Source organism: Pullulanibacillus pueri, assembly GCF_014639255.1.
GTDB classification, from domain to species: Bacteria; Bacillota; Bacilli; order Bacillales; family Sporolactobacillaceae; genus Pullulanibacillus; species Pullulanibacillus pueri.
Genome location: NZ_BMFV01000027.1, coordinates 1 through 57,671, shown reverse-complemented (window position 1 = coordinate 57,671; position 57,671 = coordinate 1). Strand labels below are relative to the sequence as shown.

General features: G+C 41.8%; 54 protein-coding genes and 2 other annotated features. Of the genes, 8 read left to right on the top strand and 46 right to left on the bottom strand.

All coding sequences use genetic code 11. The annotated features are described in order from the left end of the window. Nucleotides 1–281: 281 nt before the first annotated feature. From IEV91_RS15560 to IEV91_RS15530, 7 genes are all read right to left on the bottom strand, one after another. Nucleotides 282–650, bottom strand: a complete 369-nt coding sequence (locus tag IEV91_RS15560; protein ID WP_188498348.1) for a DUF423 domain-containing protein — start codon at nt 648–650, stop codon at nt 282–284. A 243-nt stretch (nt 651–893) separates the two neighbouring features. Next, the gene (locus IEV91_RS15555) at nt 894–1,178 is read right to left on the bottom strand and encodes a hypothetical protein (RefSeq protein ID WP_188498347.1); all 285 of its coding nucleotides are present in this window, start codon (nt 1,176–1,178) and stop codon (nt 894–896) included. A 154-nt stretch (nt 1,179–1,332) separates the two neighbouring features. Further along, a complete protein-coding gene (locus IEV91_RS15550; protein WP_188498346.1) occupies nt 1,333–1,746 on the bottom strand; it encodes a DUF1499 domain-containing protein in 414 nt (137 codons plus the stop codon). 121 nt (nt 1,747–1,867) lie between these two features. Continuing rightward, nucleotides 1,868–2,557 carry a TerC family protein gene (locus IEV91_RS15545; protein WP_188498345.1) on the bottom strand — a complete coding sequence of 230 codons (690 nt, stop codon included), beginning with the start codon at nt 2,555–2,557 and terminating at the stop codon, nt 1,868–1,870. A 347-nt stretch (nt 2,558–2,904) separates the two neighbouring features. Then, complete coding sequence (locus tag IEV91_RS15540) at nt 2,905–3,777, bottom strand: NAD(P)-dependent oxidoreductase (RefSeq protein ID WP_188498344.1); 873 nt, start codon at nt 3,775–3,777, stop codon at nt 2,905–2,907. Between the two features lie 291 nt (nt 3,778–4,068). After that, the gene (locus IEV91_RS15535; protein WP_188498343.1) at nt 4,069–5,496 is read right to left on the bottom strand and encodes a DUF4179 domain-containing protein; all 1,428 of its coding nucleotides are present in this window, start codon (nt 5,494–5,496) and stop codon (nt 4,069–4,071) included. Beyond that, complete coding sequence (locus tag IEV91_RS15530; RefSeq protein WP_188498342.1) at nt 5,493–6,002, bottom strand: RNA polymerase sigma factor; 510 nt, start codon at nt 6,000–6,002, stop codon at nt 5,493–5,495. The genes IEV91_RS15535 and IEV91_RS15530 overlap by 4 nt, the downstream gene beginning before the upstream one ends. A 543-nt stretch (nt 6,003–6,545) precedes the next feature. Between IEV91_RS15530 and IEV91_RS15525 the strand changes: the two genes are divergently transcribed. Beyond that, nucleotides 6,546–6,695 (top strand): hypothetical protein, encoded by a 150-nt coding sequence (locus IEV91_RS15525; protein ID WP_188498341.1) that lies wholly within the window; start codon nt 6,546–6,548, stop codon nt 6,693–6,695. An 83-nt stretch (nt 6,696–6,778) separates the two neighbouring features. Here the strand turns inward: IEV91_RS15525 and IEV91_RS15520 are convergent, their stop codons facing one another. The 5 genes from IEV91_RS15520 to IEV91_RS15500 form a co-directional block, all read right to left on the bottom strand. Then, nucleotides 6,779–7,474: a TerC family protein gene (locus IEV91_RS15520; RefSeq protein WP_188498340.1), complete on the bottom strand. Its 696-nt coding sequence runs from the start codon at nt 7,472–7,474 to the stop codon at nt 6,779–6,781. A gap of 290 nt (nt 7,475–7,764) precedes the next feature. After that, nucleotides 7,765–8,181: an arsenate reductase (thioredoxin) gene (arsC, locus tag IEV91_RS15515; protein ID WP_188498339.1), complete on the bottom strand. Its 417-nt coding sequence runs from the start codon at nt 8,179–8,181 to the stop codon at nt 7,765–7,767. Nucleotides 8,182–8,200: 19 nt separating this feature from the next. Beyond that, on the bottom strand, nt 8,201–9,499 hold the full coding sequence (locus IEV91_RS15510) for an arsenic transporter (RefSeq protein WP_188498338.1): 1,299 nt from the start codon (nt 9,497–9,499) through the stop codon (nt 8,201–8,203). Nucleotides 9,500–9,515: 16 nt separating this feature from the next. Next, a complete protein-coding gene (locus IEV91_RS15505) occupies nt 9,516–9,860 on the bottom strand; it encodes an ArsR/SmtB family transcription factor (RefSeq protein ID WP_188498337.1) in 345 nt (114 codons plus the stop codon). Nucleotides 9,861–9,951: 91 nt separating this feature from the next. Then, nucleotides 9,952–10,317 carry a MerR family transcriptional regulator gene (locus IEV91_RS15500; protein ID WP_188498336.1) on the bottom strand — a complete coding sequence of 122 codons (366 nt, stop codon included), beginning with the start codon at nt 10,315–10,317 and terminating at the stop codon, nt 9,952–9,954. A gap of 74 nt (nt 10,318–10,391) precedes the next feature. Here IEV91_RS15500 and IEV91_RS15495 point away from each other — a divergent pair, with 74 nt between their 5' ends. Together IEV91_RS15495 and IEV91_RS15490 are read left to right on the top strand one after the other, a co-directional pair. Continuing rightward, entirely contained in the window at nt 10,392–10,712 is a 321-nt protein-coding gene (locus IEV91_RS15495) for a hypothetical protein (protein WP_188498335.1), read from the top strand. Between the two features lie 86 nt (nt 10,713–10,798). Next, entirely contained in the window at nt 10,799–11,284 is a 486-nt protein-coding gene (locus IEV91_RS15490) for an Hsp20/alpha crystallin family protein (RefSeq protein ID WP_229745614.1), read from the top strand. A gap of 146 nt (nt 11,285–11,430) precedes the next feature. Here the strand turns inward: IEV91_RS15490 and nikC are convergent, their stop codons facing one another. The 7 genes from nikC to IEV91_RS15455 all read right to left on the bottom strand — a co-directional run bounded on the left by nikC (nt 11,431) and on the right by IEV91_RS15455 (nt 18,550). Then, nucleotides 11,431–12,339 (bottom strand): nickel transporter permease, encoded by a 909-nt coding sequence (nikC, locus tag IEV91_RS15485; RefSeq protein WP_188498334.1) that lies wholly within the window; start codon nt 12,337–12,339, stop codon nt 11,431–11,433. Between the two features lie 18 nt (nt 12,340–12,357). Further along, entirely contained in the window at nt 12,358–13,362 is a 1,005-nt protein-coding gene (locus IEV91_RS15480; RefSeq protein WP_188498333.1) for an ABC transporter permease, read from the bottom strand. Nucleotides 13,363–13,478: 116 nt separating this feature from the next. Continuing rightward, nucleotides 13,479–15,125 (bottom strand): ABC transporter substrate-binding protein, encoded by a 1,647-nt coding sequence (locus tag IEV91_RS15475; protein ID WP_204871318.1) that lies wholly within the window; start codon nt 15,123–15,125, stop codon nt 13,479–13,481. 60 nt (nt 15,126–15,185) lie between these two features. Beyond that, nucleotides 15,186–16,190 carry an ABC transporter ATP-binding protein gene (locus IEV91_RS15470; protein WP_188498332.1) on the bottom strand — a complete coding sequence of 335 codons (1,005 nt, stop codon included), beginning with the start codon at nt 16,188–16,190 and terminating at the stop codon, nt 15,186–15,188. Beyond that, nucleotides 16,187–17,179 carry an ABC transporter ATP-binding protein gene (locus IEV91_RS15465; protein ID WP_188498331.1) on the bottom strand — a complete coding sequence of 331 codons (993 nt, stop codon included), beginning with the start codon at nt 17,177–17,179 and terminating at the stop codon, nt 16,187–16,189. Before IEV91_RS15465 ends, IEV91_RS15470 begins: the two co-directional genes overlap by 4 nt. A gap of 195 nt (nt 17,180–17,374) precedes the next feature. Then, nucleotides 17,375–17,539, bottom strand: coding sequence for a hypothetical protein (locus IEV91_RS15460; protein WP_188498330.1), 165 nt, complete (start codon nt 17,537–17,539; stop codon nt 17,375–17,377). 60 nt (nt 17,540–17,599) lie between these two features. Beyond that, on the bottom strand, nt 17,600–18,550 hold the full coding sequence (locus tag IEV91_RS15455; protein WP_188498329.1) for an NADP-dependent oxidoreductase: 951 nt from the start codon (nt 18,548–18,550) through the stop codon (nt 17,600–17,602). A gap of 252 nt (nt 18,551–18,802) precedes the next feature. Between IEV91_RS15455 and IEV91_RS15450 the strand changes: the two genes are divergently transcribed. Beyond that, nucleotides 18,803–19,228: a hypothetical protein gene (locus tag IEV91_RS15450; protein ID WP_188498328.1), complete on the top strand. Its 426-nt coding sequence runs from the start codon at nt 18,803–18,805 to the stop codon at nt 19,226–19,228. A gap of 236 nt (nt 19,229–19,464) precedes the next feature. On the opposite strand, the gene IEV91_RS15445 is transcribed toward IEV91_RS15450, so the two are convergent. From IEV91_RS15445 to IEV91_RS15410, 8 genes are all read right to left on the bottom strand, one after another. Next, the gene (locus IEV91_RS15445) at nt 19,465–20,289 is read right to left on the bottom strand and encodes an aldo/keto reductase (RefSeq protein ID WP_188498327.1); all 825 of its coding nucleotides are present in this window, start codon (nt 20,287–20,289) and stop codon (nt 19,465–19,467) included. Between the two features lie 88 nt (nt 20,290–20,377). After that, nucleotides 20,378–21,055, bottom strand: a complete 678-nt coding sequence (locus IEV91_RS15440) for a uracil-DNA glycosylase (protein ID WP_188498326.1) — start codon at nt 21,053–21,055, stop codon at nt 20,378–20,380. Between the two features lie 28 nt (nt 21,056–21,083). Next, nucleotides 21,084–22,661, bottom strand: coding sequence for a bifunctional metallophosphatase/5'-nucleotidase (locus IEV91_RS15435; RefSeq protein WP_188498325.1), 1,578 nt, complete (start codon nt 22,659–22,661; stop codon nt 21,084–21,086). A 180-nt stretch (nt 22,662–22,841) separates the two neighbouring features. Then, nucleotides 22,842–23,651 (bottom strand): phosphonate ABC transporter, permease protein PhnE, encoded by an 810-nt coding sequence (gene phnE, locus IEV91_RS15430; RefSeq protein WP_188498324.1) that lies wholly within the window; start codon nt 23,649–23,651, stop codon nt 22,842–22,844. Between the two features lie 12 nt (nt 23,652–23,663). After that, nucleotides 23,664–24,479 carry a phosphonate ABC transporter, permease protein PhnE gene (gene phnE, locus IEV91_RS15425; protein WP_188498323.1) on the bottom strand — a complete coding sequence of 272 codons (816 nt, stop codon included), beginning with the start codon at nt 24,477–24,479 and terminating at the stop codon, nt 23,664–23,666. Further along, on the bottom strand, nt 24,472–25,254 hold the full coding sequence (gene phnC / locus IEV91_RS15420) for a phosphonate ABC transporter ATP-binding protein (protein ID WP_188498322.1): 783 nt from the start codon (nt 25,252–25,254) through the stop codon (nt 24,472–24,474). Before phnC ends, phnE (IEV91_RS15425) begins: the two co-directional genes overlap by 8 nt. Nucleotides 25,255–25,467: 213 nt before the next feature. Beyond that, nucleotides 25,468–26,517 carry a PhnD/SsuA/transferrin family substrate-binding protein gene (locus IEV91_RS15415; protein ID WP_188498321.1) on the bottom strand — a complete coding sequence of 350 codons (1,050 nt, stop codon included), beginning with the start codon at nt 26,515–26,517 and terminating at the stop codon, nt 25,468–25,470. Between the two features lie 442 nt (nt 26,518–26,959). Continuing rightward, a complete protein-coding gene (locus IEV91_RS15410; RefSeq protein WP_188498320.1) occupies nt 26,960–27,682 on the bottom strand; it encodes a C39 family peptidase in 723 nt (240 codons plus the stop codon). A 341-nt stretch (nt 27,683–28,023) separates the two neighbouring features. On the opposite strand from IEV91_RS15410, the gene IEV91_RS15405 reads away from it, so the two are divergent. Beyond that, nucleotides 28,024–30,069, top strand: coding sequence for a penicillin-binding transpeptidase domain-containing protein (locus tag IEV91_RS15405; RefSeq protein ID WP_188498319.1), 2,046 nt, complete (start codon nt 28,024–28,026; stop codon nt 30,067–30,069). A 302-nt stretch (nt 30,070–30,371) separates the two neighbouring features. Here IEV91_RS15405 and ptsP read toward each other — a convergent pair whose 3' ends face one another. The 6 genes from ptsP to msrB all read right to left on the bottom strand — a co-directional run bounded on the left by ptsP (nt 30,372) and on the right by msrB (nt 37,734). Next, nucleotides 30,372–32,090 carry a phosphoenolpyruvate--protein phosphotransferase gene (ptsP, locus tag IEV91_RS15400; RefSeq protein ID WP_188498318.1) on the bottom strand — a complete coding sequence of 573 codons (1,719 nt, stop codon included), beginning with the start codon at nt 32,088–32,090 and terminating at the stop codon, nt 30,372–30,374. 412 nt (nt 32,091–32,502) lie between these two features. Further along, nucleotides 32,503–32,817 (bottom strand): cytochrome aa3 quinol oxidase subunit IV, encoded by a 315-nt coding sequence (gene qoxD / locus IEV91_RS15395; RefSeq protein ID WP_188498317.1) that lies wholly within the window; start codon nt 32,815–32,817, stop codon nt 32,503–32,505. Beyond that, the gene (qoxC, locus tag IEV91_RS15390) at nt 32,818–33,429 is read right to left on the bottom strand and encodes a cytochrome aa3 quinol oxidase subunit III (protein WP_188498316.1); all 612 of its coding nucleotides are present in this window, start codon (nt 33,427–33,429) and stop codon (nt 32,818–32,820) included. Further along, nucleotides 33,429–35,393 (bottom strand): cytochrome aa3 quinol oxidase subunit I, encoded by a 1,965-nt coding sequence (gene qoxB / locus IEV91_RS15385; protein ID WP_188498315.1) that lies wholly within the window; start codon nt 35,391–35,393, stop codon nt 33,429–33,431. The genes qoxC and qoxB overlap by 1 nt, the downstream gene beginning before the upstream one ends. Beyond that, nucleotides 35,386–36,333 (bottom strand): cytochrome aa3 quinol oxidase subunit II, encoded by a 948-nt coding sequence (gene qoxA, locus IEV91_RS15380; protein ID WP_188498314.1) that lies wholly within the window; start codon nt 36,331–36,333, stop codon nt 35,386–35,388. Before qoxA ends, qoxB begins: the two co-directional genes overlap by 8 nt. 450 nt (nt 36,334–36,783) lie before the next feature. Continuing rightward, entirely contained in the window at nt 36,784–37,734 is a 951-nt protein-coding gene (gene msrB / locus IEV91_RS15375; protein ID WP_188498313.1) for a peptide-methionine (R)-S-oxide reductase MsrB, read from the bottom strand. Between the two features lie 184 nt (nt 37,735–37,918). Here msrB and pdxK point away from each other — a divergent pair, with 184 nt between their 5' ends. Further along, entirely contained in the window at nt 37,919–38,728 is an 810-nt protein-coding gene (gene pdxK / locus IEV91_RS15370) for a pyridoxine/pyridoxal/pyridoxamine kinase (protein WP_188498312.1), read from the top strand. Nucleotides 38,729–39,029: 301 nt separating this feature from the next. Here pdxK and IEV91_RS15365 read toward each other — a convergent pair whose 3' ends face one another. Next, entirely contained in the window at nt 39,030–40,289 is a 1,260-nt protein-coding gene (locus tag IEV91_RS15365) for a BaiN/RdsA family NAD(P)/FAD-dependent oxidoreductase (protein ID WP_188498311.1), read from the bottom strand. Nucleotides 40,290–40,482: 193 nt separating this feature from the next. Here IEV91_RS15365 and IEV91_RS15360 point away from each other — a divergent pair, with 193 nt between their 5' ends. After that, complete coding sequence (locus tag IEV91_RS15360) at nt 40,483–41,241, top strand: PIG-L deacetylase family protein (protein WP_188498310.1); 759 nt, start codon at nt 40,483–40,485, stop codon at nt 41,239–41,241. 61 nt (nt 41,242–41,302) lie between these two features. Here the strand turns inward: IEV91_RS15360 and IEV91_RS15355 are convergent, their stop codons facing one another. From IEV91_RS15355 to IEV91_RS15300, 12 genes are all read right to left on the bottom strand, one after another. Continuing rightward, nucleotides 41,303–41,920, bottom strand: coding sequence for an RsiV family protein (locus IEV91_RS15355; protein WP_188498309.1), 618 nt, complete (start codon nt 41,918–41,920; stop codon nt 41,303–41,305). A 367-nt stretch (nt 41,921–42,287) separates the two neighbouring features. Next, nucleotides 42,288–42,839 carry a YdhK family protein gene (locus IEV91_RS15350; RefSeq protein ID WP_188498308.1) on the bottom strand — a complete coding sequence of 184 codons (552 nt, stop codon included), beginning with the start codon at nt 42,837–42,839 and terminating at the stop codon, nt 42,288–42,290. A gap of 462 nt (nt 42,840–43,301) precedes the next feature. After that, nucleotides 43,302–44,678 (bottom strand): argininosuccinate lyase, encoded by a 1,377-nt coding sequence (gene argH, locus IEV91_RS15345; RefSeq protein ID WP_188498307.1) that lies wholly within the window; start codon nt 44,676–44,678, stop codon nt 43,302–43,304. Next, a complete protein-coding gene (locus IEV91_RS15340) occupies nt 44,635–45,891 on the bottom strand; it encodes an argininosuccinate synthase (RefSeq protein ID WP_188498306.1) in 1,257 nt (418 codons plus the stop codon). The genes argH and IEV91_RS15340 overlap by 44 nt, the downstream gene beginning before the upstream one ends. Before the next feature lie 82 nt (nt 45,892–45,973). After that, nucleotides 45,974–46,936: an ornithine carbamoyltransferase gene (argF, locus tag IEV91_RS15335; RefSeq protein ID WP_188498305.1), complete on the bottom strand. Its 963-nt coding sequence runs from the start codon at nt 46,934–46,936 to the stop codon at nt 45,974–45,976. Between the two features lie 5 nt (nt 46,937–46,941). Continuing rightward, nucleotides 46,942–50,181, bottom strand: a complete 3,240-nt coding sequence (gene carB / locus IEV91_RS15330) for a carbamoyl-phosphate synthase (glutamine-hydrolyzing) large subunit (protein WP_188498304.1) — start codon at nt 50,179–50,181, stop codon at nt 46,942–46,944. Further along, nucleotides 50,165–51,253 carry a carbamoyl phosphate synthase small subunit gene (locus IEV91_RS15325; RefSeq protein WP_188498303.1) on the bottom strand — a complete coding sequence of 363 codons (1,089 nt, stop codon included), beginning with the start codon at nt 51,251–51,253 and terminating at the stop codon, nt 50,165–50,167. Before IEV91_RS15325 ends, carB begins: the two co-directional genes overlap by 17 nt. 19 nt (nt 51,254–51,272) lie before the next feature. Next, the gene (gene argD / locus IEV91_RS15320) at nt 51,273–52,460 is read right to left on the bottom strand and encodes an acetylornithine transaminase (protein ID WP_188498302.1); all 1,188 of its coding nucleotides are present in this window, start codon (nt 52,458–52,460) and stop codon (nt 51,273–51,275) included. Beyond that, on the bottom strand, nt 52,453–53,256 hold the full coding sequence (gene argB, locus IEV91_RS15315) for an acetylglutamate kinase (RefSeq protein WP_188498301.1): 804 nt from the start codon (nt 53,254–53,256) through the stop codon (nt 52,453–52,455). The genes argD and argB overlap by 8 nt, the downstream gene beginning before the upstream one ends. A 15-nt stretch (nt 53,257–53,271) precedes the next feature. Continuing rightward, nucleotides 53,272–54,507, bottom strand: coding sequence for a bifunctional ornithine acetyltransferase/N-acetylglutamate synthase (gene argJ / locus IEV91_RS15310; RefSeq protein ID WP_188498300.1), 1,236 nt, complete (start codon nt 54,505–54,507; stop codon nt 53,272–53,274). 28 nt (nt 54,508–54,535) lie between these two features. Beyond that, on the bottom strand, nt 54,536–55,576 hold the full coding sequence (argC, locus tag IEV91_RS15305; RefSeq protein ID WP_188498299.1) for an N-acetyl-gamma-glutamyl-phosphate reductase: 1,041 nt from the start codon (nt 55,574–55,576) through the stop codon (nt 54,536–54,538). A 152-nt stretch (nt 55,577–55,728) separates the two neighbouring features. Then, nucleotides 55,729–55,968, bottom strand: a binding site (T-box leader). Between the two features lie 155 nt (nt 55,969–56,123). Beyond that, nucleotides 56,124–56,359: a binding site (T-box leader), on the bottom strand. Between the two features lie 61 nt (nt 56,360–56,420). Next, a complete protein-coding gene (locus IEV91_RS15300) occupies nt 56,421–56,636 on the bottom strand; it encodes a gamma-type small acid-soluble spore protein (RefSeq protein WP_188498298.1) in 216 nt (71 codons plus the stop codon). 193 nt (nt 56,637–56,829) lie between these two features. Here IEV91_RS15300 and IEV91_RS15295 point away from each other — a divergent pair, with 193 nt between their 5' ends. After that, nucleotides 56,830–57,513, top strand: coding sequence for a Na-translocating system protein MpsC family protein (locus IEV91_RS15295; protein WP_188498297.1), 684 nt, complete (start codon nt 56,830–56,832; stop codon nt 57,511–57,513). The last annotated feature ends 158 nt before the right edge of the window (nt 57,514–57,671 follow it).

Below are 57,671 nucleotides of genomic sequence, written 5' to 3'. Positions count from 1 at the left end.
GGGGGCTCGGTTGTCCTTTTGTTAGTGCTGAGCTCTTTTCGTGCGGCATCCCCGTCCTTTAGTGCGCTTTTTGATAGTTTGAGCTTCTTTTCGGGCGGCTCGGCCTCTCTTTTGTTAGTGGCGAGACCCATTCGAGTAGAGCAGCTACTCTTTTATTATTCACGAGCCTGGGCATGAGGAAAGCGAGCGTTCTGGAGCGGCAATCCACACCGTGCTGATAACCAGAATTTCATATATTCTTATACCTTTTAAAAAAACACGCCCTAAGGCGTGCTTTTTTACTAAGATTTTGCAATAGCAATAATTACGAGAACCCAGCTAACAAGAAAGGCTACACCACCAAGAGGTGTGATGGCTCCTAACTTTCCAATGCCTGAAATACTCAAGATATAGAGGCTTCCTGAGAAGAGAATGATGCCAATAAACATGATCCAGCCGGCCCAGCCGACTAATTGGGAAGAAAATTTATCGGCAAGAAAACCGACAAGAATGAGGCCTAAGGCATGCATCATGTGGTATTGGACACCGGTATTATAAATGTCCAAGTAATGCTGGGTGAGCTTGTTCTTTAGACCATGAGCGCCAAAGGCTCCCAGTGCAATAGCCAAAAATGCATTGGCACTTCCTAAAATCGTGAACAATTTAAACATCGTATCGTCACCTTCTCAAAACAGTTTCTATGGTCATCTTACCATAGAAGCTGCGAAGACCCTACTTCCTAAGTCGATCAGCCATGATATTGTAATATTTTTATTAGAAAACTTGTCCTATAACCAAGCCTAAGTTGCACTTATAAGGTCTTCCTCTAAGTTATAAATTCTGACGTTATGTAAAAGCCGCCATAAAGCGGCTTTTACTCTCGAAGAATGGAGTGTATACGTCATCTTAACGTGTTAACGGTTTTGAAGGTGAATGTGTAGTGCTTCTTTGATCTGTTGTTCTTGATCAGCAGATGTAATTTCAAAATGATCGCCTTCATTTATGGATTGAAAGTTCGTTAATCCTTGTTCTTGTAAGAATTCATCAAGATCCTCGATCGTATCATTTTGTGCGAGTAAAGGTTTTGTTCCTACAAAATCACCGTTAACATAAACTTCATAGCGGTCATGATTGAGTTTCATATCATCACTTTCATCGTTGAAAGTAGGAAACGGAAAGTATTGAAATGGACCATCCATGCTCTCACTTCCTTTCTTATTAGATCTAGGGCTCTCAACCATAGAATAGTGCAAAACCGCTAGAAAATATAAGAGTGAATGAATGGGAATCTTAAATTGCTGATTTAAAAACAAAAACAACCACCTAAAATAAGGTAGTTGTTTTATCGGTGAACTAATTCTTCCTTTTTAGCTCGTCGATTCGATTATAAAAGCGCGCAACAACAGACTGTATCCTTCGTTTATTGGTTCCAAGATCGGCAAAACCTAATCGGGAAGCTGAACGAAAGTGGATGACTTTCTCTTCTTCATCAAAATAAAATTCGACATCATTAAAGAATTCAAAAACAAAAGTCTTGGCTTCTGCATAGATATATTGTCCATCATTTTTCTTAATTTCAATCTTAGGAAGTGTCCCTAAAACCTCAACAAGAATTTTCTTTGCTTCTTCTAAAGTAAAACCGTCGTATTCTATAGGGGCCATATAACGATTCAAGTCTGTATGCGTCGAAGAAACACAGTTAGGCGTCCTCGGACAAGCCGCTAATTTTCCATCGATGACGCCTTGTATGCCAGAGTTTCTACTCATTTCTGTCCATCACCCTTACTTCCCAATCATAACAATTAACCTCATTATTCAATCTATAAGACGTCTTTTCATCATGATCTTAAATTTTTCTCAATGCTTCTCTTTCTGGAATTCCCCGCGATTATTTATGAGCGTTACTTACTTCATGTTTATGCCTATTTCTTCTTTTCAAAAGTTCTCCAACAACAATGACAGCAATGGCGAGAACAATGGAGACAATGACTTCAAAATATGGGAGCCCAAGATCATTGAGCCAATCATGGATACTCTCATCCTCCGTAATCATTTCTCCTGAGGTATACCCAAGTAATGCAGCTCCTAAAATGATAATGATCGGAAATCGATTCATCAATTTCATTAGCAATTGACTACCCCAAACAATTAGTGGAATACTCACTGCAAGCCCAACGATAATAAGAACAATATTGTTATGAGCGGCCCCTGCAACAGCGACCACATTATCTAAACTCATAATGAGATCAGCAATGACAATCGTACGTATCGCTCCTATTATAGAAGCACTCGCTTTTACATCGCCATCAGCCTCACCCTTAAGGAGATTTACAGCGATCCACAATAAAAGTACTCCGCCAACAATCTTTAAATAGGGGAGTTCAAGTAAGCCAACGGCAATAAACGTTAAAATGATTCTTAAGACAATTGCTCCAAAGCTTCCCCAAAAAATAGCTTTATTTTGTTGCCCCTTTGGAAGATTACGGCATGCCATCGCAATGACCACCGCATTATCACCACTAAGAACAATATTTAAAAGAATAATTTCTAGTAGCCCTATAATAAAATGACCTTCCAAATCAATCTCTCCTAGTTTTTCTCTCTATACAAATTATAAGCTTTCAATAGGTACAATTTCAATTTTCCTCGCTTAATGTCGCTGTTTTGTTGAATTTAGCTAGATCATCTAAAGTCTTATTATTCAAAACGACTTGATAGGTTGTACACAAGGCTTGAATACTAGACGGTGCACTTTCTCTTTTTACTATGCCCTAATCCTAAATAGCCTAAACGCTTGTCTCATATATCTATTTTTATATAATAGAAAGTTCAAATAGGGGGGTGAACACCGAAGAAAGTCTTGTCTTCTGATTTCTTATTATTTTAAAAAGGACGCTTTCGTCAATGGAAAGCGCCTTTAGTCTTTTACTTTTGATAAAGCTTATAAAGTGCCTGCGTGCCATCATTTTCAAAGCCCATTTCAGCTAATTCTTCGTAACGCTGTTTGGCAAGGGCTAACCCCGGAGTCAATAACCCCATTTTCTCAGCTTCATCTAAGGCAATCGTCATATCCTTAATAAAATGCTTGACATAAAAACCTGGAGCAAAATCGCCTTTTAAGATACGAGGACCAAGGTTCGAGAGTGAGAAGCTACCTGCTGCACCCGTCGCAACGCTTTTCAAGACCTGTTCCACGTCCAATCCAGCCCGATCGGCATAGGCAAAGGCCTCACAAAGACCTAACATGCCACCCGCAATGAGGATTTGATTGGTCATTTTCGTATGTTGTCCACGACCAGCGCCACCCTGGTAAACAATATTTTCACCCATAGCTTCAAAAACGGGGCGGATTTGATGAAAGGCCGCTTCCTCGCCACCCACCATAATCGAAAGTTTACCGTTCTTAGCCCCTGTGTCACCACCAGAAACAGGGGCATCAAGAGCAGCAATCCCTTTAGCTTTGGCCTCCTGGTAGATCCGTTCAGCGAGTGACGGTGAAGAGGTCGTCATATCAATCACAACGGTTCCTTCTTTGGCATGAGCCAAAATTCCGTTTTCCAGATAAACTTCTTCAACATCCTTAGGGTAACCGACGATAGTGATGACGACATCAGAAGCTGCTGAAACCTCAGCTACCGAATCCTTCCACTCGGCACCTTCCGAGATTAAAGCGTCTGCTTTTGCTTTTGTTCTCGTGTAAATATTCACAGGGAATCCTGCCTTTAAGAGATTGCGAATCATCCCTTGTCCCATAACACCTGTACCGATGAACCCTATTATTGTCTTCTCTGCCTGCATTGATGTAGCCTCCTCTGTTTTATTCTATTACCGTAATCCTACCATAAACGAAAAAGAAACTCTTTCATTTTTCTTCAATCATTTGGGTAAGCCCATGACCAAATGACCAATTCTCTAAAGAAGTTTTGACTAAAGCGATAAATTTTAAGTAGCTATGGATAGTAAAAATCTTGAGATAATGTTAAAAACAGCGTCGATGCCCTAAGCATCGACGCTGCAACGGAGACCGAATCCGTTCTTATAGAACCCTAAACGCTTGATGAATGATCTTTCCTTGCTTCTACAAAGACCTTACTTGTTTAGAGGAATCTTAATATTACCTTGGATATAGGATGGGTAATCCGCAATTTCAAAGCTTAACGGCCCCTTGTAGTCATGTTTCTTTATCGTGATTGAAACTGTGTTAGACGTTGTTTCAATTAAATCCCCTGTGTCATCACCCGCACTATACTCCTTGCCTGTGGAGTCAGTAAACGATCCTGAGAGTAAGCCTATCATCTCTCCCTCACTTTTCTCTTTAAGCGCTCGATCCATTTTAAAAGTAATCTTGATACTGTTTTTAACATTCTCTATTCGATTTAAAGAGACACCTAGAGGGGCTTTTACTAAAGTCTTCTTTTTTACATTAACAACAATGTGACTATCCTTTTTTTCAATGGCTTCAAGTTTTTTAACAACAAGCTTTGGTGCCTTCAATTTATCAAAGGAACTTTTTTCAAAAAATAGTGTCACTTCCTCGTTATCTTCAAAGTAATGCTCCATATTAACAGCCCTATTTCCATCAAATAACTTTACATCAAAAAAGTTCAAAATGGTTTTTGAATTATTGGGACTTGCTTCCAAATGAACTTCTGCTCCTGTCGGATAAAAGATAGCATCTTTAAAATAGAGACGCTGTCCGCCGATTGTCTCCCATTTATTGATAGAATACATTTGTTTCGCATTCACTTTGGTCATATCTAATGGAATACGAATTTCCCAAATGCCCTCAACAGATTTAACGGGTACTCCAAAATAGTCATGAGCTTTTTCCTGTGCATGTGATAATGTAGAATTTTTTTGATTAGACGTATTGATATCAATATCACTCGCTTGATTTGAACTGTTAACTTTTGCACTTAAAATTAAAGGCGAAGAAATGTTGCCTCCTTTATCAAGATCAAATTGAAGTTTTCCTTTTACCTTTCCTTTTACAACAGGCTGTGGTCCTGAAGATTCATTCGCTGCTGGTAATGCCTCATGATTGGCATTCAACAATTGAATGTTCTCTAAACCTAGAAATTTATACCGCTTTTCAGTAGATAAAGTATAAAAAAGTACTACGCGATGCTGATCTGCAACAGCGTGAGTAATTTCAAGAGTGACTCCGTTATGAGTATCTTTAGTGTGAATGGCTTGAACGTCACCCTCTTTGATTGCAGATTCAAGCCCTTCATCATTCTTGGCAAACTTTAAGAGCTCGACAACATCTGAAAGGATAGGAACATTCGCTGTCATTCGGTTGAATGATGAAGAGACATTGACAAGTAAAATCAAGGTAAGGACAATGGCGGTCAAACTTAATCCACAAAATTTAAATGCATTCCAGTGTTTCCTGGCTCGAGCCGCACTTTGCACACCCTCCTTGATACGATGATGAGCCGCTGGAGGAATATCTATTTCTTTCCAAAATATTTCTGCCTCGCGCCACTGCTTCTTCCCTCCCCCCCTATTTCTCATTTAATTCCCTCCTTTCTCATTTGTTTCCGAAGTTTAGTTAAGGCTCTGTTTAATCTCGTTTTAACTGTTCCTATAGGTGTGTTTGTTTGTTGAGCGATTTCCCCCAACGTAAAGCCTTCAAAATAGGTTAATAAAATAACTGTTTGTTCACTGATCGATAGATAACTGATGACTTCTCTAAGAATAAGTGGCATATCATGATCTTGTGTCACACTCAGTGTTCCTTCAGTGTTGGTAAGCATCGTTTCCCGGCTCTTCTTTCGGAGTACATTTTTGCAATGATTAGCAGTAACGGTCGTTAACCATGCTGATAGTGCCTCTGGTTTGCGGATTTTCTTTATATTTTTATAGGCTTTGAAACTAACTTCCTGCAAGATATCCAAGGCATCTTGTTCGTTACGGAAATATGTATAAGCAATGCGATATATCTTGTCTTGATATTGCTCCAACAAGCTGACAAACGCCGCTTCATCGCCTTTTTTCGCTCGTTTAAATAGGTCATGCACACGTTGGCCCCCCCATCGTACTCTCTATATATTAAGACACAAAAAGGACGGTTACGGTTTTACTTTTTTAATTGTAAATAAAAAATTATAAAATGGCAGATATCTATAAATAGTATTTTATAATAATTAATATCTTATAATTTATAATATATTTAGCTGATTATTACGAAATAAAATTAATGTTTTTTCCATTTATATGGAATACAATGACTTAAAACAGCCAAAATACGGGACTATAGTCCTGTAAGGGAGGAAGAAATTTGTCAGAATCGATCAATCTAACTGACAAAATGTCGATTTTAAGTAAACCTAAAAAATCCCTCAAATCCCCTTGTGAAAATTCAAAAAAAATTCAACGCGGAAAATTAATTGGATTTAAATTTTGTATTTTATTTATAAAGAGAAATATTTGTTAGAAAAACCGGGGGAAATGCATGCCCGGTCCTCATTCAGTTGGGCATTAAAAAGCTTTTTTACCAAAATGCTTCGTCAGTATCAAGTGGATTGGAGCGGAAGACGCTCTGGCTCCTTCGGGAACAGCACGTGTCCGAAGATCCACTTGGGAAACTCGATTATCTTCCCAAGTTAGCTGAGGCCACTAAGGGCGATCGGCTAAAAACGTCACGTCCTGTGACAACGCCGACCCTACCCACATCGTGTGGGCATGAGGAAAGCGAGCGTTCTGAAGCGTAAATCCACACCTTCCTGATGAACAGAATTTTATACATTCTTATATTTCAAAAAAGAGCACCTGCTCTACGCAGATGCCCTGGCCATTAACCTTGTATATTATGTTGTTTTTTTAAAGTTGCTATATACAAGTTACGATAAAACCCGGCCGCTAATACAATGAGGATAACAAGTAACATAAAGCCCCAGCTTAAGATCTCGGAGGAAAAAACGTCATCTAAGAATTTTTCTCCCGTGACCATATGTCCTGCGGTATAAGCAAGAATGGCACCTCCAACATAAATCACCCATGGGAATTTTTCAATGAGTTTAATAAACAAAGTGCTCCCCCACATGACAATTGGTACACTAATGAGAAGTCCGAGCCCAACAAGTAAGTAGCTATCATGAGCAGCTCCTGAAATCGCAAGGACATTATCCAAGCCCATTAACGCGTCCGCAATGACAATCGTACGAACGGCCCCCCACAAAGAAGGGCTGGCCTCCACATTCTCATCATGCTGCTGGTTATCTGTAATCAGCTTATAGGCAATCCAGATAAGCAGCAGCCCACCGACTAAATGTAACCCGGGGATTTTTAATAAGGTGACAAGAATCATGGCTGCAACCATACGGATCACTACAGCTCCCACCGTCCCCCAAATCACGGCTTTCTTTTGTTGTTGTTTAGGGAGTTTCCTAGCGGCTAGCCCAATAACAATTGCATTATCTCCAGCCAGTACAAGATCGATGCCGACAATTAGTAGTAAAGAAGTGACAAATTCCAAAGAAAATATGTCCATTCTATCCACTCCTTAGCCTATGAAAATCAAAACAGCCTCCACCGCTCAGGTGAAGGCTGTTCGCACCGACATAATAAAAAGACCTTCACACTGAAACGATTTTCAGGCAAAGGTCTTGCCAACAACACACGTACGTTGTCAACAAGGCCGGGGTTTTATCCCGAAATGACGACCTTGCTGTTTTTGGCTACTCCCCTTTGGGACTATTTTGTTATTTATATACTAACCTAGGAAAGGCGTCTATGTCAACCTTCTGATTAATTTTACTGAATAAGCGCTCTCCGCTCTCCCTATAAGGACGCAGAAAAATCCTTGATTCTAGCCTCAATCTGATCGCGTACTTCTCTGAAGACCTGCCACTTTTCCTCCTCTGTTCCCACAGCCTTAGCAGGGTCAGGTAATCCCCAGTGTATTTTTTTTACAGTCGGAGGCGTCACTGGACAGTTGTCTTTAGCATCACCACAAAGGGTAATGACATACTCTGCCTTGTTCAGAAGGTCATGATCAATAATTGAAGACTGTTGTTTAGAAATATCGATTCCAACCTCAGCCATGGCTTTAACCGCTTTAGAATTAAGACCGTGGGCCTCAATCCCCGCAGAATAAACGTCAAGCTTATCCTCTAAGTACTTATGCCCAAACCCTTCTGCCATTTGACTTCGACAGGAATTTCCCGTACACAAAAAATAAACAATCGGCTTTTCCATTTTCCTCATTCCCCCGTTTCTATCCAATAACTAACAACCATAAATAAAGACCTATTAATGTTATCAAGAGTGTTGGAATCGTTAAGACAATACCCACCTTGAAATAGTAACCCCAAGGAATTTTAACGCCTTTTTGTGATAGCACATGAAGCCAGAGCAACGTGGCTAAAGAGCCAATAGGAGTAATCTTAGGACCGAGATCAGATCCAATTACATTGGCATATACAAGGCCCTCCTTAACCACCCCTGTAGCATCCGTTCCTCCGATGGCAAGGGCATCGATCATCACCGTCGGCATGTTATTCATGACCGATGAAAGAATGGCTGCGATAAACCCTGTTGCTAGTGTCCCTACCGCTAAACCTTGGTCTGCAGCACTTTGAATCACTTTGCCTAAGACATCGGTAAGTCCAACATTTTTTAGACCATAGACGACGACGTACATTCCAATTGAAAAAAAGACAATGGCCCATGGTGCCCCTTTAATGACTTGCCATGTGTGAACGGATGGGCTTCTTCTCGCTAATAGTAAAAAGATAATCGCAATGATGCCTGCAATAAGTGAGACCGGAATATCGAAGAATTCCCCCACAAAATAGCCGGCTAACAATACAGCCAATATAATCCAAGAAAGCTTAAACAAAGTGTGATCACGGATCGCTTCTCTTGGCTGCTTGAGTTGTTTAACATCAAACGCTTTTGGGATACGCTTCCTGAAAAAGAGATAGAGTACTAAGAGGCTTGCCCCAAGAGAAAACAGGTCAACAACCACCATGCGCGAGGCGTATTCTCCAAATCCGATATGAAAATAATCAGCGGATACAATATTGACAAGATTACTCACCACTAAAGGTAATGAGGTGGTGTCAGCGATAAAGCCACTAGCCATGATAAACGGAAACACCAGTTTTTCATTAAGATTAAGCGCTCGAACCATCGCAAGAACGATCGGTGTCAAAATCAAGGCGGCCCCGTCATTGGCAAAAAAGGCAGCGACAATCGCACCAAGTAACGTGATCAGCACAAACATGCCGATCCCACTTCCCTTGGCTAAGCGTGCCATATATAAGGCTGCCCATTCAAAAAAACCAATGTCATCAAGGATCAAAGAAATTAAAATAATAGCCACAAAGGTCAAAGTAGCATTCCAAACAATGCCCGTTACGGTACCCACATCATGAAAACTAACCACGCCTGCAAGCAAGGCTAAAATAGCACCCCCGCACGCTGTCCAGCCAATCCCGAGACCTTTAGGCTGCCATATCACAAAAACTAATGTGATTAAAAAAATAAGAAGTGCCAAAATAATTGATAGCAACTGTCTTCCCCCTATACTAGCAACAAGAAATACGCAATCCTGCCTGTTCCAAAGCTTCTAATCTCTCCTTTTGATCGGGAATGTTTTGAATAATAGCTTGAACCATAGGGAACAAGGGATGTGTTTGATTTAATGAATAAAAAATCCACTGCCCCTTCCGTCTTTCATTGACGAGTCCAACATCCCGAAGCTTTCGTAAATGCTGACTGATTGCCGGCTGACTCATTTGAAATATTTCAACAAACTCACAGACACAGCATTCACCATGATGGAGTAGACCCATCATAGACAATCTTGTTTTGTCACCTAAAAGCTTTAAAAGATTAGCATAGGTATGGATATTCATTGTCTCCTCAGGCATACTCTCATCCCCTTTATTTTATAATATAATTATATGCTTATATAAGCAAGATGAATGATACTAATTTTAGTCATTCATTTTTACTTTCACTCTATATATTTGAGGAAATTTCCTCCAAGGCCTTAATAAGTGTCAGTGTCGCTTCGCGTTGTTTGTGAATTTCTTGTTCTTTTTGGTCAAGGGTTCCAAGGATCACCTGCAGTGAGTGTTGAACAGAGGTTAGAAGTTCTGCGCTGCCACAGCCTTGATTTCGTTTGACCTGGAATAGCGTTTGAATATCTGTTAATGCAAGTCCTAAGGCTTGCATTTCTTTGATGGCTTCGAAATCGTTGATCTCTTTTTCAGTGTAGTCCTTAAAGCGCCCATCCCAAGTGGGCGCGAGCAAACCTAAGTGTTCATAATGCCTGACAGTATCTTTTGTTGTCTTTAGCCTTTCGATAAATGGACCTATTTTCATAAAAGCTTCGCCTCTCTATTGACGTGGGGTCGACCCCACATGTCATACTCTTTCTATCATTGGAGGGGTTATATATGTTGAGTGGATCTCTTTACATTTTACTTGGTTTCATCTCTGTTGTGGGAGGGATAATACAATTTTTTAGAAAAGGGCCATACACTCTCTTCCAAAGTATTATTCTCATCTTTTTCATAGCGAGTCATCTTTGTTTAGGCGTTATCGGCTTGTATATGTGGGGCTCTTTATTTCATCTTAGTGTTGTGATCCTTGCTGGGCTTATTATTCTTATAAGCCGATACCTTAATGGCTGTTTTCTATTCAAAAAAGTTCATGGACGCCATTATTTCATTGTCGCTGGCATTATTACTCTAGGCGCTTGCTTGTATCCTTATTGAAAACTCGGGACATCCGTCTATACCACAATGTTCCCATCCTCATATGCTATATGTAGAATTCATGTCTTGAAAGGAGGGGTGACCTCTTGGCAGACAACGATAACCAACGGCGTTCCCGAGATAATGAAGGGCTTCAACCAGTGTTCAGAAGCCCCATGCAACAAATGAATGACTTTTTTAACAGCGATCCCTTTGGTGGGCTAATGAGCTCCATTGATTCCTTTTTCCAACGGCATGCCATGGAGCAATTCGGGGGATTTCCAATTGATCTTTATGAGACGTCATCTGATTGGGTCGTAAAAGCTGAGCTTCCCGGCGTGAGAAAAGAAGATATTCACATTGATACATTGGGTGATCGGCTAAGGATTGCAGTCATAAATACCGAGGACAATGAAGTAAAAGGCGATAATAATTATTATCGTCGCGAGCGCAGACATGCGCGAATGGAACGAGAAATCCCGCTCCCTTATCGCATCAACAGACAAAAAACAAAAGCGCGATTCCTCAATGGTGTCCTTGAAGTCCGCGGACCAAAGTATCCGAAAACGCGCAATACATTGGATATTGAATGAGCTACCTGCTTAATAGAGGTAGCTCTATTGTTTAAAGTCGAATGATGGATTCCGATCAATGTTGATTTCAATTCCTAGTTTATCTATTAAAAGGCTTCTAAAAAACAAGGCTGAAGTCGCCTTGTCCAGGTCACTAGTGTTTATATCTACTTCTTTGTCCTAGGATCTAGCGCATCCCGCAGGCCATCTCCTAGAAGATTAAAACCAAGGACGGTCACCAAGATGGCTAGGCCGGGGAAAATGACGACCCATGGGGCGGTTTGTAAAGCAGCTCTACCCGCGTCGAGCATGGCACCCCATTCGGGTTTTGGCGGTTGGGCACCAAGCCCTAAGAAGCTCAAGCCCGCGGCATCTAATATCGCTGTACCGATACTAAGTGTTGTTTGCACAATGATGGGGGCTAAACAATTGGGGAGCACATGTCGGAACAACACTCTATAACTTTTAGCGCCTACTGCCCGAGCCGCTTCTACATACTCTGTTTCTTTAACTGAAAGCACAGACGAGCGCACGATACGGGCAAATTGCGGTATACCAACAATGCCGACAGCAATCATCGTGTTCGTCAATCCTTTACCCATTACCGCTACAATTGCTATGGCTAAGAGAATGCTAGGAAAGGACATTAAAATATCGACAATCCGCATGACAATCATATCAATCCATCTGCCGAAAAAGCCGGATATAGCCCCTAAAAACGTCCCTATCACCAAGGCGATCCCAACCGCAATAATGCCCACTTGAATCGAAATTCTTGTCCCATAAATGAGACGACTTAATATATCTCTCCCCAGTTCATCCGTGCCCAGCCAATGATCTGCAGACGGCCCTTTATAACGATTAAATAAATCTCCACCACTTATCGGATTCGAAGGTGCAAGGAGCGGGGCAAAAACAGCCACTAAAAGTAATAGAACAATAATGATTAGGCCTATCAACGAGGTTTTACTTTTTAAAATACTCACCAAAGCGTCTAGAAATGGTCTTTTTTTATCTTGTTGGGACGCTGTTCCTGAAATATCGCCATCATCACCCAGCCTCATCTCTGTCGACATTTTCACTCACGCCCTTTCTCAATCATAACGAATCCTTGGATCGAAATATTTGTAAAGAATATCCGTTATGAGGTTGATCAACACGAACATCACAGCGATGATAAGAATCGTACTTTGGACAACAGGGTAGTCCCGGCTTAAAATTGACTGATAGACATAGCGTCCAACACCAGGCCATGAAAAAATGGTTTCTGTTAAAACAGCCCCACCTAAAAGAAAGCCAAATTGAAAACCAATGACGGTTAACACGGGTAAAAAAGCATTCTTTAAAGCATGTTTAAAAATGACAAGGTACTTTGCCAGCCCCTTGGCATTAGCGGTACGAATGAAATCTTGATTTAAGACCTCAAGCATACTCGAACGCGTCATCCTTGCGATGATGGCCATAGGAATGGTTCCTAATGCAAACCCTGGCATTAAAATGTGAGCTAGGCTATCTTTAAAGGCAAACCAATTTCCCGTTAAAATACTATCAACTAAATAAAAGTTCGTGATCGTCTGTAGGTGAGTTCCCACCGAGAGCCTTCCAGAAGGCGGTAACCAATGTAAGGTCACAGAAAACAGCCAGATCATCATTAATCCCAACCAAAAGATCGGCATCGAAACGCCAAATAAAGCTCCAGTCATACTTAAATGGTCAAACCAAGAGCTCCGCTTGGCTGCTGAAATAATGCCTGCCAAAACCCCAATTACAATCGCAATAATAAGGGCAAACAAGGACAATTCGATTGTTGCAGGTAGACGTGTACTAATTTCTTTTATAACGGAGTCATGCGATTTAATCGATTTCCCCAAATCACCCTTAATGACATCTTTCATATAACTTGCGTATTGCACGGGTAAAGGATCATTCAATTTTAACTCTGCACGCAGGGATTGTAATTGGGCCTCAGTCGCTTTATTCCCAAGCATGCTTTTTGCGGGATCACCAGGAATTAATCGGAGTAAGGCAAAGGCTAAGATGGAAACACCTATGAAGACGGGAATGAGCAACAGCAAGCGTCTAATAATATAATTAATCATTTTAGAACTCCCCCAGCATGTTGGATGAAGGACGTTGCCTATAAGGGAAGGTTCACCTCCCTAACCAAAACATTTAGAGTGGTGAATCTCCCCTATGCTGCCCTCTCAATACTTACTTATTTAAACTTAATATAGTTAAATGGCTCACTACCTGTGGCATGAGGCACATAGCCCGAGATCGTTTTGCTAATAGCCATTGGTGGTGTCGTATAGGCAATCGGCACCCACGGCGCATCATCATGAATGATTTCCTGGACTTGTTTATAGATGTCTGTCCGAGTGCCTTGATCCATCGTAATCTGGGCCTTCTTCAACAATTTATGGACTTGGTCGTTTTTATAGAAAGCAATATTCCCGGCGGAACCTTTCTTCGCATTATCTTTATCAAGTAAAACGTATAAGAAGTTATCAGGATCACCATTATCACCGGTCCATCCCATTAATGCCGCATCATGGGCACCTTCTTCGGTCTTGGTCAAATGGGTATCCCAATCATTTTCAACGATATTGACCTTAATATTGACGTCTTTTAACATTTGTTGAATGGCTTCCGCTGTTAATTTTGGTTGCGGCATGTATGGACGCGGATTGGTCATCGTATAAAGATTCATAGTGAAGCCTTTGCCGTATCCAGCCTCAGCGAGTAGTTTCTTCGCTTGATCAACATTATAACTATAGTCTTTAATTTCATCGTTGTATCCCCATAGTGAAGGTGGCATTGGGTTCTTCGCTTCTTGACCAATTCCTTGATATAGGGTCATTAATTTTTTCTTATCGATAGCCATATTGATCGCTTGTCTGACCTTGGTATTGGCCATCGGTCCTTTTTTGCTTGTGTTCATGGCCATGTAGCCGACATTCATAGACGGTCGGTTAACAATTTGTAAATTGTTGTCATCCTTCACCTTCTGCATATCCTCTGGGTTCATGCCATCCATCATATTGATCGTTCCCGCCTGTAATTCCATGAATCGTGCACCATTATCCGGAATCACTCGGAAAATAACTTGATCTGCATCCGCGACTTGCCCAAAGTAATCTTTGTTTTTATGCAACACAATTTTGTCGTCCTTATCCCAGCTATCAAAGACAAATGGTCCCGTCCCAACAGGATTTTTGAAATAATCGTCCCCGTATTTCTTTACAGCAGTTGGACTGGCAATGCCGAACGGTGGCATCGCAAGGGTTTGCAAGAAAGGGGCATTCGGTTCGCTGAGTGTAAACTTGACGGTATCATCATCAGTGGCTTCTACGTTTTGAATAATGCCCTTCATATTATCCTTGCTCGCTCCAAACATGTAGCCGTAGTACACAAAGTCTGCTGATGTTGTCCAACGTTTAAAGTTGTAGACCACAGCGTCAGCATTAAAATCGGTGCCATCATGGAATTTGACGTCTTTTTTCAAATGAAAGGTCCAAACCTTCCCGTCATCACTCGTCTTCCAATCGGTAGCGAGAGCAGGTTGAACTTCGGTATTCTCCTGTTTGTATCTAACAAGCGTGTCATAAATTTGGTTGGTGACATAAATGGATTCTCCATCGGTTACTTTAGAAGGATCGAGCTGTACAGAATCGGCACCACGACCAAAAATGATCGTTTTGTCGCTACTACTATCACTGCTTCCTTTGTTAGCACTACTATCACCGGCCGCAGTATTATTGCCATTGTCTTGGTTGGCTGCGTCTCCACCGCCACATCCGACAATGACAAATAATAAAGAAATGATGAGCATACTGAACACAACGTAAGACTTTCTTTTCAAATGATTTCCCCCCGATAAATAGTCTGTTTAACGCAGAATCATTTTCCGCGTCCTTATCTCTTACTTTGGGACAACGAACCTGTCCCCATGTCCCACCTCCTTCACGAAATGGCAGGCTGCCTGCTGTCCAGTCGGCGAAACGGTCTTCATGATCGGTTTTTCTAATCGGCAGCGTTCCTGTGCGAGTGGGCACCGTGTGTGGAATTTACATCCTGCTGGTGGATGTGCTGGGCTAGGGACATCTCCTTTCAACACAATGCGTTCCTTCTGAAGATGAGGGTTAGCTTCTGGAATGGCTGAGAGTAGGGCCTGGGTGTAGGGATGTTTAGGATGTTCATAGAGTTCATGATAATGTCCATATTCAACAATTTCGCCAAGATACATGACGGCGATTTGGTCGCTAATATGATGGACCACACCAAGATCATGGGCAATGAATAAGTAGGTCAGGCCAAATTCCTTTTGCAAATCCTCCATTAAATTGATGACTTGCGCCTGAATGGAAACATCTAATGCGGAAACTGGCTCGTCGCAAATAATCAGATCAGGGTCCAGTGCCAGAGCTCGAGCAATCCCAACTCTTTGCCGTTGTCCTCCACTAAATTCATGGGGATAGCGATTTTTGTGGTAGCCACTCAATCCGACAACATCCAGAAGCTGGTCGATTTTTTTACGTCTAGCTGCTTTATTTATGCCAAAAACCTTCATCGGTTCTGCAATAATTTGTTCTACGGTCATTCTTGGATTTAAAGAGGCAAAGGGATCTTGGAAAATCAGTTGCATATCCTTTCGTAATCGTCGGAGCTTATTCCCCTTTAAAGAAGTGATGTCTTGTCCTTTAAAAAGGATTTGTCCTTCTGTCGGTTCAATTAGTTTTAATATCGTTCGCCCTGTTGTTGACTTCCCACAACCGCTTTCCCCCACTAATCCTAAGGTCTTTCCTTGTTCTAATTGGAAAGAGACGCCATCAACAGCTTTGACCGCACCAACCTTCCGTGGAATCACAGCCCCTTTTGTGATGGGAAAATGCTTTTTTAATCCTTTGACCTCTAGCAATGGTGTCATTCTAATGTCACCTTCTCTTCTTCATACAACAAACAACTGACAAGATGGCCTGGTTCGACTTCCTGTAAGTGTGGCGCTTGAATGCGACAGGAAGCTTTAGCCTTCGGACAACGTTCAGCGAAAGGACACCCTTTTCGTAAATGCCTTAGATCTGGTGGGTGACCGGATATCGCCTTCAGTCTCTTTTTTTCCTTTTCCATCTTCGGAATCGAGTTTAAAAGTCCCCAAGTATACGGATGCTTCGGGACATCAAATAATCTGAAGCGATCGGTGAATTCGACTTGTTTTCCAGCATACATGACCATGACACGGTCACAAATTTCAGCAACCACACCTAAATCATGAGTAATCATGATGATCGCCATCCCAAGTTCCTTTTGGAGCTTTTTAAGCAATTCTAATATCTGAGCTTGCACCGTGACATCCAATGCGGTTGTAGGCTCATCAGCAATTAAAAGCTCTGGATCACATGCCAAGGCCATGGCGATCATGACTCTTTGCCTCATCCCGCCACTAAATTCATGGGGATAATTTTTTAACCGAGCCTTGGGATCAGGAATACCCACCAAATTCAAAAGCTCTGTCGCATGTTCGAGAGCCTGCCTTTTACTCACATTCCGATGCGTTCGTAGGGTCTCCGTCAACTGCTCCCCAACAGTAAAAACAGGATTCAATGAGGTCATCGGATCTTGAAAAATCATGGAGATCTTATTCCCACGAATGTGCCTCATCTGTTTCTCTGTTTTTTTTATCAAATCGTCACCGTTATAGAGAATCTCCCCCTTTACAATTTCACCCGGGGGACTCGGAACCAATTTCATAATGGAAAGTGCAGTCATACTCTTTCCCGAGCCTGATTCTCCTACAATGCCTAATGTTTCTCCTGGTTTTACTTCAAAGTTCACACCATCAACGGCTTTAACCACACCCGATTGAGTGACAAATTGTGTATGCAAGTCTCTGACCTGTAATAAAAAATTTTCTCCCATTCTATCCCCCCTTGACCACGACCTCCATCTGTCTGCCTATTCTAAAATTTATAAGTAAACACTTCTTCTATCCTATGTCCCCACTCTCATAAAATATGACTGTATACACTATTCAGACTTTTAATTGCGGTATCTTGGCTGATTTCGTTTTAAACAATATAAAACGACTAGGGTGGCATACCCTAGTCGTTGGTGTTAGCTGGGATCATATTCATCATAAACGAGCTTTGTCACTTTCGTGGAATCCCCCCGGCTTACTTCTTCTTTTGTTGCTTCAGCATCTAATTCCTCATCATTATCTATACCATTTGCGATGGTTGGATCGTCTTCCTTCTTCGAGATTGGATGTTTCTTATCCATCACGCTATCCCACCTTACTCTTTTTGGGATAGTTTTCCTTAACACCTGAAGTTTATGCACTTATTTATCCTCTTCTTTTTTGACCTCTATGACAATTTTACCTTTGGCATGATGGGTTTCACTCAATTCATGGGCCTTCTTTAAACCGTCTTCGCTAAAGGGTAAAACCTCAGCGATTAAAGGCTTGAGCTCATCCTCTTCAATCATTTTAGCTAAGGTTGCGAGCTGCTCTCCGTTAGGTTCCAACCAAACAAGCCCCGCCTTCACGCCCTTTTCCTTTGCTCGCTCCTGGCTTGGCGGCTGAACGATGGATACCAGGACACCACCGGGTTTCAAAACTTCAAAGCTTTTTTCCTGAGAATCACCACCGATAGTATCCAGTACAATATCCACTTCGTCTATCGCTTCGGTCAATGGGGTTGTCATATAATTGATCATATGATCTGCTCCAAGCTTCTTAATAATGGATTGGCTTTTAGAACTCCCTGTAGCAATGACTTCTGCCCCAAATGCCTTGGCAATTTGTATCGCCATACTACCAACACCGCCCGCTCCCGCATGAACGAGCACCCGGTCTCCCTTTTTTATCTCCGCAAAGTCAACCAGACATTGCCATGCGGTAAGACCTGCAAGCGGCACTGCAGCTGCTTCTATAAAAGAACTTTCCTTTGGCATATGAGCGACAAGAGAGGCATCGGCTGTAATATATTCTGCATAAGTCCCGCGTTCGGTGGTTGCCGGCCGTGTAAATACTTTATCGCCCTCTTCAAATTCAGTGACCTTTGCGCCTACTTTTTTGATAATACCGGCAGCATCCCAGCCAAGAATAATGGGAAACTTAAAGGGAAGACGTTCCTTGAGATAACCCTCTCGCAATTTCCAATCAATAGGGTTTATAGACGTTGCATACACCTCTATAAGTACCTCATGTTCTCGCGGCATCGGTTTAGGAAACTCGATCGCTTTAAGCTCCTCACGACCACCATAAGCATTTATAACGACTGCTTTCATTATATCTCCTCCTTGATCGATCCTCTGACATAGTATATCTCCAAGTATCGTAAAATAATGAAATAATGCTTGGTAATAGAAAACTTGGTTTCCGCCATGCCCTAATCGAAGAAGACAAATTTTTCTACCGTAACTTTTTCCTCCCTCGTCAGCTTGTACGTTCTTGTACTTTAGAAAACCTGGCTTATACTTCACTATTTCGCTAAGCACAACCTGATGTTGCATTAAATTATACGCTGACATTACTGAAAATTGGCATCAGTGAGGTATCTTGGTGACCGTTTTTCTTTAGAATCTGGAAAACGGGCATCAGAAGGGCACCTTGGTGACCGTTTTTCTTTAGAATCTGGAAAACGGGCATCAGAAGGACACCTTGGTGACCGTTTTTCTTCAAAATCTGGAAAACGGGCATCAGAAGGGCACCTTGGTGACCGTTTTTCTTCAAAATCTGGAAAACGGGCATCAGATGGACACCTTGGTGACCGTTTTTCTTTAGAATCTGGAAAACGGGCATCAGAAGGGCACCTTGGTGACCGTTTTTCTTTAGAATCTGGAAAACGGGCATCAGAAGGACACCTTGGTGACCGTTTTTCTTCAAAATCTGGAAAACGGGCATCAGATGGATACCTTGGTGACCGTTTTTCTTCAAAATCTGGAAAACGGGCATCAGCTAGCTAAAGGCAAGCAGCATCAGCCACTCAGTCCATGTGATATCGCCAAAGCTAGCACATCAACCACCCCAAAAAGTAAAGAACACTTTTCGGGGAACCTGGTGGTGGATATGAGAAAAGCGTGGTGATTTGATAGAGAGATGTCGGATTCAGAATGGATTGCAGCAGAAATTTATATTCTTCAAAAAAACCCGAACCCAATGAAGGGCCCGAGTTTCTCAATTCTATTATTGTTTTTCAGCATCAGCTGACTTCATCCGGATCCATACCGGTGCGAATATTTTGGTTTAATCCATCAATGGCCTTCATTTCCTCGGCCGTTAACTCAAAATCGAAGATGTTGCTGTTTTCAATAATCCGTTGTTTCTTTACGGACTTAGGGATCGTAATGATTTGGTGTTGAACGTTCCAGCGGAGAATGACTTGAGCCGTTGTTTTCCCATGCTTCTCCGCTATATCCATGAGTAGAGGCTCATCAAAAAGGCGCCCACGCATTAGCGGACTCCAAGCTTCTACCTTAATGCCTTTTTCAATACAATAGGCACGGTCTTCTTCCTGTGTGAGACGAGGATGAAGTTCAATTTGATTCACAGCAGGCACAATCTCACTCTCTGAAAGCAAGTCCTCTATATGATGGGCTTTAAAATTGCTCACACCAATGGCACGAACCTTGCCTTCCTTATACAGCTTTTCGAGTGCACGCCAAGTTTCCTTGTACTTACCCTTAATCGGCCAATGAATGAGATACAGATCAATAGACTCCAATCCAAGTTTCGTCCTACTTTCCTCAAAAGCCGCAAGCGTCGATTCATAGCCTTGCTGATCATTCCATACTTTTGTCGTGATAAAAAGCTCTTCTCTTGGGATCCCAGAAGCTTTGATCGCTTCGCCTACGCCTGCTTCATTCTTATAAAAAGAGGCGGTATCAATGAGTCGATAGCCTGCCTCAAGAGCCGCTTCGACTGCTTGCTTCACTTCCTCACCATCTTCTGCCTTATAGACACCTAGACCAAAGATCGGCATGCTGACACCATTATTTAGCACGGTTGTCGTAGAAAGATTAACCATATGTACACCCTCCATTTGAATGTTTGTCTTATCTAAAGCGTAGCAATTTCACAAGTGGATGTCATTCATTTTGCTAAGGAGACTTGGCTTACTCTAATGGCAGTTGCCAATCGATAGGCGCCTCCCCTACACTTTCTAAAAATTGATTCGTCCTTGAAAAGGGTCGGCTCCCAAAAAAACCGCGATGCGCCGAAAACGGACTGGGATGCGGTGACTTAATGATACAGTGCCGGGAAGTATCAATGAGTTCTCCTTTTTCTTGTGCATGTTTTCCCCACAGAATAAAAACGATCGGTCGTTCTCTTTCATTGAGACATTGGATGACCTTATCCGTCAGCTGTTCCCAACCTTTACCTCGATGAGAAGCCGGAGCTCCCCTTCTAACCGTTAAAACGGTGTTTAAAAGCAGCACCCCTTCTTCTGTCCACTTCTCTAGATTGCCATGTGTAGGCGGCACGTGGCCCAGATCATCTTGAAGCTCTTTAAAAATATTTTGCAAAGATGGCGGCTGCTTCACGCCCCTTTGCACAGAAAAGCTAAGGCCATGAGCCTGTCCGGGGCCATGGTAAGGATCCTGCCCTAAAATGACCGCCTTGACCTGCTCATACGGTGTGGACTGCAGGGCGTTGAAAATATCAAACATATCCGGATAAATCGTTTGCGTCGTATATTCTGATTTTAAAAACTCGCGAAGTTTCAAATAGTAGTCCTTAGTAAATTCCCCATGAAGAAGGTCCTGCCAATCATTCTGTAGTTCTACAGCCATCTAATCCCCCCAAAATCAAAGGATATAATTAATAGATTACTTTCCAATTCCCATCTACCGTCGGTTCAATGACTTTTCTTTCAATAATATAATTCGCGATGAGCTCTGAAACATCAATTGGAATATCCTTAACAACCTCTTTACCTTGATACATGTGATAGTCACCACCACCTGCTGCACGATAGTTATTCAATACCACATCGTAACTCTGATCCATCTCTAATGGGGCGCCATGGTAATCAATATGGGTAATCCGCTCCCCTATAGGCTTACGGACATCAATCGCATAGTCAATCCCTTCCCACATATCATAATTATAATGTTGTGGTTTCGGCGTCGTAAAGGCAGGACTAACCCCTATGGTGCCATCAGCTTTCAGCTCAAAATAGCCTGCGGATTGTTCTAGAGCGGCCTTAATATCCCTTCCCTGTACACGTAATACGACCAAGGTATTCGGATAAATATAATTACCTACGACACTGCGCATCGTCACATTCTCAGGAAATCCTGGAGAGTTATTATCGAAGAGAGCGGTATTAGAAATATCCACGTCTGCCGTTTCCATTTGCACCTTATTGATAAATTCAATTAAAGGATTGTCTTGTAGACGAATAGCGAGGGGATCTTCGACTAACATATTGCCCTTAATGTGGCCGATCGGTTGATCCAGCCACGCTTGTGTTGCTTTTTCGTAAGGTTGAATCAGCTCGACAACCTCTTCATCCGGCTGCACACCCTCCACCGATAGCAGTTCGGATTGTTTATTTAAACAACGCCAGCCTTCCTCAGTCTCTTCTAAAGTGAGGGTCACTTTTCCTAAGGCTAAGCCGGTAGAGCCAGGCTGAATAAGGAGAACGCCATTAATGTCCTTGTCTTCGATCATGCGATGCTGATGACCGGTTAAAAGCACATCGATCCCTTCAACGCTTTGACAAAGCTCATAGCCTTGGTTCTCCCCTGTGAGTGTTTCTGTAGGTTCTCCACTTTCAAGGTCACGCTCAAATCCTCCATGATAAGAGATCACCACAATATCAGCACCCTTTTCTTCTCTTAAAAAGGGCACCCACTTCTTCGCCGTCTCGACGACATCAACAAACGCCATCCCCTCAATATGTTCCTCTTTTTCCCAATTGGGGATATACTTAGTGGTCAGACCTAATATAGCAATAGTGGGGCCGGATTCTCCCACCGTCTTTAAGATATAAGGTTGTCCAAAATAAGGATCTCCCGTTTCTTTATTCAACAGATTGGCTGATAACCATGGAAAATGGGAGGCCTCAACTGCTTCTGTCAAATGACCCAAACCATAATTAAATTCGTGATTGCCAAAGACCGCCGCATCATAATGTAGGGCATTAAGCAGTTTCATCATTGGATTGACGTTTTCCTTGTCAAAACGGGCGAAATGATAGGTTAACGGTGTGCCTTGAATGACATCACCATTATCAATGACCATAACATTCTCGTGTCGCTTTCTTTCCTCTCTAATTAACGTTGCAACCTTAGCAAACCCCAATTCTGACGGTTTATTCGTGCCATAATTTAAAGGCAATACATTACCATGGATATCGCTTGTTTCAAGGATGACACATTCGATTTTACTCATGTTGACGATTTCCCTTCCATTCTTAAATTCATTAGGACTATTTGTACACTCTCTCTATAGTTTAAAGGAAGCACTCAAGAGTTGAAAGGCACACTGCCTCAGATCTATGGTTTTGAGGACCATAAAGCATAAAAAAGAGCACCACTAATGAATGTGTCATTATGTAGTGCCTATAAAATATTATCCTTTGACCAATCTTGATCTGAGCTTATTTGAGACCAATTCAATAATGAGGATCAGAACTACTAAACCAATTAAAATAGAGCCCACTTGATTCCATTTATAGCTGTTCATCGCGAAGATAAGTGGGGCACCAATACCACCGGCTCCAACGAGACCTAGGGTCGCAGCATCCCTCATATTCATATCAAATCGATAAATCGTTACGGAAAGAAAACCCGAAAATAATTGCGGAATAATACCATAACGAATTTTTTCAAAAGTGGTGCAGCCTATTGACGTCATCGATTCCAATACACTTGTATCTAGCTCCTCAATGGCATCCACATATAATTTGGCTAGCATTCCAACCGATGTTAACCCAATCGTCAGTACTCCGGCAAAAGCACCTGGACCGGTGACGCGGATAAACATAAGACCATAAACAAGAGCCGGAATCGTGCGAATAATAATCAACAAAAGTCGTGTCAACCAAGCAATCGGCTTAGGAACAATATTTGATGCCGCTAAAAATGCTAAAGGAATAGAGATAATACCACCAACAATCGTCCCAAGGAACGCAATGGCAAGCGTCTCAACAAGAAGGTATAGGACACTCTGTTTTGTGATATTAAAGAGTAGATCGGTATCAGGATGGACAATTCCGCTTAGAATGTTCCCAGCAATTTTAAATCCTTTTGCATCTATATCCTTTAAAGAAATAACACCCGTTGTTGACCAATAAAAAAGGGCTAAGACAATCACCGTGACAATGATGGTATACCAATAATTACGCGGTGCATTACGAAGCTGTTTTTCAACTGTAGTCATGCAAATACTCCTTTAAATTAACTTTTTCCTAAAGTGCTCACTAATTCTCTCAATAATGAAGACCGTCACAACCAATGTGATGATAATCATGCCCACACTAGGGTAGTCTCGCCATCCAAGATCTTCATTAATGAGAAGCCCCACTCCCCCTGCACCTACATAACCGAGAATAGCAGCATAACGGACATTCCCTTCGAAACAAAACAAGGATTGAGAGAGATATCCTGGAAGCACTTGAGGCATGATCGCATAACGAAAAGCCTGAATTCTAGTCATTCCGATTGACTCCATGGCTTCAAAAGCGCCCATATTAACGTTCTCAATGGCCTCGTACAGTAATTTGCCCACATATGAAACGGTGAAAAGGAAGATTGCAACCATACCGGCCATAGGACCTAATCCGAATACAAAAGTCGCAATTAAGGCTGACACAAGTGTCGGTAATGTTCTAAGTAGGCTTAGAATGACCTTAAAAATAACGACAATGATTTTACTCTTAATAATATTGGAAGAGGCTAAAACTGCAAATGGTAAGGCGATAATGGCCCCGATAAGGGAACCAAGCAAAGACATTTTAAGCGTGTCCATGAGGGCATCCCATAGTTTAGGGAGATAACTCCAATTTGGAGGAATCATTTGACCAATGATCGAGAAAAATTGACCAATATTTGTGAAAAGAACACTAAAGCTAAAGTCAGTAAAATTCATTGAAATAATAATGGCGATAATTAAGATAATTAAGATAAGTGGAGTACGTGATCTTTTCTGAAGAACAACTTTACCGTTCGACAACGATACCTTTTTTGGAGGAAATATTTTATCATACATGGGAATCGCTCTCCTCCTTGGAGGCCTTAAATTCCTCAACTCTTCCACCATAAATTTCATCCAACACATCTTGGGTTACCTTTGATGACGGTCCGTCAAAAACCACTTCACCTTTACGCACCCCAATAATTCGATCTGCATACTCAAGAGCCACTTCGACATGGTGAATATTGATAATAACGGAAATATTCATGTCTTTATTGATTCTCTTAAAATCATCCATGACTTGTCTTGCCGTAATAGGATCTAAAGAAGCAATTGGCTCGTCCGCCAAAATAATATCAGGATTCTGAGCAAGTGTTCGTGCTAATGCCACCCGTTGTTGTTGACCGCCTGACAGTTGATCGACACGAATGAAGGCTTTATCTAAGATCCCAACCTTATCAAGCGCTTCCAACGCCTTTATTTTTTGTTCTTTTGTATAAATTCCAAACAGTTTACGCCAAAAGGAGAGGTCAGGAACAAACGAAACAAGCACATTCTTTATGACTGTTGTTCTCGTCACCAAATTAAAAGATTGGAATATCATCCCAATTCTTCTCCGGAACTTTCGGACTTGTTTTCCTTTTAATTTAGAAATATCAACGTTATCAACCATTAATTGACCACCGGTAATATCATGCATACGATTAATGCATCGGATCAAAGTGGATTTCCCTGCACCTGATAAACCAATGACCCCCACAAATTCACCTTGCTCAATTTTCAAGTTGATATCTTGCAATGCTTTCGTGCCATTTGGATATGTCTTTTCCGCATTGATAAACTCTATCATGGTAATACTCCAATCTTTTTAGAGGCTGTCCAAAATCACTTCTGAACGTACCTTTAATAAATTCGACTTATTATCACTTAAGTGAAGATCTTACTCTATTTTGTCCTTATTTATAATAGCATGTAAGGGAAAAAATGAGAACATCAATTATTCATGATGTTCTCACTATGACTTTTCTTTTCTAAAATAAATGTAGCTGGATCGACTTCAATATTACTTCATGCTTTGAAGGAGTTTTTGCGCATCTCTCTCACCATCGTAGTCAGAGGATTTTGCCTTTTGATAGCCTTCATGGCTATAGACAGCAATGACTTTTTTACCTTCATCTGTTTTAGCAATGTTAATGAATGCTGTTTGAAGCGCCTTTTTGAAATCATCAGTCATGATGCTAGATTTTTTGCTGACACTAATTGTATCGTTGTAAATAGGTTGTGTGACACCAATAACGTTTGTTTCATCCCAAATGGATTTGCTACGCTTGAAGTCTTTTTTCCACTGATCTTCATAATCTCTTCTTACATCAGCATAAGCCACCATAATATCAGCTTGACCTTGGGCTAGACGCGCCATTGAACTTCCGTAAGAATCTGATTGTACAACGTGTTTTAGATCTGTAATGCTTTTGCCGTATTTATCTTGTAACCATAAAGTTGGATAGATATAACCTGCAGATGAAGTGGAGCCCATTACAGCCCATTTCGCGCTGTTTAAATCATCCCAAGTGAGATCTTTACCGCTGTTGACTTTATCCGCCAATTCTTGTCCTTTTTTACTAGGACCCGCTACGAAAAGCGCACGGTAATAAGTGGCTTGCTCATCTGTAGGCTTAGTTGGTTTGTTATCATTCCAGTCCTTAGCGTTATCAGAATCATTTGATAGACCTGCACGAGTGGCTGTTAAAATAACATCAGCGCCATCATCGTATAATACGTAGGTTCCACCAGGAATTAAACCGATATCTGTTGTTCCTGCTGAAAGAGCTTCCCCTACAGCTTCATAGGTCGTACCAACATTTATATCAACCTTATCAACTTTGTAGCCTTCTTTTTTCAATTCATCTTTCAATAAACCTTTAAGTGGTTCTGTCGCGGTAATGATTTCGTCTGGCTCTTTAGATGGAACAAAACCAATTTTAAGATCTTTGATTTCTTTATTTCCTGAGGAACTGTCCCCAGAACCGTTGGAGTCATCTTTAGAACCACAGGCTGCGAGGAGTCCAATGACTAAAACCATCGCAAAAAGAAGCATCAATTTTTTCTTCATAAAAACAATTACCCCCCATTTTTTTACAGTATAGACTCTTCTATCAAGTCGATACTTATCTCGAACACAATCTTATAGTACTATTTTTCTTTCAATTAGTCATTAACTAATTGTAAAATAAATATTAATATTTGTTATTCCTTGTTAATAGAAGCGTATCTCACGACTAAATTTTTCTAAAAAAATTTTTTTATCCCTTCTTCTAACCCTTTAGAATACGACCTTTTATAAAATTTATTCAAAAAGTAGAACGATTGGTCTATAAAAGGTCAACTCAAGAAAAAACCGAACTTATTCAAATATTTTTTTTGAATAGTTCGGGTTTGACTGATTTAAAAGTAAGCACCAAAATTCGCTATATTTTAATTGTGTCTTCCCTCTCGCTTTCACCCTTTGACGTTTTCCTACTATACGTATTTCCTACTTTGCTTTGATCAGGGCTCTATCGATAGGATACCGCTTGTGATCCAAACTGTTGCCATGCCGCAATGAAATCCTTTTTCAATACTTTCTTGTTCTTAACAGGGCTCAATGGATCATTGATATACACATAGCGACTGTCATACCCTGTTAAAAGCACGGAATGCTCCTTCTTGGTCACTCTAATCTTGCCAATAGGGGTCCGCCAAGTGACCCATAAATTTTCGGGAACTTTTTCGAAATTAATAGAGGTAATCACCCAAACGGCTCGTCCTTTTGTTAATTGTTCTTCAACTCTAGCAAACGAGCTTCCAGTAAGGTCGACTGCTTGCGGCAGATAATGCTTCGCGAGTTGAAAAATAGGGCCATGATAGACACCGAAGCCCGCCTTCGCTTTATCATCCATACTCCCTACAAATCCTGTATTGGGATTACCGAAAAAAATGTGACCGTCTTTTCCTTGATAGGGCGTTGGGTCCTTTTTAATTTCCTTTGCGAGTTGTAATTTATTCACTTTAATACCAGCACTCTGTAATAGCATCGCTAAACTTGTGACTTCACAACCACGGGGAAGCTCTGGAAGTTGCTGAATGAGCGGGGCATCAATCGGTACCACCTTTTTGGCCCTCTGATTTCCCATCCTATCACCAAAAATAGTTTTATAATAATGACTATCCTCAATTTCTCCTTGTTCTGCCCTTACCTCATCATTTAGAAAGTCATTTAAAAAGACATATACCGTCACACAAATGACTATTGAAAAAAAGAGAAGGCATATGATTTTCTTGATGGCCTTTCCTCCTCCTTATACGCCAAAGCCTGATTCAATCTTATGAAATAAAGAAACTTTACTCTAAGTAAAAGCCTTTATTCCTTGTCCTCTTTATTCTTTGATACTCCCTTTTAAATTATAGTAAAAAAGATTACTAAAATTATAATCTTTCCTTTATAATGAAGGCAAGCTGTCTTGTAATAATAGAGAAAAAGAAATGTAAAAAATTTTTATTAAAAGCTTTCTATGAAGTTCACCTTAGAGACTTCTCTTTTTATATCGTCACAATTTTATGTTTTATGGAGGAGGAAACTATGTTTTTAAAACGTTTATGCCTTGTATCGATACTCGCCATTATCGCGATCGCTCTTAGCGCTTGCTCAGATAATGACCCTAAACCCAGTGATGCCTTTTCTACATTTACAAAAGAATGGAATAAACAAGACTTCAAGAAAATGTATGCTCAGCTATCTGATACATCGAAAAAGGCGATCACAGAAAAGAAGTTCACGCAACGCTATAAAGATATATATGACGGTATTGAGGCCAAAAATTTAAAGGTCACCTTTGACAAGCCTGAAAAGGAAAAAGATCCTGATGACATTTCATCGGAAACCTTTAAGTATCACGTTAAAATGAACACTGTAGCTGGACCACTCAGTTATTCGGGGAAAACCAGTGTCGTCAAAAAGAAAAAGGACGATTCCTATACCTGGACGGTGGATTGGGACCCCACAATGATCCTTAAAGATCTTCAAATGGATCAACTCGTGAGTGTGACAACGCTTGAATCTAAGCGCGGGGAGATTGTTGATCGTAACGAACAAGGCTTAGCCATTAATGGGGTTGCCGATGAGATTGGTCTCTTTCCACAACAACTTGAAGGTCACGAAGAAAATAAAACGAAGCTTGCGAAGCTATTAGGGGTTTCTGACGACGATATTAATGACGCGCTTAGCGCATCATGGGTAACACCTGATTCTTTTGTCCCTATTAAGACAGTGCCGCAATCTGAGACAAAAATTATCGATGAAGCCAATCAATTAACTGGCGTTGTCATTAAAGAAACGCCGGCAAGAGTGTATCCATGTGGAATGGCCTGCTCTCACTTAACAGGGTATGTCGGCTCAGTTACTAAGGAAGACCTCGATAAATATAAGGATAAAGGCTATACAGAGTCATCTGAAATCGGAAAAACAGGTTTGGAGCTTATTTATGAAGACCAACTTCATGGGCAAGATGGCGCTGAAATTACGATTACTGACAGTGATCATCAACCTATTAAAACCATAGCCAAAAAAGACCCTGTAGACGGCAAAGATCTAAAGTTGACTATTGATACCAAAGTCCAAAAAACATTATACAACCATATGGATGGGGATTCTGGAGCAGCCTCTGCTATTAATCCTAAAACAGGTGAAGTTCTTGCCCTAGTGAGTACACCTGCTTTTGATCCTAACCAATTTGTCCTAGGAATATCTAACAGTGATTATCAAAAGCTCCTTAAAGATCCTGAAAAGCCCTTGTTAAACCGGTTTACCCAGACATATGCACCCGGTTCGACTCAGAAGCCAATATCAGCAGCCATTGCACTTAAAAATAAAGTGATTACACCTAAAACAACTTTAAAAATTAACGGTCTAACTTGGAAGGACCCTTCATGGAAAGGCGATTTCCACATTACAAGGGAAGACTCACTTCCAAGCGTCGATCTTGAAAAAGCCCTTGTTGTTTCAGATAACATCTATTTTGCACAGGTGGCATTAAAAACGGGTGCCGATAAATTTGTCGATGGAATGAAGGCCTTCGGATTTGGGGAAAAACTGCCTTTCCCTTATGCTATGGAAGCCTCTCAAGTTTCCAATAATGGCAAAATTGATAGTGAAGGATTACTTGCAAATACAGCTTATGGTCAAGGCGAGGTATTAACCAATCCCTTGCACCTTGCCCTTGTTTATTCCGCCTTTGTTAACGACGGTAATATCATTAAACCACAGTTACTTGTCACGGATGATGATTCTAAACCAAGTTACATGAAAAAGAATGTCGTATCAGCCTCAGATGCCAAAGAGATCTCTAAAGCCTTATCAGAAGGTGTGGAGACCCCTTCTGGGACAGCTTATCAACCTCAGATTGAGGGTACTCCCGCCCTTGCTGGTAAGACTGGGACGGCGGAACATAAAGAAAAACAAGGGACTCAAGGTAAAGATGACGGTTGGTTCGTCGCTTATAATACTGACAATCCAAGACTCCTGATTTCAATGATGATTGAAAATGTTCAAGATAAGAAATCCAACCTTAAAGGAAGCCATTACGTTGTTGATAAAGTCAAACGTTCCTTTAGAGAATTACTAAAATAAGAATAAGACTGCCTGAGATTTAGACTCTCGGGCAGCCTTTTTACTATTAAGAGCCAGTGCGGAACACCTCTGGTCTAAGAGGGCCTGACTTCGAACTCTCATTGGCCCTTGGAGCGGAAACCCACATCGTCCTGATGACCAGAAATGTTACAGTTTCTTATCTTTTAAGAAAAACTTGTCTTCCATCAAGTGCTAATCAGAGAAGACAAATTTTTCTACCGATCTCTTTATTGCTTCGATGACTTATACTTTATTATTCTTGACCAAAAAAGAGAGCCTAACGGCCCTCTTTTTTGGTTCATTTATTTCAATTGCTCTTTCACATAGGCTTCTACATCATTCGCTGTATCCAGATAAAGTGCGTGTTCAGCGATTGCCTTTGTTTCAGTTGTCGTTAGACCTTTGATTTGGCTACGAGCTGGGAGAATTGAAGAAGCACTCATACTAAACTCATCAAGTCCTAAACCGAGCAGCAGCGGAATAGCAATTGGATCGCCAGCCATCTCGCCACACATTCCGACCCATTTTCCTTCTTTATGAGCTGCCTGAATCACCATATTAACCAGACGCAAAATCGCAGGATGATAAGGCTGATACAGATAAGCTACACGCTCATTCATACGGTCTGCAGCTAATGTATATTGAATAAGATCATTCGTACCAATACTGAAGAAATCGACTTCCTTAGCAAACCGATCGGCAAGGACAGCAGTAGATGGAATTTCAACCATCATACCGACTTCAATAGTCTCTGAGACATCAATGGCGGCCTTTTGAAGCTTGTCCTTTTCCTCAGCTAATATTGCTTTTGCCTCTCTTAGCTCATCTAATGTCGCTACCATTGGGAACATAATTTTTAAGTTACCGTAAACACTCGCGCGAAGCAGTGCTCTTAACTGAATGCGGAATATATCCTGATTCTCTAAACATAGACGAATCGCCCGGAATCCTAAAAACGGATTAAGTTCTTCCGGCATTTCCAAATAAGGGAGCTCTTTATCTCCCCCAATATCCAATGTCCGGATAACGACAGGCTTGTCCCCCATTGCTTCAAGCACCTTTTTATAAGCTTCAAATTGCTCATCTTCGGTTGGCATTTGGTCTCTACCCATATAAAGAAATTCTGTTCGATAAAGTCCAATGGCCTCAGCCCCATTAGCAAGCACACCGTCGAGATCCTCAGGGTTGCCAATATTTGCTCCCAATTCAACATGAGCATCATTGGCAGTCACCGTGCGTTGACTCGCTAACTTATGCCACTCTGCCTTTTGCTCTTCATACTTCTTTTGTTTCTGCTCATACATCGACCGTTCTTCTGGGGTCGGATCAATGATAACGTCCCCATCGAGACCGTCAACAATAATCATTGTTCCATTTTGTACGGACTCCGTAATATGCTGTGTTCCAACCACTGCTGGAATTTCCAATGATCGTGACATGATCGCAGAGTGAGAAGTTCTCCCTCCCATATTTGTCACAAACCCTTGGACATATTTTTTATTTAATTGTGCCGTATCTGAAGGTGTAAGATCATCAGCAATGATGACAACCTCTTCACTAATGGTTGCCGGTGATGCAAAACTGATCCCGAGTAAATGACTCATAATACGCTTCGTCACATCACGAACATCAGCCGCTCTTTCCTTCATATATTCGTTATCCATACTTTCAAAAATGGTAATAAACTGATTGGAAATTGCCTCAAGCGCAGCCTCTGCATTAACCTTTTCATCTGTCACCTTCGACTTCACTGCACCCACAAATTCTGGATCAGCAAGAACAAGAAGATGGGCAGCAAAAATAGCCGCTTTATCCTCACCAAGTTCCGTAGCCGCCCGCACTTTAATGGCTTCAAGTTCCGTTTTGGACTGTTCAACAGCGGTTGCCAAACGGTCAACCTCACGCGACGCATCTTCTATATGACGTGTTTCTATTTTAAAATCTGGATTTTGGAGAATAAATGCTTTAGCTATAGCAACACCTGAAGACGCAGCAATACCTGTAATTTTAGAAGAACCCATTTATATAACTCCCTCTTTTTTTCATTCACTTTCATTCACATACGTCTATTATCGCTCAAATTCCTTAAAAAATAAAGAGTAACCCCCTATTTAGGCATGGTTACTGTCATTGTTGTCTCTTTAAAGTCCATAACTCGCTGGATATTCTCTTTTATCTTTCCACTATTCCATGCTTTGAATACTTATTTTCACAATAAGAAAAACCTACAAAGCACTACTCGTAGACGCAGGAACAAGGGTTTTATAGTCATAAATAGTGGGAAACTCGATTGTCATCCCAAGTTAGCTGAGGCCGCATTCTAGAGCGGAAATCCACACCGTCCTGATGACCAGAATTTTTCTAAAGCTTAATAAAAAAGTTCCCGCAACTTATGAAAGGTGCGAGAACTCAGAGTCAATATTTAACGATCCCTTAGTATGTGCCGTAAAGGATAATCCAAATTGAACCTGCAACAAAGACGGCAGCGAGGAAGATACCAAAGATAATAGCGATCAGTTGGTATGCTCCTTCATGTTCTGTGATGTGCATGAAGAAGAGTAATTGCACAAGCACTTGGAAAATCGCAAGCACAAGAATAATGGTGATGGTTGCTGTCGTTGATAAAGAAAGTGATACAACAACATACAATGCTGCCACCGTTAGGATGAGAGATAAAATAAAACCAATCACGTGTTTCCACGGAAAACCTTCATGACTATGTGCTGTGGTTGTGTGATCTGATTGCATTTATAACACCATCCCTGTTAGGTAAACTACTGTGAAGATAAAGACCCAAACAACATCAAGGAAGTGCCAGTAAAGGCCAACAATAAATAATTTCCTTGCTGTCACAGGATTAATTCCTGTTCTTGCCGTTTGAATTAAGATCCCTATAATCCAGAGAATACCAAGACTTACGTGACAACCGTGCGTTCCGACTAGAGTAAAGAAGCCTGTTAAGAAAGCACTTGTTGACATCTTCGCCCCTTCACCCACATAGTCCACAAACTCATGAGCTTCCATACCAACGAACCCAAGACCAAGGATTAAGGTAATAATAAACCAAATGATCACACCGGTCTTATTGTGACGTCTTAACTCATGTGTAGCCAGCCCACAAGTGAAACTGGACGTTAAGAGTAAAAAGGTTTCAGTCATAAATTCTTTAACATTAAAAAGATCATCGGGTGTTGGCCCACCTGCTGTACGGTGTAGATACACCATATAGGAGGCGAACAAACATGAGAACAAAATGATCTCAGCACCGAGGAAGACCCAGAATCCGAAGATCTTTAAACGGCCATCCTCTGTAGAATATTCTAAGGGAGTCTGATTATTTAATGAATGTGATTGAGACATTAGGATATCCTCCCTGCTTCACGTTCTGTACGCTCGACTTCTTCTTTATGAATATGATGCCCTGTATCATTTTCAAACGAACGTAAGACCATGGTAATTAAGACACCGAATAATCCAATAGCGCCAACCCAAATCCATTCAAATGTTAAACCAAAACCGGCAACAAAGAAGAAGAACGCCATGATGATGGGTCGACCAGAATTATTTGGCATGTGTATATCTTTGATTGGCTGATTAAGCCATTCTTTTACGCGATTGCTCTTTTTCATTTCCCAGAAAGCATCTTGATCTCTGACTTCTGGTACATTTGCAAAGTTATATTCTGCAGCTGGAGATGTCGTTGCCCACTCAAGGGTACGTCCATTCCAAGGGTCACCTGTCGTATCACGTTTGCCATAACGTGCACTGTAGTAGACGTTATACACCATGATCATAAATCCGATACCCATTAAGAATCCGCCGACCGTGGATATCACGTTTAATGGCATCCAACCTAGGCCAGAAGGATAAGTATAGGTCCGACGGGTCATACCCATAAATCCGAGCCAATATTGTGGTAAGAAACAAACATTATATCCAATAACAAAGATCCAGAAAGTCCATTTTCCAAGACGTTCGTTTAATACATGCCCGAACATCTTAGGCCACCAATAGGTTAATCCAGCAAAACAAGCAAATACAGTTCCGGCGATCAACACATTATGGAAGTGAGCAATCAAGAAATAACTATTGTGATACTGGTAGTCTGCTGCTGCTACAGCAAGCATAACCCCTGTAACACCCCCGATAACAAAGTTCGGGATAAAGGCCAAAGACCATAGGTTTGCAACTGTAAATCGTATTTTCGAACGGTGCATGGTTAACAACCAGTTAAAGATCTTAACCCCCGTTGGTACGGAAATGGCCATTGTCGAAATACCAAATACTGAGTTAACCGCTGCGCCTGAACCCATTGTAAAGAAGTGGTGAGTCCAAACAAGGAAACTGAGGACTGAAATAGCCACCATTGAATAAACCATAACATGGTAACCGAATAGTTTCTTCCCAGCAAAGGTACTGATAATATCCGAGAAGATACCAAAGGCTGGCAAAATAACAATGTAAACCTCAGGATGTCCCCAAATCCAAAACAGGTTCGTCCACATCATCGGCATCCCGCCTGCGGTTGCCGTAAAGAAGTGTCCGCCAAAAAGACGGTCAATCGTTAACATCGCCAAAGCAACTGTTAAGACAGGGAAAGCAAAAACGATAATGACTGATGTAATCAATGTCGACCAAGTAAACATTGGCATTCTCATTAATGTCATACCTGGTGCACGCATTTTCAAAATCGTAACAACAAAGTTAACACCACTGGCTAGCGTACCGATACCGGCAAGCTGTAGCCCAAGTAAATAGTAGTTCTCACCCACACCCGGATCAAGTGCTTTCTCAGCAAGAGGGGTGTAACTGGTCCAACCTGCGTCAGGGGATCCACCGATGACGAAGGATAAGTTAAAGAGCATGGCCCCAACAAAGAATAACCAAAAACTGATGGCATTTAAGTAAGGGAACGCCACATCACGAGCACCGATTTGTAACGGCATCGCCACGTTAATTAAACCAATAAGGAATGGCATCGCCATGAACAAAATCATAATCGTTCCGTGTGTTGTGAAAATTTCATTATAGTGCTGTGCATCTAAAAACTTTAGATTCGGTGCGGTTAATTGAACACGCATGAGCAGCGCATCAATCCCCCCACGGAAAAGCATTGCCAAAGCCGCTAAGATGTACATAATCCCAATTTTTTTATGGTCAACGGTTGTCAACCATTCTTTCCATAGCCATTTCCACTTTTTAAAGTAGGTAAGAACAACAAAAATAGCAATGGTGACAAGAACAATGGAAACGTCGGCCATATAAATCATGGGCTCACCAGTGACAAAGAAATCATTTAAAAGAAAATCTTTGATATTACTCATGGGATTTATCTCCCTTCATTCCAGACATGTCCATGTCTTTACTCATGTCCATATCTTTGTCTTTATCTTGATCTTTTTCTTTGCTTTTACTGTTGCCCATATTCATCATATCCATATTCTTCTTCATTTTCTCATCAAGTTCCTTTGGATAAGAGGAATACGTTTTTACTTTAACAACACTTGGTTTGATCAATTGATTATATTGATCCATAGTCAATTTAGGTGAAGTTGACTTGACTTTTTTAACCCAGTTATTAAAATCTTTCTGATCCTGAGCGATAACATTGAAATTCATATGGGCAAAATACTTCCCATTAAAGTTCGCAGCCTTACCAAGATAGGTGCCCGGCTTATCCGCTTCAAGATACAATTTCGTGGTCATATTGTTCATTGTATACTTTTGGCCACCAAGAGCTGGAATCCAGAATGAGTTCATTGCCCCTTCTGAAGTCATCACGAATTTAACTGGTCGATCTGCTGGAACATGCAGAACGTTGACTGACTCAATGCCGTCTTCAGGATAGCTAAATAACCATTTCCATTGAGCTGAAGTCACATTGACGACATATGGCTTCTTTTCTGGGCTAGGATTCTTTTCAAGGTCATATGTTGTTATCGTCATTGGAATAGCTAACATAATGACAATAATGATCGGAATAATAGTCCAAGTAAATTCAAGTTTTCGACTGCCTTCTTTTTCTGGATCGTAGTCATCAGTATTTTTACGACTCGCTCTGTATTTAAATACAATGACACCGAAAAGAACAAAGACAACAACGATAACAAACAACATCAAAAAGATTGACCAAAGGATGAGATGATATTGTTGCTCTGCAACCGGTCCTTGCGGTTGTAACACAGGAACATCACAACCTGTTAATAATAGAAGAAAGATGACAGAAAGCACAATCAGTTTAATGGATGTTTTCATGTGTTTCATTGGTGATTAAGTCCCCCCCTATGCGCTACATGTTTTCAAACAGTTTATAACATCTAACATTATGCCTTAGGTTTATTCAATAAGGATGAACAGCGTCCGACGGTCAAACTGATTTATCCTTGGATTTTTGAACATTCACTTTTTGGCTTTAATGTAGCGTTTTACGAAATGAATCACATAACATAGATTACCACCGATTTTCGGTTTTTGAATCATGTTTTTTTCTATTTCAACATTTGCTCACGACTTTATAACAAATTTGTCACTTTTTCTTCTTTAATTGTACATATTTGCGCTTTGAATCGTGAGAATACTCACAACAATGGCTTTGATAGACCTCTTCATGGTTGAATTTGGTTATTGACAACCCTCAATTCTTTGTGCCTTTTTTTCGAAAGGAATATAAAAGGGATATTGAAATTTTCAACATCCCTTCTTTTCCGTTATTTTTTATTTAAAGAGCTCTTTATATTCTCCATATCCTTCTTTCTCAAGATCTTCCTTAGGAATAAAACGCAGTGCTGCCGAATTTATACAATATCTTAATCCTGATGGCCCTGGTCCATCATCAAAGACATGACCAAGATGCGAATCCCCGAAGGTGCTACGTACTTCTGTCCGAATCATCCCATGACTCAAATCCGTTTTGTCCTTAATATTCTGCTTCTGTATAGGCTTTGTAAAACTGGGCCACCCACAGCCCGCATCGTATTGATCCGTTGAGCTAAATAAAGGTTCACCGGAAACAACGTCTACATATATCCCTTCTCCCCAGTCCTTGTAAAACTCATTTTGGAAGGGCCTTTCTGTCGCATTATTCTGCGTGACTTCATATTGAATATCTGTGAGGCGCTTTCGTAACTCCTCTTTATCCTTTTTCGCAGTCCAATGCTCCTTGATAAACGCCTTTCGTCCAGATCCTTCTTGATAGCGCTCATAATGCAACGGATTTTTCTTATAATATGCTTGATGATAATCCTCTGCAGCGTAAAAAGCTACTGCTGGTCGGATAGGAACCACGATCGGCTTATTAAAGCGGCCACTTTCCGCTAAAGCCTTCTTAGAAGCCTCAGCAAGGGTCCTTTGTTCCTCATTATGATAAAAAATAGCGGTTTGATAAGAGCTACCTCGATCAAAAAATTGTCCCCCTGCATCCGTTGGATCAATTTGAGTCCAAAAGGTTTCAAGGAGTTTTTTGTAAGGAAAAATTTCTGGATCAAAAGTAATTTGTACGGCTTCTACATGTCCCGTTGTTCCCGTTGTCACTTCTTCATAGCTCGGATTTTCCTTTTCTCCACCTATATACCCTGAAACCACACTGATGATTCCGGGAAGCTCATCAAACGGTTTGACCATACACCAAAAACAGCCTCCCGCGAATGTTGCCTTTTCTTGACTCATTGCCGTCCACTCCATTCATTACTTTTTTTCTACTATAGCGTGTTTTATTAATGATTTTCCAACGTCATGCTTTTAAAACAGCTCTTAATATGTATATAATTTACCCAGTTCCTTCTATTGGCACTCTTTTAGAAGGTGATTATAATGGAAATAAGGAAATTTACACATAAGGGAGACTTTCACAATGAAAAAAGCACTCACAATTGCTGGATCAGATTCCTCTGGTGGCGCAGGACTCCAAGCAGATATAAAAACCTTTCAAGAACTTGGCGTTTATGGAATGTCTGCTGTAACGACGATCGTAGCTATGGATCCTTACAACAACTGGTTTCACAATGTATTCCCTGTTGACGTCGATACCGTCAAAGCCCAACTGGATACCATCGTTGTTGGCGCAGGGGTTGATGCTGCCAAAACCGGTATGCTTGGCTCACCCGAAATCATCGCACTTGCAGCCAAAACGATTAAAGAGAACGGGATAAAAAATATTGTCATTGACCCTGTTATGGTTTGTAAAGGAGCCGATGAAGAACTTCATCCTGAAAACACAGAAAGTCTACGCGATCTCTTAATCCCCTTAGCTACTGTGACAACACCCAATCTTTTTGAAGCGGCTAAGCTTGCGAAAATGGCACCTATTACAACCATTGAACAAATGAAGGAAGCGGCCAAAAAAATTCATGACCTCGGTGCCCAATATGTTCTTGTTAAGGGTGGTAACAAATTAGAGGAAGGCAATGCTGCTGATGTTCTCTATGACGGGACAAGCATTGAAGTCCTTGAATCCGAGCGTATTGAGACGACTTACACGCATGGTGCTGGATGTTCAAGTTCGGCCGCTATTTGCGCTGAACTTGCCAAGGGCGCAAGTGTCAAAGAAGCCATTTATACGGCGAAGGACTTTATTACGGCCGCTATCCGCCACGGGTTCAAGCTCAATCAGTTTGTTGGCCCTGTCCATCACGGCGCTTATAAGCTTTACGGTAAAAACTAAAACATTAAAATGCCTTTTGAGCTGTCCTAAAGTTGGACAGCTTTTTTACATTTGCCAGCATGATAAACCCGCGCGATCACTCTTTCAGGAAATAGTATGTGGGCTACCTTCTCTTTTGCCATTCAAGCTTGGTGACACTTTTATAGATGAGGATAGCCCAAGGGTTCTTAAAAGGTTATAGAGTATCCCACTCTGGTTTTCACACAGTGTCATTTCGCTCCAATCCACATACTATTGACAGTGCCATTTGTATTTAAGACTTTTCCAACGTAAAGAACGAGTACACTTTAACCCGTTTTTATTATGTTAAAGTAGCTGCGGCATGGGATCCAGCTAAGTGCCCTGTGGAAAAGGCGGCTGTAATGTTATATCCCCCTGTATACCCGTGGATGTCCAATATCTCCCCACAGAAATAAAGATCCTCCACTATTTTTGAAACCATTGTCTTGGGGTCAATTTCTTTTAGGGAAACACCCCCACCCGTGATAAAGGCTTTTTCTATCGAAAGCGTCCCGTCTACTTTAATTTGAAAACCTTTAAGGGCCTTGGCAAAAGCTCGAACACCGCTATGCGGTAACTCATGATAGGTAAGTTCAAGCGACAATTCAACCTGTTTGAGTAAAAAATGTAAATAACGCTCAGGGACCATGCCTTTCCAAACATTTTTAAGGGCCTTCTTCGGGTCACTTTTCGCCAGCTGCAGTAGGCGTTGAAAAAGCTCCTCTTCATTTAAATCAGGATAGCAATCAATTTCAATCGGAATATAGGCCGCCTTGAACTTTTTTAAGGCCTTAACGACGAATTGACTACAACGCAAAATCGCAGGACCTGATAAGCCAAAATGGGTGAAAATCATATCCCACCGGTGCGTGACGATCACCTTCCCTTTAGGATTGAGCACTGACACCGCAACATCCCGTAAAGCTAGCCCTTGCAGTTCTTTATTTTTAATAAATGGCTCCCGTGAGGTTAGTGGCACTTCCGTCGGATAAAGTTCTGTGATCGTATGTCCTGCCATTTTAGCCCAGGCATACCCATCTCCAGTTGAACCCGTGTTAGGAACGGACTTGCCACCTACAGCAACAATGACCTTTTGGCTCGAAATCTTCTCTCCACTTTTAAGCTTCACGCCCACTGTGCGATCGCCTTCAAAAAGAACAGTGTCTACAGGTGTGTTTGTCCGAATCTCAACATTGAGACTGCCTATTTTCTTCAGTAAGGCGTTGACAACGGATTTCGCACTATCCGTCACAGGGAACATCCTGCCATGATCCTCTTCCTTGACTTTGATCCCTAGGTTTTCAAAGAAGGTAATAATATCCTCATTATTAAAATGAGAGAAGGCACTGTATAGAAATCGCCCATTTCCCGGTATGTATTGAATCAATTCATCTATAGGTTTTCGATTGGTGACATTACAACGTCCTCCACCAGAAATAGCGAGTTTACGTCCGAGCTTGTCTCCTTTATCTATAAGAAGTACAGAGGCTCCACCTTCAGCGGCAGCTACTGCTGCCATTAACCCTGATGGGCCGCCACCAATAATTATGACATCCTTCATGTGTTTCCCTCCCGACATCCACGCTTACTTTAGCATAACCACCGCCTTTATGCCATTATCCATCCCCGAGGAAGAAGGCACCCCCTTGATTCTCCCTTCGTTTTCTTAATTCCTCTCCAAAAAATGTTTTTGAATAGTGACATCCTTTTCGCAATATATTGGTGTAAAGTGTTTAAAAATGGAGGCTTTTCCTATGACATCCTTTCAAGTGCAATTGCCTGACCTTTTGCAATATAAAAGAATACTCTTTATTCAACCGCACCCAGATGATAATGATATCGGCGCCGGAGCAACCATCGCAAAACTGGCGGCTTCCGGTTGTGAAATCCACTACCTCACCGTAACCGATGGTCGTTCCGGAAGTGATGATCCTGATCTCTCTTCAGAAAAGTTAATATTCACAAGGCGTGAAGAACAACTCGCTGCCGGTCAACGCTTAGGGGTTCATTCCTTTCATTGGCTTGACTATCCCGATGGTCATCTCGAAGATACCGAATCTTTACGTAGCGATTTGATTTGGAGTATCCGATTAATCCGCCCTGATGCCATCATTACCGTTGACCCATGGCTCCCTTATGAAGCCCATATCGACCATGTTGTCACTGGAAAAGTCGTTTCCTATGCTGGCTTATTCAGTGGTAATCCACACTTTTTCCCTGAACATTTAAGTAGTGGACTTGCTCTCCATCGCGTTGAGGCGATTGGGTATTATGCGACAGCCCAACCTAATACACAGATCAGTGTGGATAAGTATTGGACACATAAAATCGAGGCCATTCGTTGTCACCAAAGTCAATTTTCAGGGGAATCACTGCAATTTCTTGAAGACTACCTAACTACTCAAGCTAAAACACTCGCCGTTCACGCCAAAAGAGGGAGTCAGTTTGTTGAAAGCTTCAAGCTCCTCACACCACTCATGCTCCACATGAATACCCAAGCTTTTAGCATGTAACAACAAATGTGAATAACATGTGAATGGTATAATCTGTCCTTACACGTAAATCGGGAATCACCTAGCTATTGGTGGCCATTCTTCCTAATGGACCATCATTAGTCAAGAGATCCTGCAACTCAAAGGCTGAAATAGGAAACATCGGAAAACCAACATAATAAGGGGTTATCGCGTAAAGCTGAAAATAGAGAACCAGTGATTTATCTGCGATATAAAAGTCCTGATCGGGCGCTACCCCCTTAAACTCTCCTAAAAGGGGGATGTCTCTTTCTTTAATCTGTCGTGCAACATTCTGTGATAAAACACTAACATAATCAGTATTCGGCTTAAATAAAGCCCCCAATTGATAAATCTCACCATTGTAAATATTGAAGGTTAAGGATTTCTTATAGGTCATCCCATGGGCCGCATGCTCTACATAGACCGAATTGGTCAGCAATACGCTTAAAACTCCACGTTCATTGGTTTTAATCTCAAAGGGACCCTGCTGTACGGCGATACCACTTTCAGGTGGCATTTGCTGTTGCCTTAGTTCATTCACCGCTGCAACAATCGTTTGATTCATTTTTTCCATCGCCGCACTTGGGCTCCCTGCGATTATTCTCGGGTAATGGATCGTTCCCCCTTGGACTTGCCATGTCATCGGTTGAATCATAAGCGGTAACGCGAGCTCATCCATTTTCTTCACTCCTTTTTCCCTATACATATTCAAGTTAAGGTGTGCTGCCCACTTATTTTTATGTAAAAGTAGAAAGGGCCTGAGACAGAAGTCTTTAAACACAGAAAAACCCGAGCCCCACTCGCCATTATTCTGAAATGAAGGCTCGGATTTAAATAATTTATGACTTGCAGATGAAGGACTCCCTCACAATACTTCGCTTTCCTCGGGCTTAAGTCCTGTGGAGTCTTGCTAGTCTTCCACTTCCTGAAGGAGTCTCTATATTTTGACTACACTTCTCATTTGCTATTATACTGTTGTCTTTTTCGTTCGATATTTATGTTCATGATCTGTTTTGTGTACTATCACTATCACTCTATGTCATCGTTCATTTGACCTGAGGCGTAATTTCCTCTTCAGTCACCCACTTGTGATTTTTCACCGGTTTTCCATCTGTAGTCGGTTGGTAATCGACCATGTAAACAGTCGTCTTTTCAGAGGAAACAATTTTGGCAGATGCTCCCTTCATGCCTTTCATATGATTGGCCTCTAGGATCACTTTTGTTCCCGGTTTTAAGGTTTGATGTCCTGCGCCTTTAATTTCTTCCTGAATCACCCATTTATGATTTTTCACCGGGTGACCACCTGTGGTTGGTGTATAGTTCACAACATAAGCCGTTGTATGATAAGCCCCTTTGATCGTCGCCTTTGCTCCTTTCATGCCTGCCATATGATCGGCCTTCAGAATGACAGGACGACCTACTTTATAGGTTGGATGCTCAGCCACTTTTAAACCTTTAGGAATTTCAGCTGAACCTAAATGCTCCATATGGGAACTCACAGCCATACTTTTATGCTCTTTTGATGACTCATTATTACTACACGCCACTAGCGACAGAGCCACTACCAGCCCGACTATTCCTATGACATACTTTTTCATAATCGCCCTCCTAAGAAGCTCGTTTTTATCAAATCTAATGAACAGAAGGTAAAAATTGCTGCCAAGACTCGTGTTATCTTAGCCTTTTACCCTCCTAGCCATTATTACCTTATAAAAAGTGATTTAAAAAGAACTCCTTAGACATATTCGGGAGAGATAATAAGAATATCATCGTAAAGCTTTTTCGGTCCTTAAAGGATAAAGTCAGAAGAACCCTACACCGATTTACTGCACCCAAGAAACGAGAGTATAAAATCTATACCATGGCATCGCATCGTCTGTAATCTAGCAGATTGAAGCAGAAGACTCGAGACTCCGAAGGAAAAAGCACGCATCCAGGGATCCACATCTTCTTGTTGAAGACAAGGCTGTCCATTAAAAAAAGGAAGGTCACTTTGATAGTAAGAGAAGTTCAACTTACTATGCTCGTTATCCTTCCTCCGCGTGCGATAAGCATGTTTTTTAATTTAAAAGCTTACTTTCGGCAAGCTGTAATTGCTGTTTAATTTGTTCTGGAGAAGTCCCGCCGTAGCTTTTCCGGGCACCCATAACATTTTCTGGTTTAAGGACTTCAAATACGTCGTCTTCAAATAGCGCGTTAAATTGCTTAAATTCTTCAAGGCTAAGGTCAAGTAAGTATTGTCCTTTTTGAATCGCGTAATATACGATTTTCCCAATGATTTCATGGGCCTGACGGAAAGGTAAGCCTTTATTGGCTAAGTAATCAGCAATGTCAGTGGCATTTGAATAGTCTTGTGTCACCGCTTGGCGCATATTATTCGTCCGGACCGTCATCGTTTCAAGCATAGGTGCAAGCAGATTCAAGGCTCCGTCTAATGTGGCAACGGTGTCGAACATCCCTTCTTTATCCTCTTGCATGTCTTTGTTATACGCGAGCGGTAGGCCTTTTAGGACCGTCAGTAACCCGATCAAGTCACCATATACCCGCCCTGTTTTCCCACGCAATAATTCAGGCACATCCGGGTTTTTCTTCTGTGGCATAATACTCGAGCCTGTGCAGAAAGAATCATCAAGCTCAATAAATTGAAACTCTTGGCTGCTCCAAATCACCAATTCCTCAGATAACCGAGAAATATGGGTCATAAGAATGGAAGCAATCGATAAAAATTCTAAGATAAAATCTCGATCACTGACCGCGTCCATACTGTTTGGATAGATCATTTCAAAGTCTAAGAGCTCAGCGACGCGCTCCCGGTTTATTGGAAAGGTCGTCCCCGCTAAAGCCCCTGCACCTAGCGGTAACCAGTTCACCCGCTTCACACTATCCTGCAATCTTTCTTTATCACGTTCAAACATCCAAAAATAAGCGAGAAGATGGTGAGCAAAGGAAACAGGCTGGGCCCGTTGTAAATGGGTGTATCCAGGTAGAATGGTATCGACATTTGTCTTTGCCTGGGTAACCAGCGCTGCTTGGACGTGGTCAACGAGCTGAATTAACTTTTTCGTTTGCGCCCGAAGATACAAATGCATGTCGGTAGCTACTTGATCATTACGGCTACGCCCGGTATGCAGCTTTCCTGCTACCGGACCGATTTCGTCTGTTAAGAGCTTTTCAATATTCATGTGAATATCTTCATGCTCTACAAGAAACTTGACTTTACCGTTTTCTATTTTTTGTAAAATTGTTTTTAGACCTGCCTGAATTTGGTCCGCTTCGGCCGTGGTGATAATGCCACATTCCCCAAGCATTTGCACATGAGCGCGGCTGCCTTCGATATCTTCCTTTGCGAGGAGTTGATCGAATTCAATGGATGCTGTATACAATTCAACTAATTTATTTGTTTCCTTCGTGAACCGGCCGCCCCACAGTTTGCTCATGGTTATCCCCCTGCTTTTCTTTGTTGTGAATTTCAGAATAAACTTTTGTTGATAAGCCCCAAAGCTTAATAAATCCAACGGCTGCATTGTGATCAAACGCATCCCCTTTGGTATATGTGGCAAGTTCTTCATTATATAAGCTCAAATCAGACTTCCGAGCAACAACGACATGAGAGCCTTTGTGAAGCTTAACACGAACAACTCCTGTCACCGCCTTTTGTGTTTCATTGACGAAGGCATCAAAGGCTGCTTTTAATGGTGAATACCAAAGACCGTCATAGATGAGCTTTCCAAATTGTGTGTCGACTGTCGATTTAAATTGAAGCACTTCCCGAGTCAAAGTTAAAAATTCGAGTTCTTTATGTGCATTGATCAAGATTAGAGCTGCAGGATTTTCATATATCTCACGTGATTTAATACCCACGAGTCGGTTTTCGATATGATCAATCCGGCCGACACCATGAAGCCCACCTTTTTCATTTAAGGTTTCAATGAGCTCAACCAATGAAAGGTTTTCACCATTCAAAGCGACAGGAACCCCTTGTTCAAAACTAATCTCAACATACTCTGCTTCATCTGGTGTTAGGTGAATTGGATTGGTCCAATCGTAGGCCTCTTCTGGTGCTTCGTTCCATGGGTTCTCAAGCACACCCGCCTCACAAGCCCGCCCCCAAATATTGGCGTCAATAGAGAAGGGGTTATCAAGATCAACAGGAATCGGAATGCCCTTTTTCTCTGCATAGGCAATTTCTTCATCCCGCGTCATTCCCCATTCCCGAACCGGCGCTACTACTTTTAAATTAGGATTTAAAGCTTGGATAGAAACCTCAAACCGCACTTGATCATTTCCCTTTCCGGTACAACCATGAGCAACAGCGACAGCCCCTTCTTGTTCAGCAACATCCACTAAAAGCTTGGCGATGAGCGGCCGCGAAAGTGCTGAGGAAATCGGATATTTGCCCTCATATAATGCATTTGCTTTTAACGCCGGTAGAATATAGTCTTCAGCCAACATCTCTTTGGCATCAATCGTGATTGCTTTAATCGCACCAACGTCTAATGCCTTTTGCTTGATGGCCTCGAGATCCTTACCTTCTCCAACATTAAGACCCAGTGCAATCACATCATAATTATATTTTTCTTGTAACCATTTTATAGAAACAGAGGTATCTAACCCTCCAGAATAAGCTAATACTACTTTTTCCTTCACCATTTTAATCTCTCCTTTTTTTTCTGGGACAGGGTTCCTGTCCCCGTGTCCCGTTGGCGGGTGGGACAGTAAACCTGTCCCCGTGTCACACTAAAGCTTTCAGTATTGCTTTTTGGGCGTGCAAACGATTTTCGGCTTCGTCAAAGACGACGGAATGTGGACCGTCGATAATCTCGGTCGTCACTTCCTCACCACGGTGGGCGGGGAGGCAATGCAAGAAGAGGTAATCCTCTTTAGCGTGGCTACAAAGCGCTGTATTGACTTGATAAGGAGCAAAGATTTTTAGACGCTCTTCTTTTTCCGCTTCTTGCCCCATACTCGTCCAGACGTCTGTGACAATAATGTCTGCATCAGTTACAGCTTCTTCAGCTGAAGTTGTAAAGGAAACATCACTTTGGGTGACCTGTGCTTTTGCCTTGACCTCTTGAAAGATGTGATCGTTAGGGGCATAGGCCTCTGGGCTGGCGACAACTATATCCATACCCACAGCCACTGCACCTTCGAGAAGCGAATGACACATGTTGTTGTTACCGTCACCGATATAGCACATTTTAAGTCCCTGGAGTTTGCCCTTATGTTCATAAATCGTTAAGAGGTCAGCCATCACTTGCGTGGGGTGATGCAAATCAGTTAGACCATTGATCACTGGAACATTGGCGTTCTCTGCAAAACATTCAATCGTCTCGTGGGCAAACGTCCGAATCATCAAACCATCCACGTAACGAGACAAGACCTTTGCGGTATCTTCTACCGTTTCGCCACGGCCGAGTTGAATGTCGTTGGAGCTTAAGAAAATCGCATCACCGCCAAGCTGCTTCATCCCGACAGTGAAGGATACTCGTGTTCGAGTTGATGACTTTTCGAAAATCATCCCTAAGACTTTTCCACTAAGATAAGGATGTGGTATCCCTTTTTTCTGAAGGCTCTTCATTTCTAATGCTGAGTCTAGTAAATACAATATTTCATTGGGTTGATAATCTGATAGCTTTAAAAAATGTTTTGCCTTTACCGAAAGAGGGTAAGGGGCAATAATATCCGTCTTCATCATTTCATTCACTCCCCGTGATGGATAAGCTGTCCGCTACAATACTCTGTTAATGTTTGAACTTTCGTCTGACCCTTCTTTAAATCTAAGTGAGCGATCGACGTGGCGATATCTAAACTGGTATACAAAGGCATTTGGAACCGTAAAGCGAGTTCCCGTAAGTAAAATCCTAAAGTCACATGATTTCTACCTTGTGTCGGTATATTAATGATCGCGGCCACTTGCCCCTTTGCCATAAACGCCTTCATGGTTTCTTCATCTTTCACAACGTTCTCAACCGCAATAGCATGAGCCTGATAATAGCTTGCCGTCCTTGGCGTTGCCACAATTTTAAACCCTTGAGCTTGGAGCCCTTGAATCAACTCAAGACTCTTCGCTTGCTCTCTTTGGGTTACTGAGCAAAAAATATAGGGCTTTTCTTCCGTATATTGAAACGGATTGATTTCATCGGGTAATATCGCTTTGATAAGGGCATCATGTAATGACTTCCCTAGACCTAAACGTTCCCCTGTCGACTTCATTTCCGGCCCTAGAGCAGGATCAACATCCTTTAGCTTTTCAGTAGAAAACACCGGTGCCTTTACGGCGTAAAAGCCCTTTGGAGTCGCTAATCCGTTTTTCAACCCTTGGTCCGCTAAGGATTCACCTAACTGAATGGAGACAGCTGCTTCCACCATGGGAACACCGGTCACTTTACTGACAATCGGTACAGTTCTTGAGGAACGTGGATTCACTTCTAACACATTGACCTCTGCCGTTGCAGGATCAATGACAAACTGTATATTCATGAGGCCCTTGAAGTTTAAGGCCTTGCATAATTTCATTGTATAGTCCGTAAGTGTGGCCATAATCTCCTCAGAAAGGGAGACGGCTGGGAAGATGGCGGTGCTATCCCCAGAATGAACGCCCGCTTTTTCAATATGCTCAAAAACCCCAGGAATATGGACGTGGCTCCCATCACTGATAGCATCTACTTCACATTCGACACCGGAAAGATACCGATCAACCAATAACGCACCTTGTTGCTCAAACGTTTTAGCATGATTCTCAATGTAACGTTCTAATTCCTTCTCCTCATAAAAGATAAACATCGCTTGCCCACCAATGACGTAAGAAGGACGCACAAGGATAGGAAAGCCAAAATCTTTAGCCGCTATCCGTAATTCCTCAATGCTATGGACGGCCGTGCCTTCGATATGTGGAATCTTTAAAGTATTCAACAAGTCATAAAAGCTTTGGCGATCTTCGAGTTGATCAATGGCCTTCGTTGAAGTGCCTAGAATCGGAATCCCCGCCTCCTCTAGTCCATTGGCTAGATTAATAGCTGTCTGTCCCCCGAATTGAAGGAGCACACCTTCAACTTGCTCTTTTTCTATGACATTTAAAATGTCTTCTAAAGCGAGAGGCTCGAAGTATAGACGATCAGCTACCGAAAAATCGGTACTCACTGTTTCAGGATTATTATTAATCACAATGGCTTCATAGCCTTTTTTCTTCACCGCAAGAGCTGCTTGCACTGAACAGTAATCAAATTCAATGCCCTGCCCAATCCGAATCGGCCCCGAACCAATGACCAATATCTTTTTCTTGTCACTTACACTTGCTTCATCTTCCCCAGTCCAGGTGGAGTAATAATAAGGGGTCTGTGCCTCAAATTCCGCTGCACAAGTATCCACAAGTTTATAACCTGGAGCCAAGCCAAAGCTTTGCCACTTCGCTCGGACTTGTTCCTGCGAAACGCCATACAGCTCTGCTATGCGGTGGTCACTAATATTCATCTGCTTGGCGTATTGCATTAATGTTTTTGGAACATCGTCTATTGTATAAGAAGATAATTGCTGCTCCATTTCTAAAATACTTTTCATTTTTTCAAGGAACCAAGGATCAATCTCTGTGATTTCATGAATTTCCGAAACCGTCATCCCCCTAACAAATAGCTCTGTCATCGCATAAAGTCGCAAGTCTGTAGCTTCTGTCAGATGTCCGAGCAATTCCGTCTTCTCAGCTTCTTTAAACGCTGGGTAGTGAAGACTTGATAATCCCATTTCCAGTGAACGTAAGCCTTTATTTAGCGCGCCTTCAAAGGTCCGGTCAATCGCCATGACTTCACCCGTGGCCTTCATCTGTGTCCCCAGTTTACGTTCCGCTTCAGTAAATTTATCAAAAGGGAACCTTGGAAGCTTCACGACAGCATAGTCTAAAGCGGGTTCAAAGGAAGCGTATGTTGTCCCTGTTATCGGATTAATAATTTCATCAAGATTAAAACCGATCGCACATTTTGCCGCCGTTCTTGCAATCGGATAGCCGGTGGCTTTGGAGGCCAATGCCGAGGACCGGCTCACCCTTGGATTCACCTCTATAATAATGTAGTCATCAGAATGAGGATTAAGGGCAAATTGGATATTACAGCCTCCGACAATATTCAAAGCGCGAATAATTTTAAGTGATGCACTTCTTAAAAGTTGATATTGAACATCTGTTAATGTCTGCGAGGGAGCGACTACAATGGAATCCCCCGTATGCACACCGACTGGATCAAGATTTTCCATGTTGCAAACAATCACACATGTATCGTTGGCATCACGCATCACTTCATATTCAATCTCTTTCCAACCTTTAATGCTTTTTTCGATCAGCACCTGATGGATTGGACTTAAAGTTAAACCTCTCTTTAAAACGGTCTCGAGCTCCTCCTCATCATAGGCAAACCCACCACCCGATCCACCTAAGGTATACGCTGGTCGAATAATGACAGGAAATCCTGCTTCCTCAACAAATTGTTGCCCCTCTTCAAACGTATGAACAATCCTCGACTCAGAAATAGGCTCCTGAATATTGATCATGAGTTCACGAAAAGCTTCGCGATCTTCACTCGTTTTTATAGACTCTACCGATGTCCCTAACAATTCGACACCATGCTTGGCTAAGATCCCTTTTTCATATAACTCAACGGCTAAATTGAGTCCTGTTTGCCCACCTAATGTGCCAATGACACCATCGGGCTTTTCCTTTGTTAAGATTTTATCAATGGTCTCTACCGTTAAAGGTTCTATATAAATGTTGTCAGCGATTTGTTCATCCGTCATGATTGTTGCGGGATTATTATTAATCAGCACAACTTCAATATTTTCTTCTTTTAGTGCAAGGCAGGCTTGGGTCCCCGCATAATCGAACTCTGCTGCTTGCCCGATGACAATGGGACCTGACCCGATCACCAATACCTTGTGTATATCAGTACGTAGTGGCATAAGACGTTTCACCCGATTGTTTTATAGTATGCAAAAATTGTTTGAAAATATGGTACGTGTCCGTGGGTCCAGGATGGGCCTCAGGATGAAATTGAACGGTGACGACAGGAAGTTTTTTATGCTTCAGTCCTTCAACAGACTGATCATTCACGTTTCGGTAACTGACGACAAAAGTCTCCTGATTAATCCCTTCATCGGTCACCACGTAACTGTGATTTTGTGAGGTCATCCAGACCTTCCCTGTTTCCAATTCTTTTACAGGGTGGTTACCTCCTCGATGGCCGAAATGCAGTTTATCTGTCTTCGCACCATAAGCCAGCGCAATGAGTTGATGCCCTAAGCAGATGCCTAAGGAAGGGAAGGTTTCCGTCATTTTTTTGATCTCAGGTAACCATTCTTTCAGTGCAGTTGGATCCCCTGGACCATTACTAAAGACAATGCCATCTGGTTTTAACTCCACCAACTCGGCATAGGTCGTTGTATAAGGCGCCACTGTTACGGAGCACCCTTCGTCTAACAAGGCCGTTAAAATTGATTTTTTAAAACCGTAATCCATTAAAACAACATGGGGCCCATTCCCTTTATAATGCTGCATTTGGGCTGTTGATACTTTATCCACAAGAGAGGGCGCGAGGGTCGCTTGAGCAATCCAAGTCTCATAAATATCAGGTGTTGTTGTAATGATCCCTTTCATCGTTCCAGCCTGACGAATTTTTTTCACAACTGCACGCGTATCTACACCTGCCAAGCAAGGAATGCCCGCCCGCTCTAAGTTTTCTGCAAAAGATTTAACAGAAAGATAGTGGCTTGGCGTCATACAAAGATCGCTAATGACCACCCCTGCCATATGCAACCCATTACTTTCATCATCTATTGCATTGATGCCATAGTTTCCAATAAGGGGGTAACAAAATGTCATGATTTGGCCGGCATAGGAAGGATCGGTTAAAATCTCCTGATAGCCGGTCATACTTGTATTAAAAACAACTTCACCAGTGATGGAGCTGTTATGTCCTAATAATGTGCCTTCGAATCGATCGCCTGTCTCTAATAAAAGATAACCCTTTTCCATTTCCAAGCCTCCCCTTCCTCTATAACTGTTGAAAGACGTCCTTTAAAACGGCAAGACACGCATCAATCTCTGCTTCTGTTGTTGTCAATGGCGGTAAAATCCGCACAACATTCGGTCCTGCCACTAACACTAAGACTTGAAGGTCACGTGCCTTATTGACAATCTTTATTGCCTCAGTAGTGGTCACTAATCCTAAGAGCAAGCCTTTTCCTCGGACTTCTTTGATTTGATCCGGAAATTGCGCCTGTAAGTCTTGAAGAGCGGTTAAAAGGTACTTTCCGTTTTTTTGCGCTGTTTCTAAGATTTCGTCACTTTCAAATACATCAAGAGTCGCGAGTCCCGCTGTAGCTGCGAGAGGATTCCCACCGAATGTGCTTCCATGACTCCCGGGCTCAAAGGCTTTGGCGGCTTCAGCCTTTGCTAACATAGCCCCTATAGGAAACCCTGACCCTAAACCCTTTGCAAGGGTCATCACATCGGGCAGAATCCCATATTGTTCGTAAGCAAAGAGTGTTCCCGTTCTGCCTATCCCGGTTTGAATTTCATCAACCATCAGGAGTATGCCTTCCGCCTGACATTTCTTTTCAAGGGCTTGCACCCATTCAAGGTCCGCCGGTATAACGCCGCCTTCCCCTTGGACAAGCTCCAACAATACTGCACAGGTTTTTTGCCCTGACAACTGTTCCAAAGCCTCTGAATCGTTATAGGGTAAGTAACTAAACCCTTCTAAAAGCGGAACAAAACCATCCTGAATTTTTTCTTGACCCGTGGCTGACAAGGTCGCCATTGTTCTTCCATGAAAGGAATGCTTAAACGTCACAATTTCAAAAGCTTCACTCTGCTTCACCTTTTTTGAATAACGCCGTGCCAATTTGATCGCCGCTTCATTAGCTTCTGCTCCACTGTTGCAGAAAAAGACTTTATCATGACAGCTCAACGCTGTGAGTTTCGCTGCTAATTGTTCTTGAGCTGGAATGTGATACAGATTCGAGCAATGCCAAAGTGTATTGAGTTGCTCCTCCACCTTTTCCTTCACCTGTTCAGGAACATGACCGAGGTTACAAACAGCAATCCCCGATGTGAAATCGAGATATCGAAGACCTTCACTGTCCCAAATATAGCTCCCTTTTGCTTTTGCCATTTCAACAGGAAAGCGACTATAGGTTGGCATCACCGATGATTCACTTACGACTTGTGGATTAGGCATGAGAAACCTCCTCATTCAGTGTTATTTTTGTTCCGACTGTTTTTCCTGCAACATAGGCCGTTAATTGATCAGGCTCAAGTCCATTAAGGATAACGGCCTCTTTCACACCATTGTGTAAACCGTCAATGGCTGATTTTACCTTAGGAATCATACCGCCCGTGATGACACCATCGATAATGAGCTGTTCAATTTGTGCTGATGTTGCTTCTCTAAGGACCGAAGACGTACCGTTAGCGGTAACCTGGATACCCGAAATGTCACTCGCAATACACAGATAACCTTTTAACGCTTGAGCAACAGCAGCTGCTGCTGTATCGCCATTGATATTGTACCGCTGCCCCTTGTAGTCCATGGCTAGAGGTGAGATAACGGGAATATAACCAAGTTTTGCTTGATGCTCAATCAGTTCCGTTTCTACATGAACGATTTTTCCTACGAAACCTAAAGTATGGTCAGGATCATTGGGAATAGCTTCAAGTAACCCGCCATCTATGCCGCTCATCCCTACGGCTTGCCCGCCTGCAGAGACCAACTGCCTTACAATTTGCTTATTGACTGAGCCGCTTAACACCATTTCTACGACATCGAGAACTTCTTCTGTCGTGACTCGAAGTCCTTGGTGAAAATGGGTCTCTATTTGCAATTTATCGAGAAGATTAGAAATCATTGGACCTCCGCCGTGAACAATGACAGGCACCCACTGACCATTTTTTTGTATAGACACTATCGTCTTGTAAAAGGACTCTGATAATTCCTGAAAAGCACTCCCACCACATTTAATAACTAAATACTTCACTGACCGTTCGCCTCCTCAAGTCCGATAAGAAGCATTGATTCTGACATAATCATAGGTGAGATCGCAGCCCCAAGCTGTCGCGGTCCCTTCACCCTCTTGAAATTCCACAAAGATTTGTACGGTCTCTTTCATCAAATAATTTTTGGCCGCTTCTTCGTTAAAGGGCACTGGCAAACCTTCTTCAACAACGACAATTGGTCCAATAGCGACCTTAATATTCGTAGCAGAGAAAGGAACGCCACTATAACCTACAGCACAAACAATGCGTCCCCAGTTGGCATCTGTTCCATAAATGGCTGACTTTACGAGGTTAGAACCAACGATCGCTTTGGCAATTTCTTTAGCGGCCACTTCGGTTGCTGCCCCTTTCACTTGGACCTCTACAAGTTTGGTTGCTCCCTCACCATCACGTGCAATTTTTTTCGCTAACGTCTCCGCCACATAATGAAAACCGGAAACAAAGGCTGGCCACTGTGGATGATCAGCGTTCAGTTTATTATTTTTCGCCTGCCCATTGGCTAAAACCAGTACCATATCATTTGTACTTGTGTCCCCGTCAACAGTAATCATATTGAAGGTTTCGTTTGTTGTTCCTTTAAGCAACTCCATGAGCGCTGACTGATCGACTGCTGCATCTGTGGTGATAAAACTCAGCATGGTTGCCATATTGGGATGAATCATTCCTGATCCCTTCGCTACGCCACCAATGGTAACCGTCTCTCCGTCAATATCTAGCTCAACTGCTACTTGTTTCGTACAAGTATCGGTAGTTAAAATCGCCTGAGCAAAGTGATCGGCTTTGGGTTGCTCTAAAGCAATTTCCTGAATCCCTTTTTTGACTTTATCCATTGGTAGTTGATCACCAATCACACCCGTTGAAACCACTGCTACATAATGATCCGCTATAGACAGATGATCAGCAAATGCATGACGCATTTCATAAGCATTGTCCAATCCTTGCTTCCCGGTTACAGCATTCGCAATTGCCGAGTTCACAACAATCGATTGCAGCTTATTTTCGACCTTAAGGCTTTCCTGAGTCACCTGAAGGGGGGCTGCTTGAAAAACATTAGTGGTATATACCCCAGCTGCATTAGCCGGAACTTCCGAATAGATCCATCCAAGATCTAAATTTTTATATTTAAGACCGCAATGTAACCCGCCTGCTGAAAAGCCTTTAGCTGAAGCGACATTCCCGTCATGAATCACTTTATAATCTTGATGCTCTGTACTTACTGTTGCCTTCGTCACGAGACTTCCTCCTTTAAAACCACATGGCTTAGGGATAGACCGGTGTCATTGTTAAGCCTGTATTTTCATCCCATCCGCACAGAATATTCATATTTTGTATTGCTTGCCCTGATGCTCCCTTGACCACATTATCAATGACCGAAACTACCGTTAGCCTATTCGTGCGTTCATCAGCCAGGAGACCTATATCACAATAGTTCGAGCCTAAGACCTCCTTAGTCGTTGGCCAATGACCTAACTCTCGGATTCTCACAAACGGGCTGGAGGCATAGAAACTTTTGTATGCTTCAATAATGGCCTCTGATGATTGAGACGCCTTTAATTCAGCATAAATCGTACAAAGAATGCCGCGCGTCATCGGGACAAGATGGGTAGAGAACGTCACTTTGACGTCTTGCTGGGCTACCTCTGTGATCGCCTGCTCAATCTCTGGTATATGTTGATGAGACCCGAGCTTATAAGCTTTAATACTTTCATTGACTTCACTGTACATATTCGCCTGCTTTGCCCCGCGGCCTGCGCCAGAAACTCCTGATTTCCCATCAATGATAATGGTATGGGGAGCGATAAGACCTAGTTCAACAGCTGGGAGAATACCCAAAAGCGTTGCAGTTGGAAAACATCCCGGATTAGCAATGAGTTTTGCCACACTAATTTGTTCTCTAGTAAATTCGGATAAACCATAGACCGCTTGCTGCAATACATCAGGGTTCGCTACGCATTCGCGACCGTACCATTTTTCATATTGTTCTGCCTCTTTCAAGCGAAAATCACCAGATATATCAATGCATCGTATTCCTTTTTCTATTAATTCAGGGATAAGCCCTTGACTAACACCCGCTGGCGTGGAGAAAAAAACAAGTTCCACACGCTTAGCGATCTCATCGGCATCCGCTTGTTCCAATTTCTTCTCACATATTCCACATAAATGTGGGTAGATTTCATGGATATGTGTCCCGCTTGTTGAATGTGAAATCAACATGTCAATGTCTACATGGGGATGCTGTGAAAGCAATCGAATGAGTTCCACACCACTGTATCCATTGGCTCCTACAATACCTACTTTCAAAACCCTAGCTCCTTTCTATCCTTTCAATCTCTTATTTAAGACGGTCTTTGTTTTTAGAAATGATAGTGTTTCCCGAAACACCTCTCGTACCTTAAAAAGGCCCAGCGCTCTTTGCTCAGTTTGTCTAAATAAAAAAACACCCATCTCTTAATCAAAGAGACGAGTGCTTTAAAAGCAAACCCGCGGTACCACTCCTGTTGTTCTCATCACTTCTTTTCGAGAACCGGCTCCAACGCTTGATAACGGGGCGAAACCCGAGTGACGCTACATTGCTTTTCCGTTCACGTCACTATCTCCAAAGTGCGCTTCATCACATGTTCCATACTAGGCTTCCACCCTCCCTAGCTCGCTTTGACTTCCCATGTGACTACTCTCTTTTTCATAGACTTCTATAATGAATATTCAAAACATCCTAAGAACACAGTCTTTTTATCCTGTAATAAATGCCAAATGCAGCGTCTGCCATTCTTTCGGATATACCTTCTTCTCATTTTCAAAGAATTCCACACCGCGTTATAAAATTAAAAACGCCCGCCTCCTTTTTAATAAAAGAGACGAGCGCTTGAATATGCATAGCCCGCGGTACCACTCCAATTGTTCCTGTACATCCGGAACCTACTTGGTCCTTGTTAACGGGAGGAACCCGATCGACTCTAATAAAAAATTTCGTTCAAGTCGACATCTCTAAAAGTGCGGTTCATTACATGTTCCGTACCAGGCTTCCACCCTTCCTGGCTCGCTTTGACTTTCCATGTAACTACTCTCTTTCGTCATTGACTTTCCTTATTGATTCATCATTATACTCCGTTTGTAAGATAAGTCAACAGCCTTCTTTAAAAAAATCTTATTGCTGATTATTTTTTTTATAAGATTCCTGGATTTCCCTTTTAACTTCTTCCACATCCGTATCACTATATCTGCCCGTCCCGTATCCCCCCATTTCACGAGCAATAAAGGCTTTTGCTTCATTGTATGACATCCCCGATTGTGCATTTTTTGCTTTCACTTCTTCAATATCTGTTCCCACGATGGTTTTTTTATTGCTTCTCTCCTGATCCATGCTAACCACCTCCTTCTCATAACTTGAGAAAAATGATGGGGAATTATACTAAGCGAGGCATACTATTTACTTATTTTGGTTATAATTAATATTCCTTAATTGAATGGATTGCATTTATCGTCTATTCACTTTAAAATAAAATTTGGATAAAAGAAATGATGCTTTTATCTAAGGACAGAAGGTTTGATAGCCATTGAGTAAACCTTTTCAAAAAGAATTAGCGAGTTTTGTTGGTAAATTGCTCCGTGATCATTTTGGTAAGGGACCAGAATCTGTCTATGTTTCTACTCAGGGTCCTTTCCTAACAATTTACTTAAAAAATTTTTTGTCACCCATGGAAAGCGTGCTTTTTGGCCAAGGGCAAGATGTCACCATCGAAAAGACCCGAGACATGATGATGAAAGCACTTCTTCCAGAGATGAAAGCCTATATCCAGCATGCCACTGGTATAGCTTATAATAAGTTTTATTACGATTGGTCTTTACATAACAAAAGCGGAATAATCGTTGGTTATAACAGAGATCAACTTGACCAGCTTGAGGAAATCACTTACAAGGGCAAAGAAGCCTTTGAAAAGGAAATTGATAGTATCAGCCATATTGTGCAACGGTCTCCTGGGGCTATTCATTCTTACTTCATCAATTCTAGAACTCTGATTGTGATTCGCGAGGAAATTCTTATTCGACTTGAGAAAGAATTAATTCGCCAAGGGCATGATGAATTATTAGTATTAACCAAAAGAAGATTAGAAAAAGAATACTTCCATAACAATAATCATTTTGAGACTATTTTAGAGGCTCAAATCACTGATATTTTTGTTGACTGGGACTTTATGCACGATAATGGTTTGATTATTTTTATTCTTAATCCAAAATAAGGTGGAAATGAGCTGGACAATAGAGTCAGACATGAGCCAAAGTAAGAGGATAATACCTCATACTTTGGCTTTTTATTATGCTTCTAAAAAAGGGGCTCTATTATATATGTTGGGGTTTGTAGACAATTTACAATGCTGTTTTGGTTAAGTGAAAAATA

Bases quoted from the DNA above. Each gene is read 5' to 3' on its own strand.
- msrB (WP_188498313.1), bottom strand. From the start codon at position 37,734: ATGAGTCAAGAAAAGGCAACATTCGCGGGAGGCTGTTTTTGGTGTATG.
- IEV91_RS15460 (WP_188498330.1), bottom strand. From the start codon at position 17,539: ATGGATAAGAAACATCCAATCTCGAAGAAGGAAGACGATCCAACCATC.
- IEV91_RS15470 (WP_188498332.1), bottom strand. From the start codon at position 16,190: ATGACACCATTGCTAGAGGTCAAAGGATTAAAAAAGCATTTTCCCATC.
- phnE (WP_188498324.1), bottom strand. From the start codon at position 23,651: ATGACTACAGTTGAAAAACAGCTTCGTAATGCACCGCGTAATTATTGG.
- IEV91_RS15465 (WP_188498331.1), bottom strand. From the start codon at position 17,179: ATGGGAGAAAATTTTTTATTACAGGTCAGAGACTTGCATACACAATTT.
- phnC (WP_188498322.1), bottom strand. From the start codon at position 25,254: ATGATAGAGTTTATCAATGCGGAAAAGACATATCCAAATGGCACGAAA.
- IEV91_RS15365 (WP_188498311.1), bottom strand. From the start codon at position 40,289: ATGAAGGATGTCATAATTATTGGTGGCGGCCCATCAGGGTTAATGGCA.
- IEV91_RS15520 (WP_188498340.1), bottom strand. From the start codon at position 7,474: ATGGACATATTTTCTTTGGAATTTGTCACTTCTTTACTACTAATTGTC.
- IEV91_RS15350 (WP_188498308.1), bottom strand. From the start codon at position 42,839: ATGAAAAAGTATGTCATAGGAATAGTCGGGCTGGTAGTGGCTCTGTCG.
- IEV91_RS15435 (WP_188498325.1), bottom strand. From the start codon at position 22,661: ATGAGTAAAATCGAATGTGTCATCCTTGAAACAAGCGATATCCATGGT.
- IEV91_RS15355 (WP_188498309.1), bottom strand. From the start codon at position 41,920: ATGGATGAGCTCGCGTTACCGCTTATGATTCAACCGATGACATGGCAA.
- IEV91_RS15540 (WP_188498344.1), bottom strand. From the start codon at position 3,777: ATGCAGGCAGAGAAGACAATAATAGGGTTCATCGGTACAGGTGTTATG.
- IEV91_RS15445 (WP_188498327.1), bottom strand. From the start codon at position 20,289: ATGGTTAATCTTTCTACGACAACCGTGCTAAATAATGGTGTCAGCATG.
- IEV91_RS15455 (WP_188498329.1), bottom strand. From the start codon at position 18,550: ATGAAAGCAGTCGTTATAAATGCTTATGGTGGTCGTGAGGAGCTTAAA.
- carB (WP_188498304.1), bottom strand. From the start codon at position 50,181: ATGCCACTACGTACTGATATACACAAGGTATTGGTGATCGGGTCAGGT.
- IEV91_RS15535 (WP_188498343.1), bottom strand. From the start codon at position 5,496: ATGAGAAATAGGGGGGGAGGGAAGAAGCAGTGGCGCGAGGCAGAAATA.
- IEV91_RS15360 (WP_188498310.1), top strand. From the start codon at position 40,483: ATGACATCCTTTCAAGTGCAATTGCCTGACCTTTTGCAATATAAAAGA.
- IEV91_RS15550 (WP_188498346.1), bottom strand. From the start codon at position 1,746: ATGAGTAGAAACTCTGGCATACAAGGCGTCATCGATGGAAAATTAGCG.
- nikC (WP_188498334.1), bottom strand. From the start codon at position 12,339: ATGTCGACAGAGATGAGGCTGGGTGATGATGGCGATATTTCAGGAACA.
- IEV91_RS15560 (WP_188498348.1), bottom strand. From the start codon at position 650: ATGTTTAAATTGTTCACGATTTTAGGAAGTGCCAATGCATTTTTGGCT.
- qoxB (WP_188498315.1), bottom strand. From the start codon at position 35,393: ATGAGTAATATCAAAGATTTTCTTTTAAATGATTTCTTTGTCACTGGT.
- IEV91_RS15340 (WP_188498306.1), bottom strand. From the start codon at position 45,891: ATGGTGAAGGAAAAAGTAGTATTAGCTTATTCTGGAGGGTTAGATACC.
- IEV91_RS15495 (WP_188498335.1), top strand. From the start codon at position 10,392: ATGTTGAGTGGATCTCTTTACATTTTACTTGGTTTCATCTCTGTTGTG.
- IEV91_RS15300 (WP_188498298.1), bottom strand. From the start codon at position 56,636: ATGGATCAGGAGAGAAGCAATAAAAAAACCATCGTGGGAACAGATATT.
- IEV91_RS15480 (WP_188498333.1), bottom strand. From the start codon at position 13,362: ATGATTAATTATATTATTAGACGCTTGCTGTTGCTCATTCCCGTCTTC.
- arsC (WP_188498339.1), bottom strand. From the start codon at position 8,181: ATGGAAAAGCCGATTGTTTATTTTTTGTGTACGGGAAATTCCTGTCGA.
- pdxK (WP_188498312.1), top strand. From the start codon at position 37,919: ATGAAAAAAGCACTCACAATTGCTGGATCAGATTCCTCTGGTGGCGCA.
- IEV91_RS15555 (WP_188498347.1), bottom strand. From the start codon at position 1,178: ATGGATGGTCCATTTCAATACTTTCCGTTTCCTACTTTCAACGATGAA.
- argF (WP_188498305.1), bottom strand. From the start codon at position 46,936: ATGATGAAGACGGATATTATTGCCCCTTACCCTCTTTCGGTAAAGGCA.
- IEV91_RS15500 (WP_188498336.1), bottom strand. From the start codon at position 10,317: ATGAAAATAGGTCCATTTATCGAAAGGCTAAAGACAACAAAAGATACT.
- phnE (WP_188498323.1), bottom strand. From the start codon at position 24,479: ATGTATGATAAAATATTTCCTCCAAAAAAGGTATCGTTGTCGAACGGT.
- qoxC (WP_188498316.1), bottom strand. From the start codon at position 33,429: ATGTCTCAATCACATTCATTAAATAATCAGACTCCCTTAGAATATTCT.
- IEV91_RS15405 (WP_188498319.1), top strand. From the start codon at position 28,024: ATGTTTTTAAAACGTTTATGCCTTGTATCGATACTCGCCATTATCGCG.
- IEV91_RS15325 (WP_188498303.1), bottom strand. From the start codon at position 51,253: ATGGAAAAGGGTTATCTTTTATTAGAGACAGGCGATCGATTCGAAGGC.
- IEV91_RS15440 (WP_188498326.1), bottom strand. From the start codon at position 21,055: ATGGCTGTAGAACTACAGAATGATTGGCAGGACCTTCTTCATGGGGAA.
- argH (WP_188498307.1), bottom strand. From the start codon at position 44,678: ATGAGCAAACTGTGGGGCGGCCGGTTCACGAAGGAAACAAATAAATTA.
- qoxA (WP_188498314.1), bottom strand. From the start codon at position 36,333: ATGAAACACATGAAAACATCCATTAAACTGATTGTGCTTTCTGTCATC.
- ptsP (WP_188498318.1), bottom strand. From the start codon at position 32,090: ATGGGTTCTTCTAAAATTACAGGTATTGCTGCGTCTTCAGGTGTTGCT.
- IEV91_RS15505 (WP_188498337.1), bottom strand. From the start codon at position 9,860: ATGCCTGAGGAGACAATGAATATCCATACCTATGCTAATCTTTTAAAG.
- argD (WP_188498302.1), bottom strand. From the start codon at position 52,460: ATGCCTAATCCACAAGTCGTAAGTGAATCATCGGTGATGCCAACCTAT.
- IEV91_RS15415 (WP_188498321.1), bottom strand. From the start codon at position 26,517: ATGAAGAAAAAATTGATGCTTCTTTTTGCGATGGTTTTAGTCATTGGA.
- qoxD (WP_188498317.1), bottom strand. From the start codon at position 32,817: ATGCAATCAGATCACACAACCACAGCACATAGTCATGAAGGTTTTCCG.